Raw genomic sequence first — 57671 nt, 5'->3', positions numbered from 1 at the left:
CTCCGCGGACGAAAAGGCCCAGCCATCCGTATTGGCACAGAAAATGGCCCAGCCATAGCGACTGGCACCGCCCTGCCACGCCACGAGATCGGCAGTCACATCGACATTTGTTAAACCCGTGCCCGTAAACGCTGATGTGGAATCCGCGGCCGCCCGGGCTTCGACATCGTCAGCCTGAATACCGTTCACGCGCGAGTTCCATGTGTCCGAAGCCTCCCATGTCTGCAACATGCGATGGAACGATCGCAAATCAACGCTTGCGTTCGTCACGTTCACGGTCAGCACGGCCGACGTAATCGTCGCGCCAGGCGGAATCTGGTTCGCATCGGTGCCGAAGATGTTGTTGAATCGGATCAGGCCGTGCTTGGCATCGGCGGGCGTGCCGCCGGGTGCATCGACCTGAACTTCAACGGCCGCGCCAAGATTGGTGTTGGCGCTGCCGGCATGAAGGTAAGTGTCCACCGTTCCGGCATAGCCGTTTACATCGCCGTTCTGGAAACTGATCGTCGCCGGAGGAAAGACGCAGTCACCGGTCAGCCCATCACAGAACTGCCCAGGCGGACACGTCACAGGAGTTCCGGCACAAGCGCCGTCAGCGCAAGTATCGTCTGTCGTGCAGGCATCGCCATCGTCACATGCTCCGGTGTGATTGATGTGAATGCAGGCGCCGTCGTCGCAGATGTCGTCAGTGCAGGAATTGCCGTCGTCGCATTCGCTGTTGTTCGTGCAGGTGGTCGTGAAACTCCAGACCGGCCCCGTGACGGTGTTCAATCCATCCGTCACGGAGGCATACCATTCATAGGTCTTGTTGGCATCAAGGCCGGACCAGACGACGCTCGCGTTCGATTCATCGGACACATTGTTGTGCGCGCCGATCAATACGAAGGGCGCCGCGCCGCCACCCATGTCATAACTGATGGTGAACTGGCTGTCGGCGTCAGTCTCGAACTCACCCGCGCCGCCGTTGCGCGTGGGTGAAAAGGTCTTGACACGAATTTCGTTGTTGGCCGGTGAAAACTCAATAATCCGCAGAAACCCGTCTCCGCCATTTGATCGGCTCTGATAATCAGCAAGTAGCGTATGAATCGTATTCCCGTTGAATGTGTCCTGTCGCCGGCCCTCACCGGGAACGTGACCACAAAGCATGAGAAATAGATTGGAATTTCCCTTCAGTGCGTCGTAAACAGCCTGGCCCTGATTGGCAAAGGCGCCGGGATTGCCCGTGCCTATCAGCGTGTGCGCATAAACGATCGCCCGGCGATTGCTGTGGGTCTGCAACAGACTATTCGCCCAGGCCAGCACCGCCGTGCGCGTCGCGTTGTTCGTGTCATCCCATTCGAAGGCGATGGCGATGAAGTCCATCCCACCCGCGGAAAAAAGATCGAAGTGATTGTCATTGTTATTCGGGTAGGTGGCCGGCGCGCCGAAGTCATACCGACCACCGTAATAGGATCGGCCGTTGAAACGCGACAGTCCGAAGAAATTGTTGTAACTGGATGTGGTGGCGCCCTCGTCGCCGCCGCTTCTGGCCACGCCCATCGGCGTCTGATCGTGATTCCCCACTGCAATACCATACGGAATGCCGTCCGGCAGCAGCGTGGTCAGCGGATTCTCAAGCAGAGACAGAGCGGCGTCCGCAATTGTCCACTCCGAGTCCGGGTCGCCGCCTCCGTTCCCGTCATTGCCATGCTCCACACAATCCCCGAGGTGCGCGACATAGACGATATTCTTCGATACGCGATTGTTCACGATCCATTGGGTCTGACCATTGTAGATCGCTGGACCGGACGGCGTGACCGTCGGACATCCGGAACCGTTGTTGCACGCATAAAACTGCGTATCGGGCAATGCGATGATCGTGAAATCCTCGCCGACGGGACCGGCCGCCTCACGACCATAAAAGGTCACGTCCATTGCACCGTCTTCCGGATCGTCCACGGTGACGCTCAGCGTCGGCGAAGTCGAGATACCGACGGCCTGGTCGGCCGGGCTGACGAGCACTGGCGTTGCCGGCGGAAAGTCAGGCGTGGACAGATAGGTCACTGACAGTCGCGGGCGATTGCCGGACGCACCCTCGGAAGAGTCGAAAACAAGACCGTCGGTACCGCCCGGCAGCCAGGCCCATCCAAGATTCGCGGAAGGGTTGGCATGCCAAGTTAGCAGGCTGCTGGTGACGTTCGCGCTTCGAGCCTGATTAACCGCAGTACCGAATGCCGCGAGCGTGACATCCGCCGTGGCCGCGGCCTCCGTGCCGTTTGCCTGCACGCCGTTTGTGAAACTGTTCCATGTCGCAGCCGACGTCCAATTCTGAAGCATCCGATGCAGAGTCGTCTGATTGGCCGTGATATTGGTGACGAATACGGTGAGATTGGCGGACTGAATCAGCGCGCCCGGCGGAATCTGACCCGCATTTTCTCCGAAGATGCTGTCGAACCGAATCAGCGCATGACGTTCGTTGGTCGCTCCATCCGCCCCGCCGTCCACCGTCAGACTGGTTACGCCGTCCTGCGCGGTGCCTGGCGCATTTGCGTTCAGCGTGGTGTCAACCACACCGGCATACCCGTTCACGCCCTGTCGGAATGTGACGGTCACTTCCCCGGCGGCCGCCAATGCCGGCGCGGCATTCGCACCCGAAACCCATGTCGGCGAACCCACGAGCGTACCGTTTTCCGGAGAACCCGTGGAATCAAACACGTCCAAACCCGCGCCTTCATTCAACCCCCATCGAGCCACGAGGCCGCTGCCACTGGTAACGGGAAAGTTCATCGTGGCCTGAATTTCCGCCTGCGTCCTCGCCACATTCCAGAATCGGGCCTCATCGATCACGCCCTGGAAGAAACCCGCCGTGGTCGTTCCGTTCGAGCGCAAAGTCGTTGCCAGGGCGAAATGCTGAATACTTGCAGACTCTGGCTGAACTCCGGTGAAGGTCTGTGTCGCTTCCACGGCACCATTAAGATAAAGCGTGACCGTGGTATCGCCTCCGGCGAAACTGGAGACCAGCGCCGCGTGATACCATGTTCCCGCCACAATCGGCGTAGTGCCGACAAGGGGGTGATTCACGCCGCCGTTCGTGTCCTCGAAATCCGCCGCAAGAAAGTAATTCGGCGTGTTGAAGCTCAGCACGAGCATGTAGTTCGCATTGACGTTTGCAGGCGCCTCTGCCTCTGGCGCGCCCTTTGTCACCAGTGGGACCGCGTTGGGCAGACCACCGGTGCCGCTGGAAACGGCAGTCCCGGCCCCGTCTCGTCGAAACCAGCACTCGACCGTGAAGTTGGTGCCGTTGAGCGTCGAGGACGATCCCATTGTGGCATACTGACTGGTTCCGTTGAACTGTAGCGCGGACTGGGCCATCGCCTGCGCCGCGACGCACCCAAACACGAAACTGCATACAATCGTTCGCACGCCTGTCGATTTCATCATCGTTCCGCTTTCTCTGATTTTCACGATTGCCCGAATAAAGGCACTCGATGGCGACGCGCGCTTACGATCTCGGCGCGCGATACCGAGCCTTTCCCCCGCACGACGAATCGTGCACTATTCCGAACCGCCCAGTCAGCGGTTCGCCTCCCGATTGCCTGTCGCGATTCCACCGGCACGCGGATCACTGGCAGGGACAAACCTCGGACAACAGGCATTCGACGAACAGCTCGATGTCACCATCGAGACTCAGTTCGCCGTCAAGATTCATATCCGCAGCGCATCGCTCCGCGGCCCCGGCCGAAAACGGATCCACAATGACTTCCACGAACCGCTGAATGTCGGCACCGTCCCGGAGGGCGTCCCCATTCATATCCGCCTTCGACACCCCATCGATCAGGATCGGCAGGCTCGCATACTCCCGCGGATAGACCGTGGTATTGTCCGAAGACAGCGTCAACTTCGTGTGGAACGGCGCCTGCCCCTGACGGAAACTGATCGCCGTTGTTCCGTTGGAGACCACCGGAAATGTCAGTCTCGCCACAACTGAATCGGTCGAGGCGGACGAACCAAGCAGCACGCAACCGAGCGTCAGATCGCCGGGCGCCGATTCAATCGGTGTCACGATCGCGGCATCCCAGGGAGAGCCCGCCCCATCGCCGGCCTGAACGGTCGGCGAACCCAGAATTTCCGGATCAAAGTGAAGCAGCGCCTGCACGCCGTTAATCGGATCATCCAGATCCGAGGCGCGGAGTTGTATCGTGACAGAATCCAATACCCGCACGCATCGCGAACACTCCGACAACTCGAGCGACAACGTCGGGTAGGCCCCGGTGACAATCGACGGGGAATTCACAAAACTCGGGAGAATCACGTCCCCCTCGGCATTCGTGAACTTGGCGATGTGGGCAGTGCAACCGGGAATGAACTCCAGGCGCGTCGGCTCATCAATGGACCCGTCGTCTATCACGACGAAGGACACCCTCGCCGCGGTCGAAGCGCTCGCGGTCGATCCGCCACCCAGTGACAAATCGCAGGCATACAATCCAGTCCCTGGATTGTCGTTGTCGAGCAGAACCGATGCGCCATCCCAGGGCGAACCCGCGCCGTCGCCGGGCGTCATGCTCAGGAATTGCAGCCTCGCTGGATCGTAATGCAGGGTGAACTGGACGGCCGCAACCGGTTGTCCAAGCCCCGAACTGTCAATCGCGACCTCGACCGTATCGCCGGTATCAGCGAGCAGAACCGCTGAAGGCCCCTGAAGGTCCGTAAGGCGTGCGGTCAGCAGATAGCAGGGTGCAATCGGTGTATGCGTGCACTCGCCGTTATCGCACGCGTCGACCGTGCAGGGATCTTCGTCGTCACACTCGTTCGGCCCCGTGCATGTATCGAAAATGTTCCTGAGCGCGTCGAACGATTGCACCAGAGTTCCGCCGGAATAGATGTTCGGAGATCCGAACGTGCTGGACGAACCATCACGATAATCGGACTGCGGACTGATGAACTGGCTTGGATTCTCTTCGAGCTTGCATACCTCGTCGTTACCAATGCCAGAAACAGGCTGTACCCCTTCACCCGCCGGACCAAATATCACAAAGCCGTTCTGGTCCACAATGGTCAGTTGCCAGTTATCATTGCTGACCGGAAAGTTGTCAGGGGTGATGTAGATTCCGGTTCCGGAATTGTTCGCGCGAACATTGATCCACCAGTCCCCCCCGGCAGGATCGTAACTCACGTCCTCCGGCACATCTTCGGCAACAGTGATAATCGTGCCGCGCCGCAGGTTCGACCAGATCGGGTGTTGCGTGAACGTCAGTACATCCAGCGTCGCAGCGGCGTTGCCGACATTGTCGCGGACCTCAAGCTGCCAGCCGCGAATGTCAAGATTGTCCTGTGTCACGACCAACTCAAACCAGTCACCGCCATTGCCGACGACACGGCCGAAATGGGTGTCGCTCGCATTATCTTTCAGGAATCGGGTACTCGATACGCCGTTGTATTCGTTCAGAATCAGCGCGGAGATTCCCTGAGTGTTCGCGGCGGCGGCCGTCGCACGCGGCAAGCTGTTCTTCTGAGACCCGCCATCCGGAAACTTGCCATAGGAAATGCCGACGATTGCGGCGGGATAGTTCAGGTAGTCAATCAGTATGCCCTCGGGCGAATAGAGACCGATCGCCCCGCCCAAAGGCGACAATGTGAAGTTCGTGTGCAAAGCCCCCTGATCAATGTCGGAGTCCGCCCAGAAAATCAGCCAGCCTTTTCCGCAAACGATCGTCCCCTGCGGGATAGGCCACTTCATCGGATTGGCATAGTTGTCCGAAAGGTAGTAGCCGCCGAGATCGATCGGCTCCAGCGAGCCGTTGTAAATCTCCAGCCAGGGATCGGCTTCGAGTGCCTCATCCACGTGCTCGCCGTCGTTGACGGCCAGTGCTTCGTTGACATAAACGGGCGCGAGCGCTGCGATGCTGCCGGCGGTGCTGTTCGCGGCTCCGGGCGTCCCGCCTGCGACCAGGCTCGCCGCCCAGTTTCCGACCCGGTTGTTGTCCCGCGAGGCGTCGATCAACTCCAATGATGCGCCGCCGCCGTTCGCACCGGCCGGCCATGGCGAGATCGATTCATACTCAACGACGTCCACTTCATTGCCGTTGCGGTCAATGAGTGCAATGCGCTCGCCGGAATCACTCAGGTTGCCGCTGTATTGCGCTGCAACGTACTTTCCGGCACCGTAATGGGTGCGAAAGGTCGGATCGTGCTTGACAAAGAGCGCGTAACCACCCGGAAGAATGACGGTTCCGGGATGAATCGTCAGTGCCAACCCGTCCAGCCGCCAGCCGGAAAGGTCCACGGACTCCGTGGCGGACGGATTATAGAGTTCGACGAACTCGGCCGAATCGCCGCTGGTGGGCTTGTACATGATCTCGTTGATCACGACCTTGGGATTGGGCGACTGCGCGGCTGGAATTTCGCCGGGCACGCGGTGGGTGTTGAGCAGGTGGTTGCGCCGACGGGGCAGATAGTCGTCCGTGATCAAGGCGATGGCCTGCGACAGAGTCTGCTGCTGTCCGTACTGGCCCCATGGACGGAGCACGTCCAGTGCCGCCTCCGGTGCGATCAACGACGACAATTCGGCGATTCGGGTTTCGTAGTAGTCACTCGCCAGTAACTGATCCGCCAGCGTCCGAAGTCGCCGGTAATACATCTGGCGCAGTTCAGGTGTCTCGTGAATGACATCAATCAGCTGATTCCATAGTGCGTCAAACTTCTGATGCTCGCTGTCTCCGAACAGCGGATGACTCGGTGAACGGTTCGGAAGGCCGATGTCGTCATTGTCGGCCCAGATTCCGTCGGTGAGCACCGCGGCGCCGCCCGCGCCGTAGTTACGGCCGAATGTCAGATCATTGTCCCATGCCTGCATGGCCCAACGTCCCGTCCCCTCCGTGTCCCGATAAAGGAAGTAGTTCTTCGCCACTTGATCGTTGTTGTGAATGATCGTGTTGACGGCGATATAGTTCAGCGTTTGGGGCACATCCAGATTATCAAAAAGGAAATTGCGCCGGGTCGGCGTGTTGGGCACATTAATGCCGGTCAAAAAGGCGTGAAGGTCCTCATACCCTTCATACAGTCGCGTATTTTTCTCATATCGCGCGGGCAACTGGCTCAGCGGGCGAAGCCGGCAATCGTCGAACGCTTTGTACCACGCGCCATTCTCATCGATCTGGTTCACCGTCAGATAGTCGTCGTCCATCGCCTGCACAAAGGTATACAATCCAAAGAAGCTGCCGTTCTGCTGAAGCCGAATCGGAAACGCGGAATTCATGGGAGCGCCCGAATCACGGAATGATTCGTATGAGAGAATCTCACGAAGATTGGACTTGTCCGCAAAATTTGATTGAAGATTGAACTGGTCAAATGGAATCGGTATTAACGACGGCTCGCTGAAATCATGCCCCTGCGGCATGTGGAATTTCCAGTGTTTCTTCGGAAACGAGCGAGAGGATTGTCCCCGAACCCGGAATCGAATGTTGTCGTAAAGGCGGCCGTTGAAAAACAGAACAGCCGGTTCGGTCTGATCGGTGAGAAAATGCGAGAGCGCGGCAGCGTAGACGGCCGGATCGACATACCAGTGAAAAATCGGCAACTGGCTCGACAAAGTTGGGTCCGCGACCACGGTGCCATCATAAGTGGCCGTATCGTCGAGCCGCGGATACCGCATCTCGCCATTTGCTCCAACGACGACGATTCGATAGCGCACCAGGGTGTTTGCCGGCTGCCCCGGAATCTCCGCACCGAATCGGCCGTCATCCGCGTCGCCGTCGCCATGCGCGCCGTCATCATGCATCGGGATCGAGACTTCCGCGGCGAACCCCAGCCGATAGAACAGTTGAATCGTCAATCCGTCCTCGACGTCCGCGACGACCTGAATCGCCTGCGAAGGTTGGACATCCTGCGTGTGGCTGACGTTCGAAATCCACGGCGGAAGTCCTGCGGCCGTGACGCTGTTGACCGCCCGCGCCGTGTGACCCGCGACAGCGACGCATGCCGCCCAGTTTCGCGGTGTGTCACCATTGCTCCCCGTGACGATTCGCTCGATGCTGGGGCCTTCACCATCCGCAACGGGCGACCACGGAGGCACGTCGTCGTAGTTCACCTCGTCAACGATTGTCGATGCCGCGTTTCGCAGGACAATCCGTTCGCCGGCATTGCTCAAAGTGCCCGGAAACTCGCCGTCCGCCGGAATGCCGTACTTCACTTGAAACGCGGCTGCGTTTTTGGCAACGACCAGAAAGCCGCCGGCATCGATTGACGTGGCCGCCGAAAAACAGAATCCGACCCCGTCGATGCACCAGCCGCTCAGATCGACGGCCGCTCCATCGGGATTGTGCAACTCTATGAAATCCCATTCGTCGGTGTTGGTCGGCGAATTGGGATGATACATCAACTCATTGATCACGACGTCCGCCGATGCAGGTCGCTCGAATAGCGCGGCACCAAGCGTGAGGATTAGAATGTATACAAGTCTTCTGGTCATAATCGATTTCCATCTCGAACGTACGATGACCCCTCCGGATGTTGATCCGCGCGACACGAATGCAATCTGATCATCGCGAAAACAGGTCATGACACGCCAAGTAGCGCACTGACCATCCCATTCACATCACCAATATCCATCACTCCATTTCCATTGAAGTCGCCGGGGCACACGTCCTCCGCCGCGGTCGATGATCCGAGCACCGCGGGAACGAAGAACTCGATGTCCTCGCCGTCAGCCAAACCGTTTGAGTTCATGTCGCCATCGGGCGCCGAAGCGCAGGCGGAAACGGAAACCGACGCCGATCCCAATGACCCCGTCACGCGCTGACCAACAAAATCGCCGCCGAAAACGACGGTGTGTGTGCTCTGCGGAAACGATGCAAGTATGCTGACCGGCGAAGTCCCCTCCCCGATCACCTGAAATCGAAATGTAGTGACATGCAGACCCGCCGGAGTCGCCAGCGCCGATGTCGAGAAATTCGCCAGCGCGGTGTAGAAAGCATTCCCGTCCAACCAGGTGTTGTTCAGACCGTCCTGATTCGCGTCGCTGAAAAACGTCGATTGCAGCCATGGATAGGGTCCGTTGTTCTGGACGCCAAGTAAAACCAGTATGGCTGGGTCCCATTGAATGATCACGTCGAGCGCGGAAATCGTCTGGTTCACACCGGGCTCAGCAGAGACCGCGTACAGCGGAACAAGAACGATCTCCCCGATCGCGGCCGACTGCGACAGCGGTCGAAATTCGAGATTGACGTCGGCGGCATGCGCCAAACTGGCCGCCGCGACGAGCAGGACTCCAATCAACCGGTACATCCTGAAATGCATAACCATTTCCCCTCCGACCAGCCTGAACAATTCGATTCTACAGGTCCGCAGGACGATCGACGCTCACGTTTCGCCCAATCTCCATTACACTTCCTAAGGAACGCAACTGCACGACTGCGTCAGCAGACAGTTCACGAACAATGCCAGATCATCAGTCATTTCCAGTTCACCATCATGATCCATGTCCGCTGCACAAAAATCACCAGGACTTAGCGATCCAGGATTCAAGATCGCGTTCGTGAACGGCTGAATGTCTCGGCCATCACGCAATCCGTCATTGTTCATGTCTCCGCATCGACTCGGAATAACCGATGCCTGTGTGGAACCCAGGCAGAAGCACTGGCTGGGCGTGCTGATTGAGACAAACAGGACCACCGGCCCAAGAGATGTCGCGCTGTACACGATCGACGATGTACCTTGTCCGGACTGAATCGCGCCGCCCGAAATGGCCCAGATGTACGTGGCGCCGGCTCCGGCATCCGCCACGGACGCAACATTGTATGTTGAGCCTTGGCATACAGACGAATTGGTCGTGATGGTGCAACTCAGTGCGTTTGAGCCGACGATGGTGATATCGTCGGTCGCTGAGCAGCCGTTCGCGTTCGTCACCGTCACCGAATAAAGACCGGGGACAAGCGCCTGAATCGTCTGCGTCGTCGCGCCACCTGGCGACCAGAGATAGCTCGCATAGCCCGGACCGGCATCGAGTATGACCGGCGTACCCGCGCAGTTAATCTCCTCCGAGGATGCCATGATCGTGACCGTTGGGTTCGCGTTCACCGTGATCGTGATGTCGTCCGAGCCCGTGCAGCCGCTGCCATCCGTCACCGTCACCGAGTATGTGCCGCTCGACGTCACCTCGATCGTCTGCGTGATCTCGCCACCCGGAGACCACAGATAGCTCGCATAGCCCGCGCCGGCATCCAGCGTCACCGGCGTCCCGGCGCACACCGTCTCGCCCGGATCCGCCGTGATCGTCGGCGTCGGGCTGGCTGCAATCTGAATGGTCCCAGAATTAATGGTGATCGGCGTGATGGTCAGGCTATCAACCGCGCGGGTCAGTTTCGTTTCAAATGGCGGCGAGGGAGCATCGAATTCGACGAAGGTGCTCCCGGACGAAATCGCATTGAAATGAAGCGTCGCGACGACGGCATCTGACATGGACTGAGAACCGATCAATGTCAGCGCATAAATCACGGAGCCGTTGGAGTCATTGAAGTGCACCGGGGCTGCGCTATCCCAGGGCGAACCCGCGCCGTCGCCGGGAGTAATGCTTGAGAGAAGGAGTTTGTTGGGATCATAATTGAAAAGCGCCTGCACACCGTTTATGGCATCGTTGAGCGCCGATACCTCAAGCGTCACTTCGAAAGACGCCTGCGCCGGCGTGCACAGCGTGGAACCCGGCGCATGAAACGTAAGCGTCGGCGACGAGATCGTGAGGACGCAGGCACTTGAAACGCCGAACGGAATCGGGTCGTTCGTGGAACTCGCAAGTTGCGATCCATTTGATCCATTCAGAGGAAGAACTTCAATCTCGAAAGTGCTCCCGGGCGCGGCGTCCGGCGAAACAGTCAGCGAATACGTCGACAGATACGCCGGCGATCCGCCCACAGTCACCCCCCCCGAGAGCAACGCCGACGCAGCCTTCCGTTCGCCGCAGTTGGTTGTCGGAAATGCGTTGAGCTGGCCGAAGAATATGTAATCGCTACGGCCCGAATCGATGGAAACGCCGCCCGGGCAGGTGACTGAGACGGTGCCGGAGCCGCTCGTGCGCGTGATCGCAATGCGCGTCTGATACGCCCGCACGCCGACTGCGTCTGTCAAGACCAAGTCACACCCAACCGACGAACCGGGTGCAGCGGTCGAACTCGTGAGTTGACAGCTCATCATCGCCGACTGGCCGGCCCGCACCGATTCACCCCAAGCCAATGCAATCAGCATCGCGCTAAGGCCGCCTATCGTTCGCATGCTCGTATTCAACGAAAGACTCCTTGTATTCATACGTTGCCCCACCTGATCGCATCGTTCGATGCGCCGCACGATGATTGGCAAGACAGATCAATTTTCCCTGACGCCCGCGTACAGCATCATGGCGTTATGAGTCGAATCGAATCACCATTCTCCAGTCGTCGCAGTTTCGCCTCGAATTCCGGCAGGATGGGGAGATTATGAATCTCCGCAAATCGCCGGATGTCCCTGGAATCAACCATGCCGTCACCCGTGATGTCGGCCGATACCGCATCCGGCGCGATCGCCGAAAGCCGTCGAACGCTGACCTCTTTCTTGCCGCGTTTGATCGGTATTCCAGGCTTCGTCGGCACATCGGGAAGGCCAATGGCACCCATCCCGCCGCAGCCGTCCACTTCATCGCCGGTCATAAAGTAATTGATCTGCATGGCGGTGAAGTCATTCGTATTCTGTTTGCCATCGCCATTTACATCCGCCCCGATCGACAGATCGGCGGCGATGTTCTCGTTCCATCGAGATGCAAGTATCGAGAAATCGACAATGTCGATCAGGCCGTCCTGCATGACAGTCGCAGTTCGCACATCACCGGAGATTAGTGTCATCGCCACGACATCGGTCCCCGAAGACAGGTTGACTGGGACAAGCCGTCGAAGGGTATGACCCTCACGAGCGCTGAGCCAGACCGCGTCGGTTGAAACATTTCTCAATACCACGCTGGCCGATCCGTCCGTGCCGTCGGGGGCGAACGTCACCGGCTCGGCTCGGTTGTCGGCGACCACCGGCAGACCGCAGTCCGTCAGTACGAACTCAACCACGCGCGTCAGATCCGCTCCGCCGGGCGCGCCGTAAGGAGTCGGATTGTTGTTCGGGTCGCCCGAAAGACCTTGAATCGTAAGATTCACGGTCAGGCAAGGCTGAACCTCGACGGTCGCGCAATCAGAAGCGCTGATACATGCGTTGAGATCGGTCACAACGACGCAAATCAAATGAGAGCCGATACCCGCTGCCGAAACATCAAAGGTCGGATTGGCATCGCCTGGATCATCAAGGAACGACGCGCCGCTGCCGGTCCATGCGTAGGTGTATGGGCCCTCGCCTCCCGCCGCGGTCGGTGACCCACCGATTACGGGATTGATTTCGCTAAGACAAACATCGATATCCAAACCGGCATTCGCGGTTGGGTTCGCGTTCACCGTGATCGTGATGTCGTCCGAGCCCGTGCAGCCGCTGCCATCCGTCACCGTCACCGAGTATGTGCCGCTCGACGTCACCTCGATCGTCTGCGTGATCTCGCCACCCGGAGACCACAGATAGCTCGCATAGCCCGCACCGGCATCCAGCGTCACCGGCGTCCCGGCGCACACCGTCTCGCCCGGATCCGACGTGATCGTCGGCGTCGGGCTGGCATTGACGGTAACGACCGTCTCCGCGACGAACTCGCAGCCATCGTCATTTGTGACAGTCACCGTGTAGGCACCTGCCATGGCAAGCGTCGCAGAGGCCGATACCTCCGGCGACTGGTCCGTGGAGTTGAAGCCATCGGGACCGGCCCAAACGAACGTGTAGGGCGGGTTGGCAAATTCGTCGGGAACGGTTGCACTCAACGAGAGGGCGGTCCCTTCGCAAACCGGGCCGTTGTTACCAGCAGACGCGCCATCCACGCTGACCAGTCCCGAGTCGACGCGCGTCAGGTTGGCGCCGTTGATGATCTCAGGGTCCATGGCTGATGTCGTCAGAAGCGTGTTGGAGTTCTGAAGCTGGATCGCAGTGGAACCATGATCGACGACATCGAATACGAGCGTAGCCACTTTTGTCGGCGTGCCCAACAGGGGGCCGACAGACCCGCCCAGCCGGATCACAGCATAGAGCACCGATCCGCCGCTATCCGTGAGCGAAATCAGGGTCCAGCCGGCCTCCTCGGTCGAAGCAGCGATATTGAGTGCAATGACACTGTCATCGTAAGTCATCGACGCCTGAATACCATTGATGGCATCTGACAGGTTGTCTACCTGCACTTCGACAAACACCTGGTTACCGACCTCGCGGCAGGCTGCGCCGGGTTCGCTCCCGGTTCGCAGCAGCAGTTCGCCGGTAGCGCCGAACGCCGGAGCGGCGATGCTGAATCCGATCCCGAGAGTGATTGCCTTCAAAGCGGTTCTGATTTTCGCAATGTCCATGACTATGCCTCGTTAGGTTGGGCGACAACTCAATTCGGACCTCAGCCCTTGACTCGGGTCCGAATTCATCAATTCACGCCATACTCCAACCTATTCCCACCCCGAGGTCTCACGGCCTCAACGCGCCGTCAGATGCATTTGTTCTTGCTTCCAGCTCTTCGATGACCCTCTGCGAAAGCGGCAGACGGTGCCGGTTCGCGAATGCACGAACGTCTTTCACATCCACCACGCCGTCACCATTCAGATCGGCCTTCGACGCATTGCCGATTCGGAGGCTCAATTCCGCAACGCTGATGCTGCGACGGGCTGACTTCACTCCGAGTCCGGATGCCGCATTGATGACATCCGCATTCACGCCGAACTCGCCCTTGATCGGCCGGTCCGAAGGCCGTCCGACCGGCTCGTCAGGCAAGGGACTGTCATCGATGATGCCGTTTCCACAGCCGTCCGGCGCATCGCTGGTCGCGAAGAAATTGACCTGAATGGCCTGGAAATCGGCCGTTGACTGGTCGCCGTCACCCGTGGCGTCTGCGCCAAGCGCAGACGACGCGTCGATCGACTGATTCCATCGGGCTGACAGAATTGAGAAATCGACGATATCAACGATGCCGTCCTGCTGCGCGACGGAGGTCTGGAAGTCACCGGAGCGCAACGGCATTTCGACCACGGCTTCGCCATTGACCCACGTGACGGCCCGCAGGGTGCGAAGTGTGTGACCCTCGCGGGCGCTGACCCATGCGATGGATTCGTCGATGCCGAGACCCGTCAGGACGGCCGATCCCACACCATTTGGTCCCGACGGACTGAAAGTGACCGTAACATTGCGAACGTCGGCTGGTGGCGTGCAGCGCGAAAGCACGAGCTCGATTGAACGATCAAGCTGACTTCCGTCCGGATGCGCCGCGGTCACGCCATACGGCGCGCCACCGCCATCGCCGATCAAACCGTCGATGCTCAGGTGAATAGTCAAAGTCGGGGAGAGGGTGCAGTCGGGCTCGCAACCGTCCTGCGAGACGAGATTACCATCATCGCATGCTTCACCGGAGTCGACGACCCCATCGCCGCACATGGGCGATGTGCAATCGGTGCGGCACGCGTCCGGATCGGTATCGGAATTACCAGCGCCGTCGTCGCAATCTTCCCCCGGTTCAAGCGTGCCATTGCCGCAGACGGAGACCGGCGTTTCTGAATAGGTGATGGTCAGCAGCGGCCGCTGACCCACGGTCGTCGCCTCCGCTGAACTGAACTGCCAGGAATCCGTGCCCAGGGGCAGAAATGCCCAGCCTCGGTTGATCGCGCCGGCCGACCATGCCTCGATACTGGCGGTGACATCGAGCATATACGTTCCCAGGCCGCTGGCGCCGCTGACGTCGGCGACGATTTCAGCCTCGATGCCGTCCGCCTGTACGCCGCCAATCATGGAACTCCACGTCGCCGAGTCCTCCCACGTTCCGATCATCCGATGCAGGCTCGCACCCGTCGTGCTCTCATTGGTCACATTGATCGTCAACGTGGCGGACTCAATCGTCGCGCCCGGCGGCACCTGTCCGACTCCGTTGCCGAAAATCCCGTCAAATCGCAGCAGTGCATGTCGTTCATCCGTTGCCGGTGGTCCGCCATCGATGATGAGCGGCGTGACCGTCGCATTGCTTGTCGTGACGGCGTTCGCATTCAGGAACGTATCCCGCGACAACACATAGCCGCCGACGCCCTGCTGGAACGTCACCACGATGGGTGCGGGCGGTTCGCACAGACCGTTCTGCGGGTTGCAAACCAGACCAGAACCGCAGGAAACCGGCGTGTGCACGCAGGCGCCGGCTTCGCAGGCATCGATGGTGCATGCGTTGCCGTCGTCGCAGTCGGCGACTTCGTCGCAGCAACCCGGAATCGGAGTATTGACACATACGCTACCGACACATTCATCCACGGTGCACGGATCGCCGTCTTCGCAGTCCAGATCGTCGTCGCAATTCGTCGCGACCATGAAGGTCACTTCGAGAGTCGGCCGCTGGCTCGGTGTCGTCGTATAGTCGCTTGACCGCACCTGTACGCCATCGGTGCCGGACGGGACGGCAATCCATCCGAGATTGGCGGAGGGATTGGCACTCCACGCAGCGAGGCTGCTCGTCACATTCACCGTGAATGTCGCCGCCGAAGGAGCCGTCAACGTAGCAACAGTCGGTGCCGCGTACTCGTCACTCTGTACGCCGCTGTCACCGCCGAAGTTGGCGTACGTCACCGTCGATTCATTCCACGAGACGAGGCACTCATGCAGACCGGCCGGATTGCCCGGCGCATTGGTATCGCCGCCGACGGTGTAGGTCAGCGTCGCGTTCGTAACAGTCGCTCCGGGCGGGATCTGACCGGGGCCGCCGCCGAAAATGTCGTCGAAACGGATCAGGGCGTATTGCGGCGTATTGGCGCCGGACTCTTCGGTGTCCCACCTCAGGTCCTGCGTTGAACCGTTGTTCTGGTTTACATTCGTCTGGCGAATAAACGTGTCGGCCGTCGAGGAGTAGCCGCTCAGACCGTCGCGGAAGGTGAGAGTCTGCGGCGCCGTCTCGCATTGGCCGTTGGACGGATTGCAGGCCTGCCCCGGCGGGCAGATCTCCGGCGTGTTGACGCAAACGCCGTTATTGCATGAATCGATCGTGCAAGGGTTGCCATCATCGCATTCCGATGGCTGGGAACACTGCAGTTCGGTGCTGGAGAGCGTCGGAATCAGCACAAAATCCGAGCTTGCGAGGGTCGCATTGTGGCCCTGAATCGCAAGAACGTTTGTTCCAGAAACCAGAGCCGGGATGAACGCGCTGATATCGAAAACCTCAGCCGTGCCGCACTCGTGATTTCCGCCCGGCGGTGAGGCGAGCGTATTGTATGCTGGAGGCGATCCCGTTACATGCTGCCGTGCGACCTCCACGCCATTCAGGTACGCAACAAATCCGTCGTCATAGTCCATCGTCAGTGTCAAGGACGTGACTTGCTGCGGGCTTGCGACGGTAAAGGCTTTGCGCAGATAGACACTGGCGTAGGTATTGATCATGTCGTTGAGCACGGTCGCCGGTGAACAATCTGTGTAGCCAATGCCGGTCGGTCCGACAGACCAGCTCGAATCATCGAATGCGATCTGTCGCCACGCTGCGAGATTTCCCGGACTTGGTTCAGCCGTGCCCTTGAAATATTTCCAGGTTTCGCCGACGAGAATCGGAAGCGGATCAATCGTCGCTGGCTCGCCGCCGTTCGACGCGCCGGGCGATGGCGACGCCAGAACAACGATATCGCCGAATCCATTCGGATAACGACCGGAACTGATGTCCGTTGTCTGAACACCGAACGCGAAGCCGTCAATAAACGCGAAGCCATTGGCGGCCGTATCGAAGAGTCCAAGTTCCTCGCCGGTCCTGCTGATGTTGAAGTTGGTATGCAGCGGTCCCTGCGAAGGCGTCGAGTCGCACCAGAAAACGAGATAGGCGCCGGGACCGATGGTCACGCCATCGGGGATTTTATACTGCGACGGAAATCCAAGATTATCGGAGAGGTACATGCCCGACATGTCGACCGTCGTCGTGCCGGGATTGTAGATCTCGATCCAGTCCTCGAATTCGCCGTTCGGATCGGCATTGACCGTATTGTTGGACGCGAGAAACTCGTTGATAACAAGGCCCTGCTTCAGCGTGTAAGACCAGTTTGCGCCGGCGAACTGCTGCGAAATGTCGTCCACGATCGAATCGGCAAGGAGTTCCACGTTCACCGGCCCCGCGGGAGGAACGGCATAGCCGCTGAAGATGAATGGACCGGCCGTGTTCTGCACGCCCACGAGCGAGGTCGCGGGTGACCCATTGACCCGCAGGTCGTCGGCCGTCACCCCGGTTACGGGCTTGCTGAAGTGCACCGTGATGCTGGGCAGGACAGCCACGGTCGCCCCTGCTGCGGGCGTTCGCGATGCGACAACCGGCGGCTGATTGTCAATGTGGTAGCCCCACATCGCACCGTTGAATGCAAGTGCCGGATTGCCGGCATCGAGAATTCCGCCCGGGGCGATGACAACGGCGACCGCCCCGTTGCCGGGCGCGGCGAAACCGGCAAACACATACTCCGAAGGGCTGTTGACCGTAAGCGAGGACGCGGGTGAGCCATTGACCGTCAGATCGGCCGCATCCACGCCGGTCACGGCGCGATCAAAAGTCACGGAAATACTCGACAGCGCACTGACGACGGCCTCCTTTGGCGGAGATTCGGACGCAACGCGTGGCGGCAGATCGCCTTTGATGATCGTGAAGTTGTCAGTGATTTGTCCGTCGATGCGGATGTTTCTTAGAGTAAGTTCATTGCCGTTCACATCGACAAGGCAGGAACCAAAGGATGCCTCCGAATGGAACATGACAGGATGGTTTAGCGATCCCCCCGTGCTCTGCCCACCGTGTCCCGCGACGACATAGACCGCGCCTTCGCGCGCGCTGATTCCGGGCGGCTTCTGGTATGCCCCGTCGCCGCTGAGGCGGCCATCGCCGTTGTCGAGAATCTCGCCATCACCCGGCACAGTGGTCGGAGTCGAATAGAACCCGTCGATCAAATAAGATCGCTCATAGGCGTGCGAATGGCCGCACAGGACCAGGTCGACACCGCCCGCTTCCAGAATCGGAACGATGTTCTGACGCATCTCCACGAGTTCGGACTCTGTATCGGAGTTGTGTGATCCCTTTGAATATGGCGGATGATGCCAGAAGGCGACGACCCACTCCTTCGTGGTGTCGGCCAGATCCGCCTGCAACCACTGGGCCATGGGGCCGGCAGGAGATCTGCTGACTTCGTATGAATTCAGGCAGATGAAATGCACATTTGCGTAATCAAATGAGTAATACGCCTCCGTGCCGGACGGCACACCGCCCGCCTGGCCATTGGTCGGAAGAACCATGGCGCTGTAGTAGGGACCCACCGTTGGACCTGGAGAACACGGGAGCGGCCAGCAGCCGCCGGAAGTTGTCGAAGCGCCCTCATGATTGCCCAGCGTCGGCCAGAGAACGGTGTTGCGCAAGACAGGCGAATAGGGTGCAAAGTGGTTGTTCGTGAATTCCTCGTCCGTTCCGCTCGTGTAGGCGATATCACCGACATGGACCGCAAAATTCGGACGATTCACTCCGGCGGCCGTCAGCATGGCGTTCATTACGCTGACCTGCGTCGACGATCCATTTCCGCCGTCGCCGACAACCCAGATTCGGAAAGGCTGCGAACTCCCGCCCGCGGGGGAGGTGACAAAATAGTGTTCGGCGGTGCCACCACCCTGCACGCCGGTCGTCGACCCAACGGAGTAGAAATACTTCGTATTCGGCGTGAGACTCGATACCGTAATTGCGTGATCGGACGTGATCGTCAGATCGTCCGCCGTGCTGGTCAGTGATCCCTGGACGGTGCCGTAGTTGACGCGGCTATTCGTCGGAACATCAGAGCGCCAGCAGATCGTCATACTGGTCGGCGTGCCCAACTGGAGGTATGGCTGGCGAATCAGTGTGCCGATAGTCGGTCCGCCTTCACCGTATCGAACCACGAGGCGCGGTCGTTGCGACACCGTCGCATATTCGCTCGATCGCACATCGACGCCGCCGTTGCCGGTGGGCACAATAATCCAGCCATTATTCGTACCACCCGCCTGCCATGCCGCCACGCTGGCTGTGACGTTGATTGCGATTTCAGTTGCCGATGTTGCAGTGGCCGTTGCGACCTGCGGCCCCCACTCGATGCCGTCATCACATGATGCGCCGCAAAAGGACGCGAAAGTCGAGCTCTCGGTCCACGGCATCAGGGCTTCCCGCACGGAACCGACATCGCCGGTGTCCCAAACCGTCAGGTAGAGTGTGGCCTCGGTGATCTCCTGGCCTGGAGGAATCTGCCCTGTCGCGTTGCCGAATATGTCGTCGAACCGAATCAGGCCGTAGATGTCGTAGCCGGTTCCCGATGGATCATCGCCATCCCAACCCCAGTCGGCGGCAGCGCCGTTGTTCGTATTCACCGAAGCGGGGTTCTGCTGGAGGTATGTGTCGGACGTTCCGTTGTAGACCGTCGCGCTGCCGGTGAGATTAACACCCTCCCGGAATGTCACTGTGTCCGCAGAAGCCTGAACGGCAGCGGCGAGCAAAAAGGCAAAAGCGCCTCCGGTTCGAATCAGATTATCGATTCGCATTTTCATCTTCTTTCCCATGTTTCGCAGGCCCATCCACCGACTTTGCCGGCGAGGATGATCGGGCCTTCTCGGTTTGAACCAGCTTGTCCAGCAGGATCTGAGCCGCCGAATAATTCGGTGACTTCTTCAGCGCAAGTTCGACATCGCACCGGGCCTCGGCCAGCCGGCCCATCGCCAACAGGATTCGGCCGCGTGTAACCAGATGCACGCCTATCTGACGACGGGCAAGAACCCGGTTCACTTCGGCCAGCGCCGTCGCGCGTGCATCGGCGGCCTCCTTGATTCGGCCGACTCGATCGAGCACATCCGCGCGCAGCAGCAGCCAATCGGCTTTGAGGGCCGCGCGATTGCACTCTTCGTCGATCAAGGTCAGCGCCGCGTCATATCGACCTCGCCGGATCTCGACGTCGATGAGAGTCTGCGACAGAATCGGCGCGTTCCCCAGCCGCTTAATCGCTTCCTGGTAGCCGGCCGCCGCGTCGTCCAGTCGATTGAGTTGCACATGCAGAGCGCCGCGTTCCGCGTAAAGCTCGAGCGAAGGCTCGATTTCGATGGCTCGCGCATAGTCCGCCAAGGCCAGTTCGAAGTCCTTCATGGCCGTTCGGGCGCGAGCCCTTGCGGCATGGGCGCGACTGGTCGTCAATCCCGACTTGATCGCTATTGAGAACTCCGCATCCGCATCCGCGTGGCGAGCCAGATCCAGGTACACCATGCCAACATGGAAAGGTATGTCCGGCCGATCGGGCGCCAGTTTCCGGGCGTGCGCCAAGTCAGCGAGCGCGGCCTGCGGCTGATAATCCAATCGGTAGAAATGTGCCCGCTCGATCAGGCGTTCGACGTCGTCCGGCTGAGCCTCGAGGAGCTTTGTGACTCGCTCGATGTCATGATGGGCTCCGGGATGGGCATGAATCGGCCGGGCTGCCGCCGCAAGCGCAATCATCGCTGCGCCGACGAAGGTTGCCTGAGCCTTTGATTCAAAAATCCGCATCATCATTACCTATTGCTCACTGTCCCGGACGATACTGAATCAACCCGGCTCGACCGAACCCATTCCCGAAGGCTTAATCCCGCCGGTATCCACGGGCGTCGGCGACGGGGGAGCGATCTTGATTGGGAACGAGGGAAGCGCACCGACTTCAATCGATCGGGTCTGGGAATCGATCAGGAAGGTCCGGCCGCCGGGAAGCAGCGTGACGTTGAACACACCGTACGCCTGTCGGCCCGGCCGAACGCGAATCGTGGCGAGATAGCGTCGTGCAACGGCTTCGACACCACCGCCTGGCAGGATATTTGCCATTCGACGGTGTGACATGTCCATCGCCGTGAATCCACTCCAGCCGGCGAAGGCGTAGTCGGACCGGGTCGAATCCATTTCAATTGATACGACGTTCAGCTTTCCGGACTGCCCTCCGGAGACGGCGAATCCGAGCTGATATCCGCGAAGATCGACAGCCCCCTGGACATAGACATCGATGATTCGCGTGCCATCCTCCAGCACACCGCCCGACCGGAGCGACATCGACAACGTGGCCAGTTGACCGGACTGCGGTCCCGACGGTCCGCCTCGGCCGCCGCCGCCCGCACATGGATCGGGATCGGCATAGAGAAGACCGCTATAGGCATCGAGCACCGAGGCGATGTCGAGCAGATCGATGAGTCGATTGGGCGTGTGTACGTCGGCCAATTCACCCGCGAGATCGTCAGCGTAGAGCGAGCAGTCATTGAAATCGCCGGAGAAGCCATCGAGCACGCAGAGGATGTCGTAGATGTCAATGCCGTTCTGGTTATTGACATTTCCCCAATCGTGCGTCGTCGCGGAGCCGGCTGTTGTGGACGAAAGCCCGGACTCGGACTCCGCATAGACTTCATACAAGATACCCGGCATGATCTCACGATCGCCGACGTGGATCGTGCCCCACGCCGCGGGCGTTTGATAGACCGGCGACTCACCCAGATATCCGGCCGCATCCGCATAGAGCGGCAGGCATCCCAGCGCATTTGAATGCACGCGAAGCGCAATTGCATCGGCGCCGGCAGCCGGAGTCACTGCCAGATATCTGGCACCCTCGGCCTCAACCGCCGGGGCGAGCGGTATCGTTTCGCATTCATGGGTGACCGGATTGCAGGCCTGGCCCGGGCCGCAATCGCCGTTTACGAGACACTCGACGCAGGTGTCGTTGTCCTCATCGCACACCTGTCCCGGGCACGGGTTCGTGCCGTCGACGCACTCGTTATTGAGGCACGTTTCCACGCCGTTGCAGAACAGGCCGTCGTCGCAATCGCCGTTGTCCAAGCACTCGTAAGGCAGTGTGAACGTGACGGTGAGGGTCGGGCGCTGTGTCGGCGTCGTGACATAGTCGCTTGACCGGACTTGCACTCCGTCGGTGCCCGTCGGCACGACGATCCAGCCAAGATTGGAGGCTGGATTCGCCGCCCACGCCGAGAGACTGCTCGTCACATTGACGGAGAAAGTGGAGGTGGTCGCCGCGGTCAGCACGGCGACGACGGATGGAGCATACTCATCACTCTGAACGCCACTGTCGCCGCCGAAGTTGGCGTAGGTAACGGTGGCTTCGTTCCAAGCGACGAGACATTCGTGCAGATTGCCCGGATCGCCGATCGCGTTTGTGTCACCGCCGACGGTGTATCCCAGCGTGGCGCTCGTAATCACGGCGCCCGGCGGAATCTGGCCGATCTGGTTTCCGAAAATGTCGTCGAAGCGAATCAGTGTGTACTGCGGCGTATTCGCTCCGGATTCCTCGGTGTCCCATCGCAAATCGGGGGTACTGCCGTTGTTCTGGTTCACGTTGGTCTGCCGGATGAACGTATCAGCCGTGGCGGCGTATCCGTCCAGGCCGTCGCGGAAGGTGACTGTCTGAGGCGCGACCTCGCATTGTCCATTGGCTGGATTGCAGGCCTGGCCGACCGGGCATGTCACCGGATCATGCTCGCAGCCGTTGACGCTGTCGCAACTGTCGATTGTGCAGAGATTCCCGTCGTCGCAGTTTGTGGGCGTGTGCTCACAGCCGGTCAGCGGGTTGCAGGTATCCTCGGTGCATGGATCGCCGTCGTCACAACTGATCGGCGTATTCTGACAGAGGCCGCCGACGCAGCTGTCAGTCGTGCAGGCGTTTCCGTCGTCGCACTCGGCGGCGGACTCGCAGCAGCCGTTGATCGGCGTGTGAACGCAGTTGCCGCCTTCGCATGTATCCGCGGTGCAATCGTCATTGTCATCGCAGTCGATCGGTGTATTCTCGCAGAGATTGTTGACGCAGGCATCGTCGGTGCATGGGTCGCCATCATCGCAATCACCAGGATCGTCGCAAGACGGCAAGGTGTATGTCACACTCAGCAACGGCCGATTCGTAATCACCGCGGCCTCGCTCGAATGCACTTCGACTCCGTCCGTCGCGTTCGGGATGAACAACCATCCGTAGTTCGCCGAGGGATTGCTGATCCATGCCTGCAAACTTGACGTGACGTTGATATTGGCCGAGCCGAGTGCAGTCGGAGCACTGGCGACCAGGCTGCCGGTCTCGTCGCCTTGAACGCCGGGCTCGCCGCCGAAGTTGTTCCAATTCGCTGACGCCTCGGCCCAATCCGCGAGGCTTTCGTGAACACTTCCAGCCGACCCCGCACTGGCATCTACCACGACGACTGTCAACGTCGCCGACTGAATCGACGCTCCCGGCGGAATCTGGGCGGCGCCGGGTCCGAAGATGTTGTCGAATCGGATGAGGCCGACGTTCCGCTGATTGGTTGTGCCCGGATCGCTTGCGTCCCATTCCCAGCGATCCAGTGCGCCGTTGACCACGGTCGGCGTCGCCTCCTGGAGGAATGTGTCCTGCGTTCCGGCGTAACTGTTGACATCCTGACGGAAGGTCAATGTGACCGGCGCCGCCTCGCATTGCCCGGATACGGGATTACAGGACTGGCCCTGCGGGCAGGGGACAGGTGTATGCACGCAACCCAACTGCGGATCGCAGGTGTCAACGGTGCATGGATTGTTGTCGTCGCAATTGACGGCGACGTGCTGACAGCCCGTGCCCGAATCACATGAGTCCACCGTGCAGGCGTCGTTGTCGCTGCAATCAGTCGGGGTAAAGCTGCAAGAGTTGGCATCGCAGGCATCAATCGTGCATGGATTGCCGTCGTCGCAGTCGCCGCTGAAGTGACAGCAGCCGGGTATCGGCGTATTCTCGCAGACGCCGCTGTTGCAGACATCCGTCGTGCAGACGTCACCGTCATCACAGTCCGTGTTTTCGGCACAACCGCCCGTCGGGAAGGGGAAGCCAAGCCAGCCAATGCGGCTGCCGCCCGGACCGGCTGTGAGCGCCGGCGAACCGGCTTGCAGGTTGTAGTTACAACTGGTGTTGACGAAGAGCGGATTGGTGGAGAGGTTGCCGACACCACAGCCGAGATGGCCCGGATTACCGACAATCGTGTAATCGACCGCGCCGCAGCAGGTGTCTGCGCTATTCGTCCACAGGATGCACTTTTGAATGGATGAGCCGGCGCAGGCCTGGCCATTTACGTTTGTGTTCGTACCAAGCGTACAGTTTGTCAGAATGGCCGCCTCGCCGGCGCACCGCACGCCTCCCGGCGCACTAAACATCAGACAATTCGTCATCGTGATGGTGCCGCCGGCACTGCCGTCGAGACTCACGACCTTGTCACGCAGGTCGTAGATGATGCAACTCTGAATCACAGGCTGCGCGCCCGTGCTGTGATCGATCGCGTCATCGCCGCAGTCGGTCATGATGCAGCGTCGAATGTTGTAGGAATTACCCGGCCGATCGAGGTGAAGGATATCGCCATCGACGCCATTGGGTTCCGGCGCCCGGCCGATGCGGGTGAACCAAGTGTCCTCAATTGTCAGACTGACGCCGGTGCCGAGCCATTCACCGCCGATGCCGACGCGCGAGAACAGGCACCGCTGGAACACATAGGTGCCGCTTGCGCCGCTGAGTGCCGAGGTGACCATACCCGGGCAGTCCGCGAAAACGCAGTCAGTCATGGTCAGATTGTGGGAATTGAGCGTTCGAATAATCGGCGGTCGAGGATGGCTCGACACGATCGCGTTACCCGCACCCGTGAGCATCGTAAATGCAAACGTCGATGACCCGTTATCCTGCAGGTAGATGCCACGCCATGAAGGATCATTGTTCTGAGCGTTTTGCGGCAGAACCATGGCCGCCGGGCCGGCCGTTGGAAAGAAGAAAACCGGCTCCGATCGCGTGCCCGGAGCACTGATACGCCCGCCCCCTGTCGCATTGATGGCGACGCCGTTGTTGACCGGTCCTGAATCCACCATGATTAGCGTGCCGGGCAGAATGGTCAGTGTATTGCCGCCATTCACCGTCACATCTCCCGTCAGGTGAATGACACCGTCGCCGGGTCCCCACGTGAGATCGGCACCGGAGAGCGCGCCTGAGAGATTTCTGAACAGGCCGGGCTCATCGCCATCGAGGACTTCGACGATCCTGGACGCGCTCATCGCCCCGACGGTGACGGTCACGAGGATGTCACCGGGCGGCGTTGCAGCGCCTTGATCCAGCGTGATTGAGACGCTACCAACGCCGTTATAGAACCGGATTGAGTCGGCTGGTGGCGTACCGCCGCCGGCCCCGGCGTTCAGGGTTTCGAATACGGTGATCGAAGTCGGCACGTTGCTGCCATCCGACAGGCGCGTCGCACTGACGGTGCCGAGCTGGTTGCAGTTTGTCCAGTTAATGCCTCCGAGAGCGTCGAGAATGTCGGCGCGAATCGTGAGCGTTTTGCTGTCGACCATGCGCGTCGGCATGGTGAGTCGAAGCCCGGGATTTGCGAACGGAGGTTCGTAGAGCACCGTGCTCGTGATGCTCTGCATCTCCGCGCCGGCGCGATCGAAGGACCTGACGGTGATCTTGTTGATGCCGGGATAGAGCGTGTAAGCGTACGACCAGGTTCCAGCGAACACACTGAAATCGGCCTGCACGCCGTTTACGGTGATGTTGTGTGTGCCGGCCTGATTGAGCTGACCACTCAGGTTCAAGATGGGATTTGCATTGGTATACGGCGATGAGGGCACGCCGGTCAACGTCAGGTTGTCGATGATCTCGTTATTAATGAATGCCACGCGCGCGGCATACCAGTCCTTGAACTGCTGCCGGGTCCTAGGCTGGCTGGCGCTGCCGCCGGATGTGAAGAATGCGCCATCAGGATAGGAATCGATCAGGGCGTTGAAGTTTGCAATCGACAATGACCCGGTGTTGATCCGATCCGAAATCTCCTTCACGAAGATCGGAGCAAACGCGTTGTGGCGGATGAAGTTTCGGATCGTTGCGATGGTGTTATTCTGATTGCCGGTTCGCCAGATCGTTTCGGTATTGGAATCGATCAGGACCGAGTCGGTATCCCACGTGATGAACCGGGCGTCGTAACCGTCCGGATGGCCGGGCGGATTGAAATACAGGTAATAGTCGTCTCCGGTGTCGCGGTAGATACCGCCCTCTTTGTTCGCGAGAATGTTATGAATCGCAAAATACTGAAGGCACTCATCTTCGTTCAGTAGTGCCGCGACGTTGGCCGCGTAATTCGCGGCCGGCGAGTTGTTCATGGCATCGAGCAGCGGAATCAGATCGGTCCAGACGTCCTCTGTCTCGTTATTTTCTTTTGAGTATCCGTTGCGTCCCCACATGTTGACGCGATAGGGCGCGGGATCGGATCCGCGCCAGTCGAAATTCGCCGTGTTTTCGCCGCGATAGAGATTTCCATCAGACGTCGTCCCACGGTTGGGAACGACGAGATTGTTCTGAGAATCCAGAAAATCACTGTCAGGCTGTTCGATGCAGGCATAGAGGCCGTTGAAACCATTCGAACCGATCGAGGTGGTGTCGTAATTGATTCCTGTGTAGCGCAAGCGCACAAACTCGGATTTGGACGCGGGCGCTCCGGCATTACGGAAAATATCAAATCCCAGCTTCTGACGCGTGGGCTGATTCCCATTCAACACGAGCTTGCGCACGGGAAAGCCCAGCACGGATTGAAGCCGATTGTTCGATGGAAAATCGACGCGATAGGACTTTGGAAACAGTGTGATGCTGCTCTGACCGCGATAGCGTTCTGTTGCATTGTAAAAGACGTTTCCGTTCTGATCGATGAAGGTGGCGTCAAATTCCTTCTTGCAAGGATCAAACGCGGTGGAACTCGTGTTGCAGACCAGTGCCTCCTGAACAGCCTTGTCGGCCAGCCGAACGAGAATGTGGTAAACCGGAGCGTCCGTCGGAAGCGTCTCGCCCGAGAACTTGCACAGAAGGGTCTGGCACACGACGCAATCCGGAATCACATCCGTGTCGCAACCGATCGAACTGCACAGGGGGTTTGCCGACGGATGGTTCAGAGGATGGGTCGACAACGAATTACCGTCCGATGCGGTGATGAAGAAATCGTACTGGGCATTATTCGCCAATCCGGGGAGTATCGCTCCGTAAATCGTGTCGTCGGCCTCGCCGTCACCATGAAGACCGTCGTCGAGCATGGAGACCGTGGAGTACGCTCCGGGGCTGGCCGCGTCCTGGCGATAGTTCAGCGTGACCGCCGGAGGAACGATGCCGTCGTCGATGACCTGAACGCGAACCGTGACCGGCGTATTGGGAGCGGGGATCGACGGCGAGTGCGATGGTGAATCGATAATCGGCGCGGGCTGCGCGACGTATCGACTATTCTGCTGGCCCGGCGTGCCATTCATGCCGACCGATGCCCGCCAGGCGCCTGCAAACTGATTAGGCATGGACGGGTTGATCAACTCCAGCGAAGGGCCGCCGCCATCCGGAGTGGAAGGCCAACTGCCGCCGTCCGCATAGGTCACGCTGTCGATCACATTCATCGATGAATCGCGAAGACTGATGTTCTCGCCGGAATTGCTGAAATTTCCGGAGGTCAGCGTGAATACCTGCGTGCCGCCTGGAATGGTGGGGATCGTCGAGAGGAGGAAGGCTGCGTCGGCGCCGACCAGAATGTACTCACCGGGCGCAATCGACGTCGCGGCCGGAAACACATAGGTCACGCCGGAGAAACTCCAGCCCGACAGATTGACGGCGCTGGCGCCGTTGTTGAGTAATTCAACAAACTGCAATCGCTCAGGGTCTTCGGCAGGCCCGACCGCTGCATCGGAAGGATGATAATGCAGCTCGTTGATCACAATCGAGATTCCGACGGAGACGGTCCAATTGGCCCCTGCAAACGGAATCGCGCCGACCGTGCTGACGATCGCGCCGGATGCCAGCGAAATCGCGACCGAACCCGACGCCGGCGCCGCATAACCCGTGAACACATAGGGCCCGGCGCCAGAGCCGGATACACTGGTCGCAGCGGATCCATTCACGGTCAGATTGCCGGCGATTACGCCGGTCACGGAAGCGCTGAAGGTCACGGTTACCGATGGAAGTGACGGCACCGAGGACTGCGGATGTGGATGCCGATCGTCGAGAATTGGCGCATTGGGACACGGAACCGACGTATAGGTTCCCGGACTTCCAATCGCACCGCCGGTCGAAACAAAAGAGCCCTGCGCGTCCGCGACGGCGGAGAGAAACCATCGATAGGGATCATTTGAGCCAACACCCTCCGCGCAGACCCAACCGCTGGGATTCTGCGTTCTGATGCTTCCTGGGAAGTCCTGATCTCCGTACTGCAGACGATCAATAAGTGTATTTGAACCGTCCCAGACATTGATCGCATCGTTGCGGCCGAGACCGGCGGCGCCACCCGATCCTCCAATGATCTTCACACCGGCACCAAGGTTCCACGCCGCGCGAAATACCGCCTCGCTACTTTCCGTGATAATGACTGATTCGCCGGGAGCCACTGAGCCAAAGGCTGACAAGGAGACCGAGCCGGGCAAATTCGAATTGTCGTCAAAACTCCAGCCGGTCATATCGACGGCCGACCCACCGATATTCGTCAACTCGACGAACTCGCCGTCCGGTCCTTGGTACATATATTCAGTAATTCGGATGTCGGCGAATGCATGCACACTCGTCATCGCGATTGAGATCACTGAAACAACCGCCCCGAGAATCCTATTGCTGCACATTTTCTTCGTTCCTTTTTTCCCTGGCAGAGATGCGCCGTCCGACGCCTTGACTGACCGCTAGAACGACGTGCGGATCCATGCCGCGCGATCCGCACGCGCCGCCGGGTTGTGCCAATCTGCACACAACCAGGCGCCGCGCCACGATGCTTCAGGTATTTCCAAAAAGATCGGACAACTCAAATCGGACCGGCGCTCGTTCCGCCGTCTTTGCATGGCGGACGAAGCCCATGCGTCCGCTGTCAAAGTCGCACGCACTGCGACTGGCGGTCAAATGAACCGCGCGGTAGTCAGATTTGAGTTATCACATTGGCCCAAATGCTGTATTCGCTCTCGGCGTTTCAACGCCGCCGCAATATGTAATCCCTACCCCCCACTCAAGATTCAGGCGGCCATGATCGCCACTTTCCCAACTTCGTGATTTATGATGCCACATAGATGTCATCTCGGCCCGCCAATTTTGATGCCGCGAAACGATCGGTTCACCGGCACCACGTTAGTCGTATCTTATCGATCTCTTAATAAAAAGTAAAAGAAAGAAGGCGATTGGCGTGTTCGGAATCAGCAGAAGTTTCGAATAGCGTCAGCAGAGTTTTGCCGCGCAGAACTTGTCAGTTATCGGATGTCAGCGTGAAAGGCCGCAAAACAACTGACGCACGTGTGCCATTCAAACTGCCTTCCTGACTTCATTTTTATTGAGGGGCACCAGCGCAATTAGGGCGAATTCCCGATACAGCGGGTAAATTTCTCGCAGCGCGTCTCAATCAGTAGCAGGACGACTGACATACGACTGCGGTCTACATCAGTTTACGTGGTGCAGCTTAACGGATGTTGAGAACTGGGGCGGTGTACTTTCGCACACCGATCGCGATCCTTTCCACAATCTTCTCAGCACTCGCCGAATGGCGATCGATTCGATGCCGCAGATGTGACAATGCGATTTCGTTTCTCCGACGATTCAACCGCAACGACCTGTTCTCTCAAATCGCGATCGGCAGGATTTCCACGGAAAAAGCAGCATGGCGAGCATCAGCGCAGATGCCGAGGTCGCGCTGCTCGCGCCGCATCCACCAAGCATCGAAAGCTCCGGGCTTGTGGATAAGTCGCCCGAGTTATCGGGAGGAAGCGGACTAATTCCGCCGCCGTCGGGAATTGTCAGTTCACCGACGGGGCAGCCATCATCATTTACGACGACGCCAATTGCAGTGCCCGGGCATTCGTCGAAGCAATTGGGCACACCATCGCGGTCGCTGTCTCCCGAGTCGAGTTGTATGCACGAGCAGCCATTCAGATCCACCATCATCCCAGAGCGTGTGCCAGGACACAGATCGTTGCAGTCATCGACGCCGTCGGAATCCGAGTCCACCGATCCCTTCTGACTGCACGAGCAGCCGCGTGAGTCGACGGCCTCCCCACGCGGGGTTCCGGGGCAGAAGTCAACACAATTGGGTACGCTGTCAGAATCCGAGTCGGTCGGATCCAGCTGAGTGCACGAACAGCCGTTGGCATCGACGGTCGCGCCCCCAACAGTTCCGGGGCACTGATCGTCGCAATTATCGACACCGTCGCCGTCCTCATCGCCAGAATCGATCTGGCGACATGAGCAGCCCTGAGCATCAACGCCGGCGCCCGCCGCAGTAAACGGGCAGGCGTCCTCGCAATTGCTGACGCCGTCGCCGTCGTCGTCTCCGGGACTCAACTGCTCACATGCGCAGCCGTCTGAATCGACAACCAGGCCGGCCGCGGTACCCGAACATGCATCCTCGCAATCCGGGATGCCGTCGCCGTCCGAATCACCCAGATCGTCCACCAAGAGGTTGCAGTCATTGTCCAGCCCATCACACAACTCGGTCGCTCCGGGATAGACCATCGAATTTGAATCATCGCAGTCGCCGGCGTTGCCGACATAGCCATTCGGCGGGTCGCAGGCGACGACTGTCGTGCCAGAATCACCGAAGCCGTCCGCATCGGCGTCGCGATACCATGTTCGGGTGGTCGGAAACTCGCGATCGCAATTTCGATCTTCGCCGCAGACGTCAGACGCGTTCGGATTCACACTCGCGTTCCCGTCATCACAGTCGAGGTTGTTGGAAACATAGCCGGGCGGCTGGGTGCAACCGCTGAGGGCTGTTCCACCGGCCGCACCAAATCCATCTCCGTCGGCGTCCGGATACCAGAGCATCGTGGCTTCGATCGAGAGATTCGCGGAATTACTCGCCGTGCTGCCGCAACTGTTTGAGACGACACACCGATACGAACCGGCCGTGCCGGTTGTGTAGCAGGATGAATTGGCCCCGCTCACGTTGGCACCGTTGCGCTGCCATTGATAGGTGAAAGGTCCGGCGCCCAAGGCGGCCACACAGAATTGAAAGGTGCTTCCGCTGCATGCGGTTCCGCTGATCGGCTGCGAAGAAATCGCCGGAGCGCCGTTTACTGTCAAAGTTGCGGCATTGCTCACGGCCGAGCCGCAGGCATTTGTCACGACGCAACGATAGGAGCCGGCCAGTCCGGCTGTAAAACACGACGATGTCGCGCCTGCGATATCGACGCCATCCCGCTGCCATTGATATGTCATCGTTGGGGAGCCGCTCGCGGTCACACAGAATTGCCGGGTTGAACCGGAACACACCGTTCCTGATGCCGGATGAGTCGAGATGGACGGCGCGGAATTGATGGTGATCGTGACCGAGTTGCTCGTCGTCGATCCGCATGCGTTCGTTGCGACGCACCGGTAAGAACCGGCCGTCCCGGCGGAATAACATGACGAGGTTGCGCCGCCAATGTTAGAGCCGTTCAACTGCCACTGATATGTGATCGGCCCGGTTCCCGAAGCGTTCACGCAGAGTTGCACGGTCTGCCCGCTGCACGCACTGCCTCCCGCCGGCTGCGAATCAATCGACGGCGCGGCATTCACTGTCACGATTGCCGAACCGCTCGTCGCGGATCCGCAACTGTTCGTCACGACACACTGGTAACTGCCCGCGGCGCCTGTTGTGTAACATGCCGATGTGGCGCCGCTGATGTTCGTGCCATCTCGTCGCCATTGATAAGTCAGCGTTCCGCTTCCCGATGCGCTCACGCAGAGTTGCGTTGTCTGACCCGCGCAGATCGCCGCGCTATTCGGATTCGAGGCGATGCTCGGCGCGCTGTTGACGGTCAGCGTCGCGGAGTTACTGGTTGAACTGCCGCAAAGATCGGTCACGACGCACCGATAAACGCCCGCTCCATTCGCGGTGTAACAAGCGGCCGTTGCACCGCTTATGTTGACGCCGTCTTTCTGCCATTGATAGCTCAGCGCTCCGGTGCCTGAAGCGCCCACGCAAAACTGACGTGTCTGGCCGGCGCAAACAGTCCCCGAAGAGGGCTGAGATGAAATCGTCGGTCCGGTCTGCCCCAGCTGCGCGCAGGAGCAGCCGCTCGGAGTTACCGTCGCGCCGGGCGGCGTGTTCGGACACTGATCGTCCGCATCGAATACACCATCGCCGTCCGCATCAGGATTCGATTGGGTGCAGGGAAACTGCTCGAACATGAACAGAGAATCCGCACCGCCATCGTCGATCGCGAGAAAGAACCTGCGGCGGTTGTTCGAACAATCAGAATTCGAGACGACTGCGATTCCCTCCATGTTGCTGTTGCCAGGTGAACCGGTCGGCGGCAGGTAGGTCGTGACCGTGACAAACTGTCGCTCACCGCCCGACGGCACCGAGGCCATCGTCGTCACTTCCGTCCGATTGTGGTTTGCGCCGTGGAAGATGTAGAGAAGACCGTCTGATCGATCCAGCGCCAGAGCGCAACTCTCACTGAAGTTTGTCTTATAGGAGCCGACGTACGTGAAAGTGCTGTTTGTCCGATTCAGATCGAACACGTACACGCGCCCACCGTTCTGGTGGGCCACGAACATCAACCCTCCCATTCCGTTCTGGCTGACGCGTGGATTTCCGCTGGGATCAACGAAACCGGCCGCGGTCAGGTACGAATCGGGTACGAACACGATGCCCTCGGCGCCCGAGCCGCCGGACAGCGGCAGGTGCGGAGAGGTGTTCCAGTTGTTTCGCAGCACGGCCGTGCCATAGGTGGAGACATCAAATTCCTTGATTCGCTCTTCACCCTCTACAATAAGGTAGATGGTCTCCTCATTCAGATCGGCCTGTGTGAGGTCCTCAAGATCGCCGAAATTGGTCCATTCTCCGCGGTTTCCGTTTTTCGTATCCACTTCGAAACCGCCGGCGCCGTCCTCCTTCAGGACCCAGAACTTCGATCCGTCCGGCCCGCCGTTTCGGCACGTCCACAACTTTCGTGTGACTGGATTCCAGAAAACGCCGCTGAGGTTGACGTGAAAATCATTCGCCCCCGGGCCTTCGACGCTGGTCAGATTCACCGCGTCTGAATAGTTCTCGGCCGGCCAGGGCTGCTGCGCGGTCGCCGCGGTCGCCGTGAACAGCAAAACGCCGACCCGAATCACGTCCAAGTGCCACTGCCTCTGCATTGGTTGCCTCAAACACTATCAATTGCCCACTTATGAGCCCAAGGCTTCGAATCAAGCCGAGAGGTATTGTGAAGATACGATTAAGGAGTCGAGCCAAGCCAACGGATAGGGAGAATACGCAGGCCTTCCGGATTACGACGTCTGGTAACGACCTGGAAGAATGAATGGCGTGAATCGATCGTATTGAATATGCCGATCACGGCTCCGGCGCGCCGTACCGGACCACACGGGCAGGCAATTATGGGTGCCACAATGATTCGGGAAACAGAAACGAGGTAGAGATGCAGGGGGGCCGCCGAACTATCCCCCTGATCGCCGTCTGGCCAGCATCGGGGCTTGGAACAGACCGGCTAATCGTGGCAAGAGACGCGCGGCCTTAACCGAGTTCGTTGATGGATGAACCGCAGCCGGGGCGCTACCCGACCTCGGCTGCATGGTGAAGGCTCCAAGCTCGAAAGCCGCCGCTCAGGTTTCGCACGTTGGAGTATCCCAACTGGCGCAGCATGCGTTCTGCCACATACCCACGGTAGCCGACGGCGCAGTGGACGACGATCTCGCGGTCGCGCGGCACATCCGGTCTATTCGTGCGCAGTGAGTCTACGGGAATATTGATCGAACCTTCGATCCGACCTGCGTTGTGCTCTGCCGAGGATCGGACATCGAGCACGAGGGGCGGTGTGGACGACTCCATTGCGGCGAGGAGCTCTCGCGGCGTGATCGCATTGGACCGACCGTGCCACACATTTGACGCCACCATCCCGGCAATTACGATCGGATCCTTGGCCGAACCGAAAGGCGGCGCATAAGCGAGGTCCGCATCGGCCAATTGATCCACGGTGAATCCTGCCTGAATCGCGACCGAAAGCACATCGATTCGCTTATCAACTCCGGACTCACCGAAGATCTGTCCCCCCAGGACACGGCCGGTCTCCGGGGAGAATAACAGTTTAATGAAAATCGGCCGAGCACCCGGAAAGTAACCTGCATGATGATTGTTCTGGGTGTAAATCACTTTGTAGGGAATTTTTCTGGCCTGAGCAGCCTTTTCAGACAAACCCGTCATACCGATTACCAGCTCGAACAGGCGAACGATCGCCGTGCCTGCCGCACCGCGAGTTTGCAGCGAGCAGTCGTCGCTCACCGCATTGGCGCCCGCGACACGCCCCTGCTTGTTAGCCGGGCCAGCCAGCGCGATTCGCATGCGCGTGCCCGTGGGCCAATAAAGCAACTCGGTCACGTCCCCCGCCGCGAAGATATCCGGATCGCTGGTCCGCTGAAATTCGTCCACGACCAGGCCGCCGGTCGCACCGATTTCCAAGCCGGCGTCTTTAGCCAGGCTGATTTCCGGCGTCACTCCGATCGACATCACGGCCAGATCAAACGCGATTCGTTCCCCGTTTGATAGAATCGCGTATGACTCGTCGCGCTCATGCACAACCCGTTCAATCCTGGTCCCCAATCGCAGCGAGACGTGTCGGCGCGCGAACGGCTCCAATCCGGCCGCCGCAATTTCCGGATCGAGCGGCGGAAGAATCTGCGGCGCCAAATCAACCAACGTGACGGAGAGATCACGCTGAACCAGCGCCTCGGCAACTTCGACACCTATGAATCCGCCTCCGATGACAAGCGCACGCCCCCGCGTGTGCCGCTCGATCAGATTGGCAATTGCATCGATGTCATGGAGAGTTCGGCACTCATGGACCCGCGGATGCTCGAAGTCCAATGTCGGCGGGCGAAATCCTTTCGCCCCGGTCGCGATAATCAGACGATCGTAGGGCGCTTCGAACTCTCGCATCGTGTCAAGCTGCCGAACACGGATGGCCCTTCGCTTTCGATCAATCGAGGTGACTTCATGCCGCACATGGACACTGACATTGAACCGCTCCCGCAATTGTTCCGGGGAGGTCACGAGCAGCTTATCCCTTGATTCAATTTCGCCTGAAAGATAGTAAGGCAGACCACAGTTCGCGAAAGAAATGTAGTCACCCATTTCGTACAGATCAATTTGTGCCGCTTCATTGGCACGTCGTGCGGCGGCAGCAGCGCCGGCGCCGCCGGCCACACCGCCGATGATTGCAATTCTTAGTGACATGGTTCACACATCCATTCAGAAGAGGCGTCGCAGCCAATCGATCCGCTAACAGGATGAGCACGAACTCGCGTTGATTCCACCGGAACACTTCGGTCGATTCCACGGCATCTTCGACAAAAGTCGTCCCATCGCGCATGTGTTTGTCAGCGCGGCAAACACCAGGCCGACCCCGACGATCGCCGACAAAATCGGCCAAGGCGGAATGAAAAGGCCGACGATGACCAACGCGCCGGCGACGATACGCACCTGTCGCTCCATGCTCCAGGGAGCATTCCTTTCTGACTCCGTCGGCAAGCCGGCCGACACCCACGCGTCAGTTCCGCCATCGACACTCAGCACTTCGCGACAGCCGGCCTTGATCAACATGTCCGCAGCGCGTGCTGCCCGGCCGCCACTCTTGCAAACAACCACGATCGGCCGCGACCGATCCAGTTCATCCATGCGACGAGTGATCTCGCCCAGCGGAATGTGACGAGCGCCAGGCATATGGCCCTGGGCATACTCGGCATATTCTCGAACATCCACAAGCTGACAATCTGATCGTTCCGCCAGCAACTCTTTCGCTCTTCCCGGGGTACAATTGAGCAACATCATGCGACTCCTCAGCGGCCTGCCTGCGTTACACCAGCGAACACTCCGCTTGACAACCATGTTCAACCAATATATTATATAATTATATGATTATAATTGCAAGGAGCGATTAATGGCTGCCAAGGCTTTTCTGAAGCCGGAACTGATCGAGCATGTTGCCCGGAGATTCCGGACGCTCGGTGATCCCACCCGCCTGACCATCCTCCAGGCGCTCCTGGCCGGCCCCGCAACAGTCACCGAGGTCATCAGAGCCACAGGAAGAGGACAAGCCAACGTGTCCAAGCACCTCTCGGTGCTCGCCGATGCGGACATCCTCTCACGAACCCGAGACGGAACCCGAATCATCTACGAAGTCATCGATCCCCTGGTGTTCAAACTGTGCGACATCGTTTGTGGTTCCGTTCGCAAACAAATGGCTCAACGACTGAAGGAGCATCAGAAGCTGCTGCTCGGCAAGCGGTAAGGCTTTTATTCCGTGCCCTTTGCGGGCGAAAGCCACTTCCGGATCCCCATGCGTCAATCGGCGCCCTGCCTTCCTGAGCAGTCGCTTCCCATGGCCCTCCATCAAAAGGCGGCTGATTTTTCTTGACCCATGTCCTGAGCGCGGTGTAATAGATTTGACGAGCCACGGTCGCTGATTTACCCCACATCTCAATTTCCGGAGGAGGCAACGATATGAACGGAAGCCCCTTCATTCTCCTTTGCGTCTCACTCGTTTCTCTGGCCGCAAGTCCAGCACGCGCGGGCGATCCCTCAAATCCCGGAGGCAATGACACGCTGGGCCGATGCTGTTTTCTGGGAATTGTTCCCACTCCGATTCTGTGCGAAGTCACGACGGAGCTTGAATGCTTTAACTTCGCCGCGCCAGTTTCGTGGACTCCCAACGCCGACTGCGACGAAGGCTGTGCGAATGGCACGGCCGGAGCCTGCTGCGTGCCGATGAACATTCCCGGCGCGGCCTACTGCATTCAGGCAACGTTGGCGGAATGTCTGTCTGTCGGCGGCGACTACCACGGAGACGGTTCAATCTGCTCCAACATCGAACCCTGTCCGCCACTGGGACGATGCTGCTTTTTCGGCATCGTCTATCCACCGTACCTGTGCGACGTCACGACAGAAGAATCATGCGGCGAGTACATCGGCGGAACCTGGACGATCGGCCTGACCTGCGATTGGCCCTGTGAGAACGCGTACGGCGCCTGCTGCATCGACATCGACGACGGCCCTCTGCAGTATGACACCTGTATTGTGACAAACGCGGAGCAGTGTGCCGCCGGCGGCGGTGCGTTCGCGGGCGCCGGCACAGAGTGCCACCTCGCAGCCTGCTGTCTGCCGAACGGCGGGTGCCAGGATACCGACCCGCGCTGCTGTGAGGCATCAGGCGGGCAACCGCAAAATGTGCCGTGCGACTCATCCACGGCCTGTCAGACGCCAACCACAGGTGCCTGTTGCCTGACACCCAACGTGCCTACGACGAATCACTGCGTTCAAGTCACGAGCCAGCAATGCGGAGAAATCGGCGGCAGTTATCAAGGCGATGGCACGCTGTGCAGTTCGGCCGCGACCTGTCCTCCGAGCGGCCGCTGCTGCTTCGTTGGGATTGCGCCATCTCCGACTCTCTGCGACGTGACGACGCAGGCCGAGTGCATGAATTATGCGGGTTTCGTTTCATGGACGGCATATCTGACCTGCGATTCTCCGTGCGAGCCATCCGGCGGCGATATCTTCTCGGCCTGCGGCACGCTCGGTCCCGGACCGCAGGCCTGCATCCTCTTCCATGCCGACAACGGCGAAACATTCGCGCTCGAGAATGCCGGTCCGGCGCCGGCAAATCGCGTCTGGGTCCGCGGCGTGATCGAGCCGTTTTCCTATCTGTGTTTCCCGATCGTGATGCCCGCCCTGGTGAACAACACCCTCTCAGTCTGTTTCGATCAGTGCGGCGTACTCGTTCAGGGCGTCGAGTGCATCTTATTCAGTTCCGACGGCGGCGGGCTTTATGTGATTGAGCACATCGGCGGCCACGCGGTGGGCGACCACGTCCGCGTTCGCGGCGGCCTGAACTCGGCGTGTGCAACTCTCTGCATGCAGGGCGATGGGTGCATTGAGGACAACACCATCGAACCCTGCATGAATCAACCGCTCGGGGCTTGCTGCAGTCCGCTTCTCGCCAATCCACTCGGCTGCATCATTACCACTGCGGCGAATTGTCTGCAGATTCAGGGCCAATTTCTGGGTGTGGGCACCGAATGTGTTCCGAACAATCCCTGCGCGGAGCCATCTGGACGCTGTTGTTTCCTTGGTTTCAACCCTGCGCAACCGCTGTGTGAAGTCACAACCTTGGCACAGTGCTACAGCCATCCCGCGCCGCTTTCGTGGACGCCCGGCATGACGTGCAACACACCATGTCCAACGCCATGCGCGCCGGGAGATGCCAACGGCGACGGAATCGTGGACGGCGAGGACATACCCGGCTTCGTTCGCGCGCTGTGCGGCGCGCCAATGGACGGTGATCGGCCGGACTGTTGTAACTTCGGGGCAGCCTCGATGGCGGAACATGTGAACGAATTCGTCCGGCGGCTGATCGGCGGCTGAGTCGGATGGACGACAGGCCAGCCGTACTTTCGCGCGCCGCAGACCTTCAACCGGGGTTGGCTACGTCTGTCTTCGGAGGCGGTGTCATGCCGTAGATAACGATATCGCCCGCTCCCATATCCTCTGGGTCGAAATCGGCGAACTTCTGCACCCCGCGAAACACGATCGTGAGGAGGGTGTCATTCGGGCGTCGCTCCCGCAGCTTCACTTGCAACCCGCCCTCATGCTCGACGTGAAACACGCCGACCACCAGCATCACCCGTCGATCGGCATATCGCCCACGGTAATCTGCCACGGCCTCGGCCATCGAATCGTCCCAGAGCGACTGGGACCAGTAAGCCTTCTGCATCATGCCGGACGCACTTGGCGTTTCTTCGGCCGGCTGCTCGCCATGCCCATGCGAATGACCGTGGACCGGCTGCGATTCGGCTTCGGATACCGGATTCGCGGCCACGTCCGTCAACTCAGCTGCCGTTTCGCTCAGGGCTTGAGGATCGATTTCGAGCTGGGAATCCGCCGATTCGGCCTCAGGGGCCTCAGAATCGGACACCTCGGCCGGTGAAGTCGAGGGCTGTGTCGTGGCGGCGCCATCTTCGCCATGATGCGACATGACCGCTTCGAATCGCTCACGATATGCGCCATCCAGCAGCCTGCACTCCCGAGGCAGCCACGCCTGATCGACAGGCTCAACCGTCGCACGATATGCCGCAAACGGCAATCCGGACTTGCCAAAAGCTCGCATGAGCCGCCAAGGCGCGTTCGCTGCAATGACTGGTATGGACGCGCTACGGCAATATTCGATCATCGGCCGATGCGATACCGCGTAGTTTCGCTTCTGGCGCGTTAATTCTCGAAAATCGTCCTCGTTGATTCGCTTGTCCAGGTACGAATCAAGCGCTGACTGCGTATCACGCTCGAAGAACTCCATCGCCAGCGTGACAGGGCGCCCACGACCATGCATCGCGGCCAGAAGCTGGGCTTCGAGCGCATTACAGACAACGTTCGAATGCTCTTCGCCGAAGAGCACAGCGTCTGCGCTTCGTACCATTTCCACAATCGTTCCGAAGGAGACCGGTCTTCCCGTCCGGCCGTCGAAGGCGTGAAACTGCTCGGTCAGAAACGGATTGCCGCCGTTGGCACGCATCAATTCCCCCGGATTCGGACTCGCGCATCCGAACATTTCGAGAGAAACCAATCCCATGAGGGCAACGGCCGCACCGATTCTCATTGTATTGCTCTTTCACATGCCGCGGCGAAGGTAACGTAACGAACACCCGGACCCAACGCGGCGCCCTATTCATTCTCGTGCTTCACAGCCTTCAACTCCGCATCCATTCCCGGGCGTGGAAGCAAGTATTGATGCTTGAATTGTTCCGCAGTTCGCGAACGAAGCCGGCGTAAGCGCTTTTCCCGCTCGGAGAGATAGCCATCCGGCAATTCCGCCAGTTCGACGGAATGCAGACGCATGGACTGACGCTTCGATGCATACTCGACGCTGACGTCGCAGAGCGCGCGATCAAACCGATCCGCGACCTGTCCGAGCAGGTCGGCCGCTCCACGCTCCAGATAAAGGCGATACCTCGGCACTTCATCAAAATGCGGCGACAAAACGAAAAGGTTCGGCGGCGACGCGACTTCCCGAAACGCGCGCTGCATCGCCGACACAACCTGGTTTTCGGTCAGTTTTTCGCCGGTCATGGATGCCGTATGCGCGTCACGGCTGAGAAACTCAATCATCGGCGCTTCGCCATGCCAACCGGTCACACGAACTCGGTCGCCCATGTCGTATCGATACAGGCCGCTATGATTTGTGAGCACGAGGAAATACTCGTGATCGACCCGCACCTCGTGGCTGCGAAGCACCGTCGCGGTGGGCGAGCCGTATTCATCCGCCGGAATAAACTCGAAAAACTGGGATGCCACTGCAAGAATACCCGCCGCCGTCGTGTCGTCGATCGGGATCGACATGCGGCCTTCGCTTGCAATCAGGCCGATGTCCCGTACGGGTGCATCGCCGAAATAGCGCGGCAGCTGCGACTCATAGAGACCCATGGTGCCGCCCGTCCAGTGGGCGCGGAATCCGAGCCGCCAATAATCCTTCGGATAGAACGTGCCTGTGCGATCGACGATCGCCTCCAGGCGCCTCGCCAGCGCGGGATCGGCTCTCAATCGCGGCGAGATTGCCCTGCGAATTTCTTCGGGAATCGACAATGCGGCTGACAGCGTGCCGTCATGAATATCGCGAATCATCTCGTCGCGATGCTCATGGGCGGTCTTCGCAAGCAACAACAGCGTGGATGGATTGGCGGTCACGAGCCACCCCACATCTTTCGGAATCGCGAGCCGCATGATGGCATAGTACTTGGAGCGGGGATCGCTGATGCCCGCGATCGCCAGCGGCGAAGTGTAGTAGCGCTTGACGAGCCATTTCTGCGTGGATGCCAGCAGCCCGGTGATCGCACCGCAGGGCACACCGCAAGGCGCGGCGTGATCATTCATGGGACTCGTAACCTGCACGATATGTCGCAGAAAGGTGCCGCGGTGATCGATCAGAGCCTGGAGGCCCCAGATGTTCCAGCCGTTGCGACTCTGAGCCAGTGTGCGCTTCGTGACGGGTATGTACTTCGGTTCGGCAGTCGTGCCGCTCGTGAGTGCGAACATGAGGATCTTTTCGGCCGGATGAAACAGCGCCGATGTGTCGCCATGACGGACCGCGTCGATATACGCCCGGCTCTGGTCGTATGTGCGGATGGGCACCTGATTGCGAAAATCCTCGTAGCATCGGATGCGATCGAACCCATGCTCGCGTCCGAAGCGACTCAGAGCGTGGTTTCGGACGATTTCAAGGAGCAGATCAGTCTGTGCGGATGTCGCACGTTGAACGGTCCGGTAGAACCCGCGCGTGGTGATTGCGGCGTGCTCTCTCGCAAGCGTGCAGACGATTCGATCGTACCAGGGACGGCGGACAGACATAAGGCGAGCATGATAGTCGATTGTCGAACCGAGGACGACGGGCAGGATTCCATCCGCGAATCTCGAACTGAGTCCGACCGGAGACGGATCGCTAGTTATTGCTCACGTCGACCGGTGCAGCCTGAAGCTCGGGTTCGGCATCGTCCAACACCTCGGGAACGACGCGGCCTCGCATGTCGACGGTCGGCTCGCGTCCGGCCGCCACGGAGATATGGTGGAACGCCCGTTCGCTGCGAGCAAGTTCGCCGAATCGCGCCTTCACGAACATGTTATCGGGTTCAAATTCTCGAGAGAGATAGCGATCGAAGAAATGCGTCGAATGGCGACAATATTGCTCCGGTTGCAGGTCCACGGATTGATTGTGCTTGGCGCGTGCGACGATCCAGAGATACCGCGGCTGCGGCGCAAGGGCGTAAAGCAAGCGGGACTGGTCCACTGGAATGTAGCTGTCTCGCTCGCCATGAATAAACAGGATCGGCGTCGGCCGCATCCGTCCGAGCGCCTTGCGCACGGAGGGAAACCTGCATTTAAACTTGAATCGGCACGTCAACACCACGCACCAGCGAAGGAATCGCCAGAACTCCGGCGGATGATTCTCGTAAAGCACCTTGACCTTCGCGAACACGCTTGCGAGTTTTCGCATCAGGTATTCAAGGGTGCAGTCGGAGGAAAACGCTCCGTCGCACACGATCGTCTTCACCGAAGGACAGATTTCTGCCGCAAGAATCGACGCGCACGCACCGCGCGAGATTCCAAACAATCCGATCTCGATCGGCCGGCCCTGTTCCTCCAGCCATTGCTCGGTCACGGTAATCGCCGCAACCATGTCCATCACTTCGCGATCGCTCGGCCACTGTCGCGGCGTATAGCCCTCCTCCTGCGCCGAATCGCCGTGCCCCCGAAAGTCAAACGTGAAGATGTCATACCCCGCGGCAACCAGCTGCCGGCAGTACCGCGCGGCACTGTGCCGCGTGCTCTTGAACTCCGGTGCGAAAATAATGCAGCCGCGTGAACGGCGACCAACCGGCCGGATCAGCGTGCCCCGCAATCGAATTCCGTCGGCCGCGAAGAAGTCCCGATCCTCACCACGCAACGGAATGAAGCCCGTCTGGACCATCGAGAACGGCGGTTCGGTATCGCGGAGAATATTGAGGCTGATTCGAACGTATTTACCGAGAATCAGCGCCGGAACGACGATCAGAAGCACGATCGTGAGCAGGATCGACGTCAATGCCCAGTTGTGGGATATGGTCACCCACAACCCATCGATTCCCAGCGATGCCAGCGCGAGGTGTCCGGTCAAGTGCGAGTCTCCGAACGACGAAACAGAATTTTATCTGTCCGTCCCCAAAAATAAACCCATCCCCCGGCGGGCCGAGTTTCGGAGGCAGGCGGTAATTCTCATAGCCGCTCCTACGGATACAATGGCAGGAAATCAACCCAACCGAGGGGTTGATTCGTGAATTCCATGCACAGAACTCCGCTCCTGAAAATCCTTGAGGCCTACCAACCGATCGACGACGTCGATGCGGCCCAGCGGGACCGGATCGTCCAATTCGTTCGCTCGGAACCGCGGTGTTTCGAAAGGTCCCTGGCGGCGGGTCACATCACGGGGTCCGGCTGGCTGATCGATCGCACGGCTCGGCGGGTGCTGCTCACCCATCACGCCAAACTCGACAAATGGCTGCAGTTGGGCGGACATGCCGATGGAGACCCCGACACGCTTCGCGTCGCGATTCGCGAGGCACACGAGGAGTCCGGCCTGACTGACATTGTTCCCCTGTCAGCCGAAATCTTCGACCTCGACGTGCACTGGATCCCGCAGCGCAGCGATGTCCCGGCTCATCTGCATTACGACATTCGCTTTCTTCTGCAGGCCAGGGGAAGTGACGACCATGTGAAATCCGATGAATCGCACGAACTGAGATGGTTTAACCTCGAAGAACTTGCCGACTTCCCGGTTGGACAGTCCGTACGGCGAATGTGCGAGAAATGGAGAGTATACATTCAAGGCGAGGAGCAGCGCCATTCCGCGTCAGGAACCCGATCATGAGCGCCGCGCATGAACTGCCTTTTGAGGCGATAGCAGCAGTCACCCATGCGCTGAACTGCGGCGCGCTGATGATCAACCGTGCCGGCACGATTGTTCACGCGAATGACCGATTTGGTGAAATATGCTCGATGCCGAAGTCGGAGATCGTAGGTCGCCCGCTCGAATCGCTGTACGAAATCGAGGCGGATGTGAGTTTCATTCGCGACCGGATCGCACGATTTGACACTGCGTTTGAAGATGAATTTCACGTGGCACGCCCCGACGGCACGCGGGTACCGGTTATCATCTCAAGCCGCCCCCTTGGTAATGCCGACGTCGTGGCATCCTTTTACAAAGTCATTACGGTCATCGACATCACGCCACAAAAACGCATGGAGGATCGGCTGACAGAGGATTACCGCCAGATCGCGAAATTAAGCGACACGGTCCTCGAACAGGCCATCGAACTGAAGCACCACTCTGAGCGTCTCGAGCAGAAGGTCCGCGAGCGAACCCGTGAGCTCCATGAGGCCAACATGGACGCCATCTACATGCTGGCCGTCGCAAGCGAAGCAAAAGACCAGGATACCGGCTCGCATGTACTGCGCATTCGACGATACACCGAACTACTTGCGCTTGAGCTGGGGCTGCCGGCCGCGACAGCTGATCGCTTCGGGTATTCGGCAATCCTCCACGATGTCGGCAAGATGATCGTGCCGGACGAGGTCCTGAAGAAGCCGGGGCCGCTCACGCCCGAGGAGCGCCGGATCATCGAGAGCCACACTCTCGCTGGTGAGCGCATTCTCTCCAATTCCCCTTTCTTTGAGATCGCCCGGCTGATTGCACGGAGCCACCACGAAAACTGGGACGGCACCGGCTACCCCGATGCGCTGGCGAACGAAGCGATTCCTTTCGCCGCACGGATCGTCCGGCTTGCGGATGTGTACGACGCGCTTCTGAGTCCTCGCGTATACAAGCCCGCGTGGCGGCCAGAAGATGCAGTGGCCGTCGTCCGCAAGGGACGCGGCAACCTGTTCGATCCTGCCATCTGTGATGTATTCCTGCGCATTCAGGACACACACGCCTTTCAGGCAATTCGGGAACTCCCCGCGTAGGTCAAGCGCTGGATCAGACCTGCTCGACTGATAGCGTGCCCTTGGACCGCGCTCCGCGAACGTGCAGCCGAATGGCCTCCGCCACTTCCATCGGCGCGGAGATCGATTCCAGCGTGAAACTCTCATCGGTGGCGTCGGAACTGTAAATCTCGATCCGTCCGGTGTTCACGATTCGATCAATGACGCCCTGGATCACGCGGACGTCGTCGACACGGATCAGCTCGAGCTGATCCGTCACGCGCGTCAGGACACCGCGATGAAGGAACAATCGTTGCGTCGTCAGATGATATCGAAAGCCGAACACAACGAGCGCCTCCCGCGCCAGCATCGTGACGGCCGCGCCGACCACAAAGATCCATGCAACCTGCACAAGCGAGCGGTCCCCGCCCCCGAAACGCGATGCGGCATAGAGCCCGCCACCGCTGATCAGAATCAACATGAACCACGATCCAGTGGACGCGCGCCAGGCGGGTCGCGCCTGCCAGATGCTCTGTTCAAGCCGTGGATCGCGATAGACATCCCCAATGGGTGCACTTGGTGCCTTCACCGTGACATCATCCGGCTTTGCTAATTCGGCCTGTCCGCCGATTGTCGCACGCGCGATGGGATGCTCGGCCACGGTAGACGCCGCCGCTCCGACCCGGTTCATGGCATGTTCGCCCCTGCTTTCCGCGTTCGCGCGAATGGCCGTCCGCTCCGCCGTGGAACGACCACTTGTCGCAGCGACCGCAGGCTCGGCTACAATGCCCGCACCGAGAACGCGCGCCACCTTCCGGCCGCAGTGCCGACAGAAACGGCTGTCAAGCTCGATCATTCGAATGCAGTTTCGGCATTTCATGGGCGCGAACCTTCGGCGCGGAATCGGCGCTCTATGGGTTCATATCGGGAAAAAAATGCGGAAATCGCCACACGAATCCGGGGCGCGCAATCGCGACCGATCGCATTCATCGCTCATCGCCAGGGTGAAAGGAACGACGGCCGCTCAATATCCGCGAGAAGTGTACGGCTCGGCCCAGAGATCGTAACCGTCGGCACGGCTGAAGCGTGTGTCGATGAATCGATGCTCGGCGTGCCCATCGAGGAACGAGACGGAATAGCGTGAATATCGCTTGTGCCAGCCCATTCTGAGCTGCTGGAGACAGCTCTGACCATAGGAACCATCCGACGGCCGCGCATCCTGCATCAGCGCGTTCATCGGACCTTCCATCGTGAGTACGAACTCGGAAGCGTGACGGCCGATCTTGTCGCGAAGCAGCTCACGCCCGCCCGCGCTCATCTTCCCGAGATCCTGATAAATGCCCGCCTTGTTGCTCCAGGGCGGGGAGGCAAGCCAATTCCAGTTGATTGAGTAGCTGTTGCCGTTGAGGGACCAGGTCGGGGCATTGGCCGTCAGAACCGGAACGGCGCACGGATCGTCGGCGAAGGCTGTCAGCGTGAAGGAATCAGATGGACACATGTAAGTCATCACCGGTCCTTCGCACATCATCGGAGCAAGGTAGCGGTTATATGGCCGTTCATGCGTCTGCACCTTCCGAACATCAACCTTCTGGCCGAGAATCGGATGCACGCGATCGACTTGAAAACCGCCATAGACATATTCGGAAAGCCGCTCAATATCCGCGCCGTTGTACTGAAATCCGAGATGCCAGGGTTGAGTCGGCGCGCCCGCGTCTTCCATGTACATCAGGGCGGAAGCGCCTATCTGCCGCATGTTTGCGAGACACTTCGCGATGTTCGCGCTCTCGCGGGCGGCCGATAACGAAGGGAGCAGAATGGACAGCACGAGCGCAGTGATACCAATGACAATGAGCAACTCGAGCAACGAAAATGCTCGCGCCCGCTGCCTTTGCAGGACGACTGACTCGCCGGAACTGGCGTCCATCAAAACCCGTTCCCTACTAATTGTCCCGAAATGTCGAGAAATGACACCCGTAGGCGTAGTATATCAGTCGCCAAACGGCGGTTGCTAGACCCGGCGTGAGTATTTTTCATGCCAAGTCCCCCATCGGAATCTCTCGCGTATCGGGCTCTTTCAATCGCTCGAACGCCATGCCGATCGGTTCACTGAGACATGGGCGAGCCCGCCTGCCACATTCCACAATCCACTACAATATAGAAGCTTACATCGCTTCGCCCTGTTCACGCAACCAATCACCGACGACGCCGGAGCATCAATGCTGCCGCGCAGACGAGCAGTCCGACCGCCGGCTCGGGCACGACGACCAGGGACAATTTCGGCGCCCCGTTGTCCCCCCCTTGTTCGCTGGCGACGAATGTATAGGAAACGCTCGAATCCGCCGCAGCCAGCCAGAGGCTTACCAGACCGCCCGCCGCCAGATCAGAAGCAAAGCCGGCCTCCGGCGACAGGGAGTAGGTCGCGGGGGAATTGGGGCCGCTCGCGTAGGCAAAAGTCCCGAGTAACTCGGTCCCCGCACTTAGGAAGCCGGGGAGCGAATCGTACGTCACTCCGTCGGGGGTCGGTGATTGAGGCCGGCCTATGCCTTCAATCCACGAATCGTCCTGCATCCAGCTCACCGAGAACTGGCCGGAACTCTGAGGATTGAACATTGGATGACCCGGCGCATTCGAGTTGAGTTCTAGAATTGCAGCGATCACCGACCACTGGCCGGCGCCGAATGCTTCGTCAAGAGATATTGCAGCTGCCGAGAGATCGAATCGAATCACCGATTGAAAATTGCCTTTGGGCAGGCCGCTCGCCGCCACCGACAAACCACCGCCCCCGCCAAAATTGCTGGCCGGACTCAATTCCGACACGAAAGCATCATCCACCGCAAAAAGGTCGACTACCTCGGCAGCCTTCAGGCTCGATTGCGAAATCAAGACAACCGCCAATCCCACCATGAAAGACCTTGTTACACTCCTCATATGTGCTCCATTCAGTCTGCTTCACCTGATGCGGGCATCGAAGCCGCCCCTTCCTTATTGTTCGCGCGCCGACTCCAGATCAGGCGATGAAGCGGCGAATTTCATTCCAAAATCCGCTGTTATGGGATGGGCGGGGCGGCCTGGGACCGCTGTTAAATATGCGCAATCCCGCTCCGAGCCCCGGTTTGACGCATACTGGCGCGCCGACTATTATCCGCGACGTCGCGGACGGGGCGTAAGTCCAACGTTCATAAAGGATTGTCCGAATGGCACATACCGGCGGGGCCACGACTTTGCAGGAAGTGTCGCGTCACGCGATGCTCGCTTTCGGACTGGCGGCGACGTTTTCTTTAGCGGGCTGCCAGCGCGGCTCGATCAGCGAAAGCAGCGGTGGGCCGACCGCTGAGGAGTTGGTCAGTTACTACAGCCCGCGTGCGATCAAGATCCTTCCATTCACCAAGCCTCGCAGCTTTGACATGTCCGACGATCTGCCGGACGGCATCGCCGTTTCGCTTCGACCGCTCGATGAATCAGGCGATCCGACAAAAGCCTACGGTAAGTTTAACTTTGAACTCTACTCCTACCGCAAGGCAGCCGGTGATCATCGCGGAACGCTGCTACAGACGTGGACGCAACCCATTCTCAGCCCGAAGGATCAGAAGAAATTCTGGGAGCGCGTGACCTCGACGTATGAGTTTCGGCTCGACTGGGCAGGCTCTCCCATTCCACCGCAGGAGAAGTATGTCCTTGTGGCATCCTTCGAAGCCCCCGGCAGCAAGCGACTGTTTGATGAGTACGAATTTGAATTCCGCATTACGCGGGAGGATGTCATCAATGCCGGAAAGGGCGCCGCCGCTCCGAAGTAAGTCCAACGCGGAAGCTTGTCCAAGGAGGAGCTACGCGACGCGTTACTGAAAAAAGGAGTGCCGCAGGATGTTCGGCGGCCGCAGGTGCAGTCGGCGTCCGACCGACACCGCGCCCGAGTATACTCAGCCGGCACCGCAAGGAGAACTGGATCATGAGATTTCGAAACGTTTTGGTCACCGCCGGCGCGTTGGCTGTCAGCACGATGATGGGATGTTCGGAGAATAAGCTCACGCGCCAGAACTACGACCTGATTCGAGTCGGTTCGTCGCAGAAGGAAGAAGTGAAGTCCGCGTTGGGCGAGAGACATCTGATCGACCGAGGCGCTCAGTGGGAGTATGACGACGAAAGCCGTCATATCTCCGTCTGGTTCGAGTTCGACAAGTCCGGCGTGGTCACTCGAAAGCAGTGGTGGAGCGGGGACGGCGGGCTTGAGCACGATTCGCAGGCCGGCCCCGAAGGCGAAACGATTTACGAAGGCAAAGGCGCGACGACCATCGATCGGTAGCCGCGATCCCAGCGAATTCCCGCTCGATTCCGTTGGCCTGAGAAATTACGGTGCCATCGAAACCGACCGTCATCGCGGATCGGTTTCGTTCTTGATCCGGACCCCGCGCAGCCGCCGCGAGGCTGAGATGCGAGGCGCACCGGGGTTCGGCGGTGGGTCAACCTCTCACCGCACGCACCATTGCGCGAACGCGTTTCGGATCCGGCGGATTCTCCCAGCAGCCATCGCGTTTCAAATAGCTTCCGACAATCAGACCGTCCGCCAGATCGGCATAATCCCGCACGTTGTCCGGTGTCACACCGCTGCCCACAAAGACCGGCTCATCGATCGAGTCTGCCGCGGCGGCGACGTCCGCCACGCGTGCGGCATGTCCGGTTGCTCCCCCCGTAACAATGACGCCTTGGGCCCCGCAATAAACGGCCGCTCGCGCCGTCTCGGCGATTTCAATGTCCGCCGTGATGGCATGGGCTGAATGCTTCTTCTTGATATCCACGATGACCGCCACATCCTCTGCGCTGACCGCCCTTCGAAAACGCAGCAGCGGGCCCGCGTCCGCATCGGCCATCAGCCCTTCGTCCGCGACATGAGAAAAGACGAATCCCTCGCACCGAACAAACTGAAGCCCGGCAGCGGTCGCGACTGAAATCGATTCACGATTGGCGCCCGCCAGAACCTGCACACCAAGCGGAAGATCGGTCGTGCCTCGTACCGCAGCGCATACGGCGGTCATGGCGGCGACAACCTCCGGACCGACGCAGCGATTCAGATAAGGCACATCGTGCATGTTTTCCAGAATGATGGCATCGACACCGGCCTTGGCGAGCAGCAAGCCCTCCGAGACGGCATCGCGGCAGAGTTCCGCGACGCGCTTCCGAGAGCGCGGCGTACCGGGCAATGCGCCGACATGAATCATGGCGATCAACGCAGGGCGCTTCAGCGATTGCAGGAACGAAAGAGAGGGCGGTGTCCTGACCAAGGCGGTGTCCTCAAAATAAGTGACCTTCATTGCCCTTCATCGGCGACCTGGCGGGCCGCCCTCGACGGCGTCCGCACCCTCCGGCGCGATCAAACTCGGAATTTGCAGTCCGCGCTCGTCCGCCGAGCCGGGAATCAGATTGTCCAGCAGGATTCCAACGATGGCCGCGATGCCCATGCCGGTCACGCCGATCGACTCGATGATCGACTTAACGGACAACGCCCATTCATCCGGACGCCGAACAAACGAGAACTTCGACAGGAAACCTTCGATCCATTGCATCATGCTTTCCGACAGCGACGACCATCCCGGCGAGTAAGTCCCCCCGCCTTCAAAATAGGCCGGCACGCTCAATCCCATGAACAGGCTGAAACCGGCAATAAACAGATTTCGCTCGCTCGACAGGTCCGCCTTCGAAAGCTGCTGAACGCCGACGGCCGAGATCAGTCCGAAGAGTACACAGTACAGGCCGCCGACGACCGGGCCGGGGATCGTCGCGGCAAACGCGCCGAACTTGGCAAACAATCCGAGAAAGACCAACAGCACAGCGGCGATCTGAACCACGTGGCGAGATCCCACGCGCGTCAGCCCTACGAGGCCGATATTCTCCGAATACGAGGTGGAACTGAACCCGCCAAACACGCCGGTAAGAAAACAGCCAATTCCTTCGCACCCAATGCCGCGTGAGATCTGCTTCGGCGTCGGATCGCCCGCGCCGGCCATGTGCGAACAGGCGTGATAGTCGCCGAACGACTCGATCATCGACGCGAGATAAGCCGCCAGGCCCGCAATGACGAAACCGACCTCGAACTTCGGCAGGCCCCATGGAAAGACTACCTCGCTCGGATTGATACGCAGCCAGCGGCTTTGTCGAACGTAGTCCAGATTGACGTGCGAGGGGTGTCCTTCACCAAAAACGCCCGTCGCGCTCAGAAGCCAGCAGACCCCGCACGACACGCAAATGGCACTCAGAATCGGGAATATCTTGAAAAACCGCCATCGTCTTGAAAGCCCCAGCGAACAGACGATGACGAGCAGCATCGTCAGGCCGCTGATCGGCCAATGCGTTCCGGCCTTGGGCGCGCCATGCTTGAATAACGCCAGTCCAATGAGCATGATCACCGGGCCGACCACGACCGGCGACAACATGCGACGCAACCGGCCCATCAATCCGCTGAATCCGACGAGCATCTCCACGACGGCACCGACCATGATGGTCCCGGCGATGTACTGCATCATTGTCGCGGCGTCCCAGTTGTTGGATGCCAGTTTGCCTGTCGCGATGATGGCGAAAAATGCGGCAAGAAACGAAAAACTCACGCCCTGAATGATCGGCAGACGAGCCCCGAAAGTGGACTGGATGAGGGTCGCCAGCCCGCTACAAAGCATCACGCTTGAGATCAGCAATGCCGTCTGGGCGGCATCCATGCCCATCGCCGGGCCGAGCAGCAGCGGCACAGCCACCGTTGATCCGAACATCGTAAGCGCATGCTGAATCGCCAGGATCAGTGCCCGGCCGAATGGCGGCTTGTCGTCGATGCCGTATAGAATCCCGTTGCGTCTGTTCATGCCGCATCTCCGCGAATCGCTACGACGTTCTGCCGCCGATCACGCCCGTCAGATCGAGAGGCCGTAGCCTAACGCGTCGAGTTCCATCGGACCACGGCACCGTCGATCGCGAACATTGTCGGCGAGCAGGCGTTTAGAGAAGTGTGCCGTGGAGCATGACGGCCGCGATTGAGAAGTAGATGACGATGCCGGTCACGTCCACAAGCGTTGCGACGAAGGGGGCCGACATGACGGCCGGATCAAGCCCCATTCGCTTGAGCAGCAACGGCAGCATCGAGCCGGTGAGGGTTCCGTACAGGACGACGCCGATGAGGCTCAGTGAAACCGTCAACGCAAGCAGCATGTAGTGCTCGCCGTAAGTCTCGTCCCGCCAGGGCCAGAATACGATGCGCAGCATGGCGATGCCGCCAAGCACTGTGCCGAGTGCCAGACCCGCGCCGATCTCGCGATACATCACGCGCCACCAGTCTCTCAGATGGACTTCCTCGATGGCCAATGCGCGAATGACAAGCGTCGATGCTTGCGAGCCGCTGTTGCCGCCGCTGCTGATGATAAGCGGAATGAACAGCGCCAGGACCACGGCCCGCGCAATCTCATGCTCAAAATAGCCCATCGCCGTAGCCGTCAGCATCTCGCCCACGAACAGAATCGCGAGCCAGACCGCACGCTTTCGGACCATTTCGAAGAAACCGACGTTCATATACGGCGCTTCAAGAGCCTGAACCGCACCCATCCGCTGCATGTCTTCGGTCACTTCCTCTTCGGCAACGTCGAGAATATCGTCAACCGTCACCATACCGACGAGTAGACCCGCGGAATCAACGACGGGCAAAGCGACCCGGTCGAGGCGTTTGAACTCCCTGACCGCGTCTTCCTGATCCTGCTCCACGCTAAGGACGTCGTATCGGCGATCCATCAGCTCGGACAGCCTGCGCGACGGATCAGCAAGAACCAGCTCACGCAAGCGAATGTCATCAATCAGGCGGCCCTGATCGTCCACAACATAAATGACATTCATCGTTTCCTTGTCGTGCCCCACCTTCCGAATGTGGTCGAATACCTCGCTGACCGTCATGTTCTCCCGCACGGCGATGTAATCCGGCGTCATGCGGCGGCCGACGGAACTCTCCGGATAGCCGAGCAGCGTCGTGGCGATCTTGCGCTCGTCCGGCGACAGCAGTGTGATGAGTCTCTGGGTGACCGCGCCGGGCAGTTCTTCCAGAAGCGCGGTTCGGTCGTCCGGTGCCATCTCGTTCAGGACGGCCGCGACGCCTTCGTTGCCCAGTGCGCGAAGAATCTCCTCCTGTTGTTCGAGCGTCAGGTACTCGAAGATATCGGCGGCGAACTCACGGGGCAGAATTCGAAACAGCACGGCCACGTCCTGCGGCGACATGTCCGTGAAGATCTCGGCGACGGTGTGCGCAGGCAGCGCTGACAGCGATTTCCGCAGCTCGGCAAATTGCCGAGCGTGCAGCATTTCCAGAATGTCCGGACCGACAAGCGCCCCAAACATGTCACGGTCTCCACCAAACCGCGCGAGCGCACCCCGCACCGCGGCATGACAAAGTCCCGAATGGTACACCATGCGTCAAGCGAAGTCTTGAAGGCGACGGAATTTCCGGAACCCGATCATCATCCCGCGCTAAGAGGGGACTCGGCGCGAACAAGATGCCAATTGATTCAGGCCGGCGTCACTCAGGCCGATTTGCACCGAGCGAACCGGGGGCTTATTTCACAATAAGGTTCAGCATCCTGCCCGGGACATAGATCGTCTTGACGATGCGACCTTCGCCAATTCGCCCCTTCACCCGGTCATCAGCCAGAGCCGCCGACCTCACGGCCGACTCATCCGCCGACTTCGAGACGATCACTTTGCCCGCCATTTTGCCGTTGACCTGAACGGGAACCTCAACCTGCGAATCCTCGACCATGGCCGCATCCCATGTCGGCCATGATTCATAAGCGAGGCTGCCGATCCACATTGTCCCGCGCAGTCGCTCCCAGAGTTCCTCGGCGATGTGCGGCGCAAATGGCGACAGAATCAGCGCGAAACGTTCAGCCTGCGACGGATGGATCGACTTAAGTCGATATGCCTCGTTGACAAACTCCATCATTGCGCTGATGGCCGTGTTAAAGGCCATTCGATCGATGTCATCGCCGACTTTGCGAATGGTCTTATGGAGCACGCGCTCGAGCGCGGCGTCGGGTTCGGCATCGCGCGAGGCCACCATAGCGGACAGTTCGCCCGTCGCCTCGTTGACGACGAGCCGCCAGGCCCGCTGAAGGAAACGAAAGACGCCCGGGACATCCCGTGGATTCCACGGCTTGCTCGCTTCCAGCGGCCCCATGAACATCTCATAGAGCCGAAGCGAATCGCCGCCGTATTCGTGAACCACCTCCTCGGGGTTGATCACGTTTTTCATGCTCTTTGACATCTTCTCGACCGCACCGGTCAGCTTCTCACCGGTGGCCCTGTGAAACGCGCCATCCTCACGAAAGTCGATATCGTCGTATCCGACGTAGGCGCCACGCGCATCGACATATGCGAACGCGCGGATCATGCCCTGATTGAACAACTTGCCGAACGGCTCCGGCGTGCTGACGTGGCCCAGATCGAAGAGTACCTTATGCCAGAATCTGGCGTATAGCAGGTGCAGCACCGCGTGTTCCGCTCCGCCGACATACAGATCAATTCCTCCGACATGCGGAGTGCCGTCTTTGCGAGCCGATCGCATCCAATATTGCTCAGCGTCCCGGCCGCAGAATCGCGTCTTGTTTTTCGGATCGAGGAACCGCAGGTAGTACCAGCAGGAGCCGGCCCACTGGGGCATGGTGTTCAGTTCCCGCTGATAGCTCGCACCCTGTCGCTGCACTGTCACCCAGTCCTTTGCGCGTCCGAGCGGGGGCTCGGGCACCGTGATTTGAACGGGGCTTGCAGCGTTCGCCACTTCGACCGCCGGGCGAAAGTCCGTCATCGGAGGCAGCGTCACCGGCAGTTCGCTATCCTCAAGCGCGACAATCCGTCCGTCCGCTCCATGCAGGATCGGGAACGGCTCGCCCCAGTAACGCTGCCGCGAAAACAGCCAGTCCCGAAGCTTGTAGTTGACCGTGCCGCGCCCAATGCCCTGCGCCTCGAGCCAGGCCGTGATGCGCTTCTTGAATTCACGCGTGGACAGGCCGTCGAAATTCCCGGAACCGACCGCTGTGCCTTCGCCTTCGTACGCCGCGTCACGAATGTTGAATGTCCCGTTGCCGTCAGCCGGTTCGACCACTTTGCGTATGGGCAGATCAAACGTCGTCGCAAAATCGTGGTCGCGCTGGTCATGCCCCGGAACAGCCATGATCGCACCGGTGCCATAGGTCATCAGCACATAATCCGCGACCCAGACGGGAACCTTTTCGCCATTCGCCGGATTGATCGCAAACGCGCCGGTGAAGACGCCGGTCTTCGACTTATTGTCGGCCGTGCGGTCCAGTTCGGATCGGCTTGCCGCCTGTGCGACATACTCACGCACGGCTTCGCGCCGATCAGGCGTGGTGATCCGATCAACCAGAGGATGTTCCGGCGCAAGAACCATATATGTCGCACCGAAGAGCGTATCCGGCCGCGTCGTGAAGATCTCGATGTGTCCGTTGTGGTCAGCCAGCCTGAATCGAACTTGTGCGCCCTCGCTGCGTCCGATCCAATTGCGCTGCATCAGTTTCACGCTCTCGGGCCAGTCCAGCTCGGCGAGATCCGATTCAAGCCGATCGGCATATCGGGTGATTCGCAGCATCCATTGTTTGAGCGGTCTGCGATAGACCGGATGGTTTCCGCGCTCGCTGCGCCCCTCGTTCGTAACCTCTTCGTTGGACAGCACAGTGCCTAGCGCAGGACACCAGTTCACCGGCACCTCCGCCAGATAGGCCAATCGATGAGAATCGACAAACTCTCGAACCGCCGACTCGCCGCTCGATTTCACGTCGTCAGGTATTTCCAGCTCGGCGATCGGCCGCGCCCGCTTGGCCTTCTCGTCATACCAGGCGTTATAGATCTGGAGGAAGATCCATTGCGTCCAGCGGTAGTAGTCCGGGGCCGTGGTTGATATCTCGCGGTCCCAGTCATAGGAGAAGCCGAGCATCTTCAACTGTCGGCGAAAGTTGTTGATGTTCTTTTCCGTGGTGACCGCCGGATGCTGCCCGGTGTCAATGGCGTGTTGTTCAGCCGGAAGGCCGAACGCGTCCCACCCCATGGTGTGAAGGACGTTGTATCCGCGCATTCGCCGATATCGCGCGATGATGTCAGTCGCCGTGTAACCTTCCGGGTGTCCGACATGCAGCCCCGCGCCGCTGGGGTATGGGAACATGTCCAGCACGTAGTATTTCTTCTTCGAAGGATCAAAGCCCGGTTCTCCCGGATTGGAAGTACGAAACGTCTTGTTCGCCTCCCAATAGCTCTGCCACTTCGATTCGATATCGCCTGGCGCGTATTCGCCGCTCATTCCAATGCTTCCTTATTCACATTTCGCCGCTCGAAGCGGACCCGCCCTGACCGAGCCGTGCAGCCAACCTCGCGAGTCAAAGCACGACAATCTAATCGCTGTCACGACATGCGCGTATGACCCTCATCAACCGGGATACCGCAGCCCGATTCCACACGCGGCGTTGCCCCCGCGCATCATGTCGGCACCACCCAACCACCACCGACGAGACACGATATCGGTCCGGCTGATTCGAAGCCATTGTAAGACAATCGCTTACGCCCTGCCTGATATCGCACGACCCATTTCGAACGATTGGCACGACGTCTGCCCCATCCGTCAACCGACTTCGCGGCGGCCGGTCGCTCCGATGCGTCGGCGGTCGAGTGCCTAGAATCGATAAACCGTCAACTAAGGGGGGACAGACCCATGGACGAGCGAAGCCTCGAAAAAACACTAACCGAACTGCTTCAGACCGTCGGAATCAATTCGGCCGCGCCGGAAATCGCGTCGGCCGTTCAGACCACGACTCAGAACGATCAACTTCATCAGGCCGTTTCAAATCTGCAAGACTCGCTCGATTACCTGCGTCTGACGGTGAAATACCTGCTGTTCGATCTCGAAGCCACTCGGCGTGAAAATGCTCACCTTCGCAAGATGCTTGAGGAAGACCCGAACGCCAACGGCGAACAGTCGGGAGGCGAGGGCGAATAGGTCTTTCCCCGCGATGCGTGGAGTCGCAGGCGCTATAATTCAGATTTCGGAGGCGCAAGAAGTGCGGACGATTAACTCGTTCGCACTTCTTTGCATTTGGTGAGTTCACCTGCCGCCAATCGCGTCATTGGAAACAACCCGTGGAGCGGCCAAACACCGCCCGGCACGATCCCATGCGGTATGTCCAAGGCTCCGAGCCGGGGTCACGCAGCTCGGCAGCGAACCGGTTCCCTTACGATTCATCACTCGACCCCCCTCTGGAACCCGACTAACATGCATGCATATGAAGTTCTGCGGCGAGGCAAGGAGAGTCCGACCACGCCGCCACGTGACTTAAATCCCGCAGAGTATCCATGGAATACCTACGCGAATTTACCGATTTCTTTCTCCACCTCGACAAATCTCTCGAAACACTGATCGCCCAGTACGGCAACTGGACTTACGCGATTCTCTTCGTCGTCATCTTTGCCGAAACCGGCCTGGTGGTGACACCGTTTCTTCCGGGCGATTCTCTGCTCTTCGCCGCGGGCATCTTCGCGGCGCGCGGCTCACTCAGCGCGACATGGATCTTTATTCTCCTGACAATCTCCGCGGTGATTGGCGATGCCGTCAATTATTCAATCGGGAAATACCTCGGGCCGAAGGTTCTCAATCGCGAGAAGAGTCGAATCTTCAAGCGGGAGTATCTCGAAAAGACCCATGCCTTCTATGAGAAGTACGGCGGCAAGACGATCATCATCGCTCGCTTCGTGCCGATCGTCCGAACCTTTGCGCCGTTTGTCGCGGGTGTCGGAACCATGACATATTCACGATTTTTCATGTACAACGTGGTCGGCGCGATCCTGTGGGTCGCGATCTGCACACTTGCGGGATATTTTCTCGGGAGCATCCCCATCATCGCGAACCACTTCGAACTGGCGGTTCTCGCGATCATCGCCGTTTCGGTAATGCCCATGGTGATCGAATTCTGGAAAGCGCGAAACGCGAAGAAAAAGTCGGCGCGATCGGCGCCCGGACTCGCCACTGACAACGCAGAATCCCCCGCCGCCGATGCCGCCGGCGTCTGATCACCGCTCGATCGCAACACCATCCGCCGCCAGACGCGCCGGCCGCCCAGTGCGGTGACTTCCTCATATCCGTTCGG

The 57671-nt window shown here is 59.5% G+C and carries 29 protein-coding genes (1 of these 29 running past the window's edge); 8 read left to right on the top strand and 21 right to left on the bottom strand.

Annotation, left to right across the window (positions count from 1 at the left end):
• The 11 genes from KF841_16000 to KF841_15950 all read right to left on the bottom strand — a co-directional run.
• Positions 1–3420: the 5' end (the start) of a DNRLRE domain-containing protein gene (locus KF841_16000; GenBank protein MBX3396860.1), read on the bottom strand. Its footprint begins 4230 nt before the window's first position; 3420 of the gene's 7650 nt are visible here — the first part of the coding sequence; its start codon is at positions 3418–3420; its stop codon lies beyond the left edge, outside the window.
• A gap of 181 nt (positions 3421–3601) precedes the next feature.
• Positions 3602–8446, bottom strand: a complete 4845-nt coding sequence (locus tag KF841_15995) for a lamin tail domain-containing protein (GenBank protein MBX3396859.1) — start codon at positions 8444–8446, stop codon at positions 3602–3604.
• 86 nt (positions 8447–8532) lie between these two features.
• Complete coding sequence (locus KF841_15990; protein ID MBX3396858.1) at positions 8533–9279, bottom strand: hypothetical protein; 747 nt, start codon at positions 9277–9279, stop codon at positions 8533–8535.
• A gap of 87 nt (positions 9280–9366) precedes the next feature.
• A complete protein-coding gene (locus tag KF841_15985; protein MBX3396857.1) occupies positions 9367–11097 on the bottom strand; it encodes a hypothetical protein in 1731 nt (576 codons plus the stop codon).
• A gap of 263 nt (positions 11098–11360) precedes the next feature.
• The gene (locus tag KF841_15980; GenBank protein ID MBX3396856.1) at positions 11361–13418 is read right to left on the bottom strand and encodes a hypothetical protein; all 2058 of its coding nucleotides are present in this window, start codon (positions 13416–13418) and stop codon (positions 11361–11363) included.
• A gap of 109 nt (positions 13419–13527) precedes the next feature.
• The gene (locus KF841_15975; protein MBX3396855.1) at positions 13528–19614 is read right to left on the bottom strand and encodes a DNRLRE domain-containing protein; all 6087 of its coding nucleotides are present in this window, start codon (positions 19612–19614) and stop codon (positions 13528–13530) included.
• On the bottom strand, positions 19583–20590 hold the full coding sequence (locus KF841_15970; protein ID MBX3396854.1) for a hypothetical protein: 1008 nt from the start codon (positions 20588–20590) through the stop codon (positions 19583–19585). Before KF841_15970 ends, KF841_15975 begins: the two co-directional genes overlap by 32 nt.
• Before the next feature lie 33 nt (positions 20591–20623).
• Positions 20624–28672: a lamin tail domain-containing protein gene (locus tag KF841_15965; GenBank protein MBX3396853.1), complete on the bottom strand. Its 8049-nt coding sequence runs from the start codon at positions 28670–28672 to the stop codon at positions 20624–20626.
• Between the two features lie 955 nt (positions 28673–29627).
• A complete protein-coding gene (locus KF841_15960) occupies positions 29628–33155 on the bottom strand; it encodes a hypothetical protein (protein ID MBX3396852.1) in 3528 nt (1175 codons plus the stop codon).
• A gap of 415 nt (positions 33156–33570) precedes the next feature.
• On the bottom strand, positions 33571–35247 hold the full coding sequence (locus KF841_15955; GenBank protein ID MBX3396851.1) for an FAD-dependent oxidoreductase: 1677 nt from the start codon (positions 35245–35247) through the stop codon (positions 33571–33573).
• A 45-nt stretch (positions 35248–35292) separates the two neighbouring features.
• Entirely contained in the window at positions 35293–35838 is a 546-nt protein-coding gene (locus tag KF841_15950) for a rhodanese-like domain-containing protein (protein MBX3396850.1), read from the bottom strand.
• A 112-nt stretch (positions 35839–35950) separates the two neighbouring features.
• Here KF841_15950 and KF841_15945 point away from each other — a divergent pair, with 112 nt between their 5' ends.
• Entirely contained in the window at positions 35951–36301 is a 351-nt protein-coding gene (locus KF841_15945) for a winged helix-turn-helix transcriptional regulator (GenBank protein ID MBX3396849.1), read from the top strand.
• A gap of 212 nt (positions 36302–36513) precedes the next feature.
• Positions 36514–38430 carry a hypothetical protein gene (locus tag KF841_15940; GenBank protein ID MBX3396848.1) on the top strand — a complete coding sequence of 639 codons (1917 nt, stop codon included), beginning with the start codon at positions 36514–36516 and terminating at the stop codon, positions 38428–38430.
• Positions 38431–38476: 46 nt separating this feature from the next.
• Here the strand turns inward: KF841_15940 and KF841_15935 are convergent, their stop codons facing one another.
• The 3 genes from KF841_15935 to KF841_15925 all read right to left on the bottom strand — a co-directional run bounded on the left by KF841_15935 (position 38477) and on the right by KF841_15925 (position 42706).
• Positions 38477–39658 carry a ChaN family lipoprotein gene (locus KF841_15935; protein MBX3396847.1) on the bottom strand — a complete coding sequence of 394 codons (1182 nt, stop codon included), beginning with the start codon at positions 39656–39658 and terminating at the stop codon, positions 38477–38479.
• A 65-nt stretch (positions 39659–39723) separates the two neighbouring features.
• Positions 39724–41403: a GH3 auxin-responsive promoter family protein gene (locus KF841_15930; protein ID MBX3396846.1), complete on the bottom strand. Its 1680-nt coding sequence runs from the start codon at positions 41401–41403 to the stop codon at positions 39724–39726.
• A 91-nt stretch (positions 41404–41494) separates the two neighbouring features.
• The gene (locus KF841_15925; protein ID MBX3396845.1) at positions 41495–42706 is read right to left on the bottom strand and encodes an alpha/beta fold hydrolase; all 1212 of its coding nucleotides are present in this window, start codon (positions 42704–42706) and stop codon (positions 41495–41497) included.
• A 165-nt stretch (positions 42707–42871) separates the two neighbouring features.
• Here KF841_15925 and KF841_15920 point away from each other — a divergent pair, with 165 nt between their 5' ends.
• Positions 42872–43456: an NUDIX hydrolase gene (locus KF841_15920; protein ID MBX3396844.1), complete on the top strand. Its 585-nt coding sequence runs from the start codon at positions 42872–42874 to the stop codon at positions 43454–43456.
• A complete protein-coding gene (locus KF841_15915; protein ID MBX3396843.1) occupies positions 43453–44550 on the top strand; it encodes an HD domain-containing protein in 1098 nt (365 codons plus the stop codon). The genes KF841_15920 and KF841_15915 overlap by 4 nt, the downstream gene beginning before the upstream one ends.
• A gap of 13 nt (positions 44551–44563) precedes the next feature.
• Here KF841_15915 and KF841_15910 read toward each other — a convergent pair whose 3' ends face one another.
• The 3 genes from KF841_15910 to KF841_15900 form a co-directional block, all read right to left on the bottom strand.
• Complete coding sequence (locus KF841_15910; protein MBX3396842.1) at positions 44564–45388, bottom strand: PH domain-containing protein; 825 nt, start codon at positions 45386–45388, stop codon at positions 44564–44566.
• Positions 45389–45532: 144 nt separating this feature from the next.
• Positions 45533–46432 carry a type II secretion system protein gene (locus KF841_15905; GenBank protein MBX3396841.1) on the bottom strand — a complete coding sequence of 300 codons (900 nt, stop codon included), beginning with the start codon at positions 46430–46432 and terminating at the stop codon, positions 45533–45535.
• 269 nt (positions 46433–46701) lie between these two features.
• Positions 46702–47436 (bottom strand): hypothetical protein, encoded by a 735-nt coding sequence (locus tag KF841_15900; GenBank protein MBX3396840.1) that lies wholly within the window; start codon positions 47434–47436, stop codon positions 46702–46704.
• A gap of 266 nt (positions 47437–47702) precedes the next feature.
• Here KF841_15900 and KF841_15895 point away from each other — a divergent pair, with 266 nt between their 5' ends.
• Together KF841_15895 and KF841_15890 are read left to right on the top strand one after the other, a co-directional pair.
• The gene (locus KF841_15895) at positions 47703–48302 is read left to right on the top strand and encodes a hypothetical protein (protein MBX3396839.1); all 600 of its coding nucleotides are present in this window, start codon (positions 47703–47705) and stop codon (positions 48300–48302) included.
• A 152-nt stretch (positions 48303–48454) separates the two neighbouring features.
• Positions 48455–48808, top strand: coding sequence for a hypothetical protein (locus KF841_15890; protein MBX3396838.1), 354 nt, complete (start codon positions 48455–48457; stop codon positions 48806–48808).
• A gap of 157 nt (positions 48809–48965) precedes the next feature.
• Here KF841_15890 and KF841_15885 read toward each other — a convergent pair whose 3' ends face one another.
• From KF841_15885 to leuS, 4 genes are all read right to left on the bottom strand, one after another.
• On the bottom strand, positions 48966–49814 hold the full coding sequence (locus KF841_15885; GenBank protein ID MBX3396837.1) for a BtpA/SgcQ family protein: 849 nt from the start codon (positions 49812–49814) through the stop codon (positions 48966–48968).
• Between the two features lie 6 nt (positions 49815–49820).
• Complete coding sequence (locus KF841_15880) at positions 49821–51353, bottom strand: purine/pyrimidine permease (GenBank protein ID MBX3396836.1); 1533 nt, start codon at positions 51351–51353, stop codon at positions 49821–49823.
• Positions 51354–51486: 133 nt separating this feature from the next.
• Complete coding sequence (gene mgtE, locus KF841_15875) at positions 51487–52866, bottom strand: magnesium transporter (GenBank protein ID MBX3396835.1); 1380 nt, start codon at positions 52864–52866, stop codon at positions 51487–51489.
• 214 nt (positions 52867–53080) lie between these two features.
• The gene (gene leuS / locus KF841_15870) at positions 53081–55834 is read right to left on the bottom strand and encodes a leucine--tRNA ligase (GenBank protein ID MBX3396834.1); all 2754 of its coding nucleotides are present in this window, start codon (positions 55832–55834) and stop codon (positions 53081–53083) included.
• Positions 55835–56242: 408 nt separating this feature from the next.
• Here leuS and KF841_15865 point away from each other — a divergent pair, with 408 nt between their 5' ends.
• Complete coding sequence (locus tag KF841_15865) at positions 56243–56527, top strand: hypothetical protein (GenBank protein MBX3396833.1); 285 nt, start codon at positions 56243–56245, stop codon at positions 56525–56527.
• 353 nt (positions 56528–56880) lie between these two features.
• Positions 56881–57594, top strand: a complete 714-nt coding sequence (locus KF841_15860; protein ID MBX3396832.1) for a DedA family protein — start codon at positions 56881–56883, stop codon at positions 57592–57594.
• Positions 57595–57671: the final 77 nt, after the last annotated feature.

It is taken from the genome of Phycisphaerae bacterium, from assembly GCA_019636475.1.
In the GTDB taxonomy this organism is placed as follows: Bacteria; Planctomycetota; Phycisphaerae; order UBA1845; family UTPLA1; genus JADJRI01.
Note: the sequence above shows the minus strand (reverse complement) of the source record. Positions and strands in the feature narration are given on the sequence as shown.

Excerpts from the sequence above, each read along its gene's own strand:
- KF841_15995 (MBX3396859.1), bottom strand. The coding sequence starts at position 8,446 with ATGACCAGAAGACTTGTATACATTCTAATCCTCACGCTTGGTGCCGCG.
- KF841_15990 (MBX3396858.1), bottom strand. The coding sequence starts at position 9,279 with ATGGTTATGCATTTCAGGATGTACCGGTTGATTGGAGTCCTGCTCGTC.
- KF841_15980 (MBX3396856.1), bottom strand. The coding sequence starts at position 13,418 with ATGGACATTGCGAAAATCAGAACCGCTTTGAAGGCAATCACTCTCGGG.
- KF841_15975 (MBX3396855.1), bottom strand. The coding sequence starts at position 19,614 with ATGGGAAAGAAGATGAAAATGCGAATCGATAATCTGATTCGAACCGGA.
- KF841_15970 (MBX3396854.1), bottom strand. The coding sequence starts at position 20,590 with ATGATGATGCGGATTTTTGAATCAAAGGCTCAGGCAACCTTCGTCGGC.
- KF841_15965 (MBX3396853.1), bottom strand. The coding sequence starts at position 28,672 with ATGTGCAGCAATAGGATTCTCGGGGCGGTTGTTTCAGTGATCTCAATC.
- KF841_15960 (MBX3396852.1), bottom strand. The coding sequence starts at position 33,155 with ATGCAGAGGCAGTGGCACTTGGACGTGATTCGGGTCGGCGTTTTGCTG.
- KF841_15955 (MBX3396851.1), bottom strand. The coding sequence starts at position 35,247 with ATGTCACTAAGAATTGCAATCATCGGCGGTGTGGCCGGCGGCGCCGGC.
- KF841_15950 (MBX3396850.1), bottom strand. The coding sequence starts at position 35,838 with ATGTTGCTCAATTGTACCCCGGGAAGAGCGAAAGAGTTGCTGGCGGAA.
- KF841_15945 (MBX3396849.1), top strand. The coding sequence starts at position 35,951 with ATGGCTGCCAAGGCTTTTCTGAAGCCGGAACTGATCGAGCATGTTGCC.
- KF841_15940 (MBX3396848.1), top strand. The coding sequence starts at position 36,514 with ATGAACGGAAGCCCCTTCATTCTCCTTTGCGTCTCACTCGTTTCTCTG.
- KF841_15935 (MBX3396847.1), bottom strand. The coding sequence starts at position 39,658 with ATGAGAATCGGTGCGGCCGTTGCCCTCATGGGATTGGTTTCTCTCGAA.
- KF841_15930 (MBX3396846.1), bottom strand. The coding sequence starts at position 41,403 with ATGTCTGTCCGCCGTCCCTGGTACGATCGAATCGTCTGCACGCTTGCG.
- KF841_15920 (MBX3396844.1), top strand. The coding sequence starts at position 42,872 with ATGCACAGAACTCCGCTCCTGAAAATCCTTGAGGCCTACCAACCGATC.
- KF841_15915 (MBX3396843.1), top strand. The coding sequence starts at position 43,453 with ATGAGCGCCGCGCATGAACTGCCTTTTGAGGCGATAGCAGCAGTCACC.
- KF841_15910 (MBX3396842.1), bottom strand. The coding sequence starts at position 45,388 with ATGAAATGCCGAAACTGCATTCGAATGATCGAGCTTGACAGCCGTTTC.
- KF841_15905 (MBX3396841.1), bottom strand. The coding sequence starts at position 46,432 with ATGGACGCCAGTTCCGGCGAGTCAGTCGTCCTGCAAAGGCAGCGGGCG.
- KF841_15900 (MBX3396840.1), bottom strand. The coding sequence starts at position 47,436 with ATGAGGAGTGTAACAAGGTCTTTCATGGTGGGATTGGCGGTTGTCTTG.
- KF841_15895 (MBX3396839.1), top strand. The coding sequence starts at position 47,703 with ATGGCACATACCGGCGGGGCCACGACTTTGCAGGAAGTGTCGCGTCAC.
- KF841_15890 (MBX3396838.1), top strand. The coding sequence starts at position 48,455 with ATGAGATTTCGAAACGTTTTGGTCACCGCCGGCGCGTTGGCTGTCAGC.
- KF841_15885 (MBX3396837.1), bottom strand. The coding sequence starts at position 49,814 with ATGAAGGTCACTTATTTTGAGGACACCGCCTTGGTCAGGACACCGCCC.
- KF841_15880 (MBX3396836.1), bottom strand. The coding sequence starts at position 51,353 with ATGAACAGACGCAACGGGATTCTATACGGCATCGACGACAAGCCGCCA.
- mgtE (MBX3396835.1), bottom strand. The coding sequence starts at position 52,866 with ATGTTTGGGGCGCTTGTCGGTCCGGACATTCTGGAAATGCTGCACGCT.
- leuS (MBX3396834.1), bottom strand. The coding sequence starts at position 55,834 with ATGAGCGGCGAATACGCGCCAGGCGATATCGAATCGAAGTGGCAGAGC.
- KF841_15865 (MBX3396833.1), top strand. The coding sequence starts at position 56,243 with ATGGACGAGCGAAGCCTCGAAAAAACACTAACCGAACTGCTTCAGACC.
- KF841_15860 (MBX3396832.1), top strand. The coding sequence starts at position 56,881 with ATGGAATACCTACGCGAATTTACCGATTTCTTTCTCCACCTCGACAAA.